Origin of the sequence: Pseudomonas laurylsulfatiphila, assembly GCF_002934665.1 — a bacterium.
GTDB lineage: Bacteria > Pseudomonadota > Gammaproteobacteria > Pseudomonadales > Pseudomonadaceae > Aquipseudomonas > Aquipseudomonas laurylsulfatiphila.
The window spans coordinates 516,575-572,416 of sequence record NZ_NIRS01000001.1 but is presented as its reverse complement, the minus strand read 5'-3'; the positions used below and the strand labels follow the sequence as shown (position 1 = coordinate 572,416).

Below are 55,842 nucleotides of genomic sequence, written 5' to 3'. Positions count from 1 at the left end.
GCCTCTGGCGACGGGCAGACACCTTCGTATCAATAATGGCTGCGGCCTGGAGTAGACACATGACCTATGAAGCCTTTCACGACGGACTGCGCGATACCCGGTTTGCGCTCAACCATGGAGCGGTCGAGATGCCGGCGGTTGGATTCGGGACCTTGTTCCGTGATCTCGCCACCACGACTGAAGCCGTGAAGGGAGCGCTGGCCGCCGGTTTCCGCCATTTCGATTGCGCCGAGCGTTATCGTAACGAAGCCCAGGTCGGTGTGGCGCTGACGCAGGTGCTGGCCGCCGGCAAAGTCCGCCGCGAGGACCTGTTCATCACCACCAAGCTGTGGAATACCAACCACCGTCCCGAGCGCGTCGAGCCCGCGTTCGCCGCCAGTTGCCAACGCCTGCAAGTGGACTACATCGACTGCTACCTGATCCACACGCCGTTTGCCTTTCAACCCGGCGACAACCAGGACCCGAGGGACGCGCTGGGCAACGTCATCTACGACACCGGCGTGACGCTGATCGAAACCTGGCGGGCGCTCGAGCGCCTGGTGGATGAGGGGCGGGCGAGGTCCATCGGGGTGTCGGATATCACGCTGGAGGCGCTGAAGGCGCTGGTCGCCGTCGCCCGGATCAAACCCGCCGTGGTGCAGGTCGAGTCCCACCCTTATTTGCCGGAGTGGGAACTGCTTGAGTTCTGCAAGGCGCACGGGATTATCGTGCTGGCGTTTGCGCCATTGGGACATGGCATGCAGCCCAATGTGCTGGCAGACCCGGTGCTCACCGGCATCGCCCGGCGTGTGCAGAAAACCCCGGCCCAGGTCGCGCTGGCCTGGTCGGTGCAACGCGGGGTGGCGTTCCTGACCACCTCGGCAACGCCGAGCCATATCCGGGAAAACATCGATATCTCGACTTTGCCGCTCAGGGCCATGATCGAGATTCAACAAGACATCACAACCCGTATACGCTTCAACTCGGTGGTTGAAACCGGTGTTCCCGGATTCATTGCGCGCAAGCCGTAGTGCCTGAGATCAGGGCGGTGCGTCACGGGACCGTCCTGTCTGCCTATCCCTGGAGGTGAAACCAATGGATGTTTTTCAGACCCTGCGCTGTTTCGCGGCGGTGGCCCAAAGCGGCAGCTTCACCGCGGCGGCCGCGATGTTGGAAACCACCACGACCAACGTATCAAAAGCCGTTTCCAGCCTGGAGGCCAGGCTGCAGACGCGCTTGATCAACCGCACCACCCGGCGCCTGGCATTGACCGAAGCCGGTGTGCGCTATTTGCAGCGCTGCGAGCGGATCCTGGAGGACCTGCGTGAGGCCGATGCAGAGGCGGGCACGGCCCAGGTCATGCCCGCAGGCCGACTGAAAATCCACGCCATGTCCGCCATCGGCAACCACTACGTGATCGGCGCCATCGCCCGCTACCGGCAAACCTGGCCTTCGGTGTTGTTTGACCTGACCGTGACCAATCGCCTGCCGGATTTGCTCGAGGAGGGCTATGACATGTCGATCGTGCTGGCGCGGGACCTGCCCGATTCCGGCTTTGTCGCCCAGCGGCTGGGCATCACCTACAGCATTCTCTGCGCCTCGCCCGAGTACCTGAGCCAACGCGGGATTCCCGAGTCGCCGGGTGAACTCGCCGGCCATGATTGCCTGCGAATCGTCAACACGGTCATGCCGGCCGAGAACTGGGTATTTGAAGGCCCGCAGGGGACAGAGACATTCAGCACGCCGGTGTCGCCCTTTCACGTCAACACGGCTGACGCCATGACCTTCGCGATCAAGAACGGGATGGGGATTGGCATTCAACCGATTGCATCGGCCGTCGAGGGCCTGCGGGCGGGGACGTTGGTGCGCGTATTGCCGGCGTATCGGCTTGAAGAGTTGAACCTGTTTGCGATCTACCCGTCACGCAAGTTCGTGGATGCAAAAATAAAAACCTGGGTGGAATTTCTCAAGCATTCCATTCCGGGGTTGCTGGCGTCTGATGAAAAAATTGTCGGTGCATCGGTGTAGCTGGCGCTGTACGCATGGAGTGTCGACCCTCCATCGTCCATACAGTGCTCACCCGTTCGAGCAGCCGGTGCCCATCACTTGATATTCGACGGTACGGCGTTGGCCCCGGGAATCTTCATAGGTCATGCGCGCCGGCACCGGTCCGCATTCATTGGCGATTTCCGATACTTCGATGACGCGTTTGATATCAAGCCGGGTGCCGTAGGTGTAGGTTTCAACTGGCGGTTGGCTGGCGGCAGCAGTCGAGTGGCTGTCGTCTGCAAAGGCTTGGGTGCCGGCGCTGGCGAGCGCAAGCAAGAGTGCGATGTTCAACATTTTCATGATCTTTACCTCGTGGTTTAAGCGTTATCCCGGGGATTATTCATTTGGGTGGAGTCGATGTTAGGCGTTTGGCAGGGGCGCAAAAATCGCTCGGCGGGATAAACACTGTTGCCGGATTGATCATGAATCGAGGGGACTTTCGGCGTGGACACAATCCTCTGTAGGAGCTGGCTTGCCAGCGATGGACGTTAACGAAAACGCGTGTGAACTGGATGAACGCGGCGTACTGGAGTCCATCGCCAGCAAGCTGGCTCCTACAGTGTTGGTACGGTCCCTTGTAGGAGCTGGCTTGCCAGCGATGGTCGTTAACGATACCGCGTGTGAACTGGATAAACGCGGCGTACTGGAGTTCATCGCCAGCAAGCCGGCTCCTACAGTTTGTTTCAGCGTGGGCGCGGTCCCTTGTGGGAGCTGGCTTGCCAGCGATGGTCGTTAACGATAACGCGTGCGAACTGAATGAACGCGGGGCACTGGAGTCCATCGCCAGCAGGCTGGCTCCTACAGTTTCAGCGTGGGCAGGGCCCCTTGTAGGAGCTGGCTTGCCAGCGATGGTCGTTAACGAAAACGCGTGTGAACTGGATGAACGCGGCGCACTGGAGTCCATCGTCAGCAAGCTGGCTCCTACAGTTTCAGCGTGGGCATGGTCCATTGTAGGAGCTGGCTTGCCAGCGATGGTCGTTAACGATAACGCGTGTGAACGGGATGAACGCGGCGCACTGGAGTCCATCGCCAGCAGGCTGGCTCCTACAGTTTTAGCGTGGGCGCGGTCCCTTGTGGGAGCTGGCTTGCCAGCGATGGTCGTTAACGATAACGCGTGTGAACTGGATAAACGCGGCGCACTTGAGTCCATCGCCAGCAGGCTGGCTCCTACAGTTTCAGCGTGGGCGCGGTCCCTTGTGGGAGCTGGCTTGCCAGCGATGGACGTTAACGATAGCGCGTGTGAACTGGATGAACGCGGCGTACTGGAGTCCATCGCCAGCAAGCCGGCTCCTACAGTTCCCGGGGATTGCGTGAAGGGTCTGAGCAGGAGGGGGGAGCTGGTCTCAGTCTTCTCCCTCCAGGCAAATCAGGAACTCTGCCGATCAATATCGCGCCGCAGAACGACGGCGGTGGTGATGTCTTCAACGTAATCGTGACTGGCGACGGCATCTCTGACCCGGTTCAGGTCATCGATGGTTCGCGATTCGATCTCGATGACCAGGTCGAGTTGGCCACTGACCGAGGACACGCGACGGACCTGCGAGTTTTGTGCAAGTAGATCGAGCAGGCCCATTGCAGGCGTGCGCTTGAGGCAGACCAGCAGGATTGCGCGAATCACGTTGGCGTCGATTTCACCGATATCAGCGCGGTAGCCTCTGATCACGCCATTGCGTTCAAGGTTGATGACCCGTTCGCTGGTAGCGCTTCTTGAGAGCCCGATTCTCGCTGCCAAAGCCTTCAGGGCAATCCGGGCTTCCTTGGAAAGAATTTCGAGTATTTCGCGATCTTTCGTGTCCAGGTCGCGCATCAGAACTCCCTAATTTTGCTGCCGAAATTGTGCCGGTCGATTCCGGCAATATGCAGGCGCAAGCCGACCGTATACCTACTGCCGTCCCAGGCGTTGCGTGCCAAGCTATCTGAAAAAAATGGCTTGGAAAACAACTACCATGACAAATCTTTCCCATCCTGCCCCCCAGTTCTCGACCGGGGATGCCGAAAAACTCAGTGAGCAGCTTTTCAACGTTATTGGTACGGCCACGCCTCTGGATGGCGAGCGCGACCGCAACTACCGGTTGAATACCGGAACCGATGCGGGATGGATTCTGAAGGTCGTCAATTCGACTGAACCGCGCGTTGAAAGCGAGTTTCAGACGGCCATTCTCAGCCATCTCGCCACTCACAATCCCGAGCTTACCGTGCCTTTTCTGAAGAAAAGCCTTGCCGGTGAATACCTCGCCACTGCGGTAGCGCCCTCGGGCGAAACCCATGCGGTGCGCCTGGTGAGCTGGTTGCACGGAACGCCGCTGGCCGAGGTCAAGCGTACCTTCGAATTGATGCGCAGCCTTGGCCAATCGTTCGGTGAAATTGATCGCGCACTTCAGGGCTTCATACATCCCGGTGCGGTACGTGATATCGACTGGGATTTGCGTCACGCCGCACGTTCGCGATCGCGCCTGCACTTCGTCAAGGATCCTGGCAGAAGGGCCATTCTGGAACGCTTCATTGAAAGCTTCGAACAAAACGTCCAACCGAAGCTTTCGCGTCTGCGTGCGCAAGTCATTCACAATGACGGCAATGACTGGAACATCCTCGTCGACTCCCGCAATCATCAGAACGTCTCGGGCGTCATCGATTTCGGCGATGCGGTCCATACGATCCTGATTGCCGAAGTTGCCATTACCTGCGCCTATTCCATTCTCGACACGGAAGATCCAATCGGCGCGGCCGCCGCCCTCACTGCCGGTTTCCACGAGAAGTACCCTTTGCAGCCGGAGGAGCTTGACGTCCTCTTCAATCTCATTGCGATGCGCCTGGTCACCAGCGTCACCTTATCGGCCTCGCGATGCGACCGTACGCAAGACAATCCTTACCTTGGCATCAGCGAAGCGCCGGCCTGGCGCCTGCTGGAAAGGATGGATCGCATGAACCCCCGACTGGCGACGGCGATCCTGCGCAAAGCCTGTGGTTTTGACGCGATCGAAGGCGCGGGTGCGGTTCGCCGCTGGGTGGCTGAAAACAGCAAGTCCTTCGCCGATATTGTGCGTCCATCGGCTGCGACCATGAACAAGGTGATTGCCCCGTTCGGCGATGCTTCGCATGTGATGACCATCGCTTCAGCCGAGCAGCGTCCAGCGCAGGCAACGAAGTGGTGGAGTGATTTTTCTGCCGAGCACAAGGTGCCGCTCGGCATCGGGCCATGGGGTGAGGAAAGAACCATCTACACCGACACGGCGTTTGAGTCCCGGTTCATTGAAGGACAGCGCCGGATCATTCACGTCGGTGTCGACTTGATCATGCCCGCTGGAACGCCTCTCTATACGCCTGTTGCCGGTGTGGTGCAGAGCGTCGAGGTCGAGCATGAGCCGTTGGGTTATGGCGGCTTGATCATGCTCAAGCACTCGCCTGAAGGTTGCCCGCCATTCCTGACGCTGTGGGGACACATGGCGCATGAAGCCTTGGCGCGGCTCAAGCCCGGTGACCGACTGGAGGCTGGCGCGCTGGTGGGATACATGGGGGCTGATACGGAAAATGGCGGGTGGATTCCCCATGTGCATTTTCAGATGTCAACTGACACCGGGTTGAAAGCTGGTGAGTTCATCGGCGTAGGTGAGCGGGCTTATCTTGAGGTATGGGCGGACCTGTTCCCCGATGCATCGATTCTCGCGGGGATTCCTGCGGAAACCTACAGCCAGGACGGACGCACCAAGGCAGAGCTTGTGGCCAAGCGCAAGGAGCTGTTGCTGCCAAACCTGTCGATCTCCTATTCGGATCCGATCAAGTTCGTTCGCGGTGACGGGGTCTGGTTGATCGATAACTTTGGCAGGGCGTATCTGGACTGCTTCAATAACGTCTGCCATCTCGGCCACTCTCATCCGGACGTGGTGCAGGCGCTTTCCCGCCAGGCCTCACGCCTGAACACCAACACGCGCTACCTGCACGACAATATCGTCGAGTATGCAGAGCGGCTCACCGCCACTTTGCCTGAAGGTCTGACGGTAGCTTCCTTCGGTTGTTCAGGAAGTGAAGCAAACAGCCTCATGCTGCGTATGGCGCGCAATCACACCGGACGAAACGATGCGATCGTGCTGGATTGGGCTTACCACGGCACGACACAGGAACTGATCGACCTGAGCCCCTACAAATACAAGCGTAAAGCCGGTAAAGGGCGTGCAGACCATGTGTTTGAGGCAGCCGTCCCGGATGCCTACCGTGGCATGGATCACTGGGCGTTCGAGGAACTTGGCAAGCGTTACGCCGAGAGCGTGGCGGATCAGATCGAGCTCATGCGCAAGCAGGGCAGAGCGCCGGCGTTCTTCTTGGCGGAGTCCATTCCAAGTGTCGCCGGGCAACTGTTCTTCCCGGAAAACTACTTGAAAGAAGTTTATGCAATGGTGCGTGCGGAGGGTGGTCTTTGCCTGGCTGACGAAGTCCAGGTCGGCTTTGGTCGTGTAGGCAGCCACTGGTGGGCTTTTGAAACCCAGGGTGTGGTTCCCGATGCCGTGTCCATGGGCAAACCCATTGGCAACGGCCATCCCATGTCGGCGGTGGTGACCACGCGAGAAATTGCCGACAGCTTCAACAATGGCATGGAGTACTTCAATACCTTTGCCGGCAGCCCGGTTTCATGTGCTGTAGGGCTCTCGGTACTCGATGTGATCGAGCGCGATAACTTGAAACTCAACGCACTGACCATTGGCAACTATCTGCTCGATGGCTTCCGTAAATTGCAGCAGCGCTACGATGCAATAGGCGATGTGCGCGGGCAGGGTCTTTTTCTCGGGATAGAACTTGTCACGGATCGCAAGACCAAAGTTCCGGCCACGCAGTTGGCCAAACAAGTAGCCGATGGCGCCAGGGAGCGGGGTATTTTGATCGGTACTGAAGGCCCCCATGACAATGTCCTGAAGATGCGCCCATCGATGATCTTCAGTCAGGCAAATGCTGACTTTCTGCTCGAGGTCCTGGACGAAAGTTTCAAGGCCGCACTGCGCTGACCTGGCGGGCCCGACATAGTGTCGGCCAACTCCGGCAATGTGTCAGGCAGGCTGACACCTTGCCGGGTGCTTTCCAGAAGTGCCTATGCAAGACTTTTCATGAAGGCCGGGTGAATAACCCCAAGAAAATAATAAACAATTCTTCCAAGGTGCCATCCAATGCTAACCAAAAAGCTCAAGGGTTTGATTGTCGCTTCTACCGTGGCGGCAGCGGCGCTACTTTCCACTTCAGTTGTTCATGCTGATGATTTGAAGTCGATCCAGGATTCCAAGGAAATCCGTATCGCAATGAGCGGTCAATACTCTCCTTTCAGCTTTGCCAACGAGCAGAACCAGATTGTCGGATTCGACGCTTCCATCAGCGAGGCGCTGGCTGAGCGCATGGGAGTAAAAGTGAAGATCATTACCACGCCGTTCGACGGGATCATTGCAGGTCTTCTGGCGAAAAAATATGACGCCATTATCGCTTCCATGACCATTACCCCGGAACGGCAGAAGGCCGTGGATTTCGTCGGGCCCTATTACCATGCCGGCCGCACGATCGTAGTGAAGGAAGATTCTTCGATCAAAAGCCTCGATGATCTCAAGGATGTGTCTGTCGGCGTGACCCTCGGCGACGCTCACGATAAATGGGCCAGGGCCCGCGGCAACCTGAAGGTCAGAACGTACAAGGGTCTTCCGGAAATGCTGGTCGATCTGGAGGCCGGGCGTATCGATGCGATAGTGATGGACAGTGTTCCGGTGCTGGTCGCCGTCAAGGAAACAGGGCAGAAAGTGCGCATCATTGCTCCCCCGGATAGCGATGGCGGCATCGAAGGCATGGGCATTGCCCTGCGCAAGAACAACCCCGAACTCAAGGCGACCCTGCAGAAGGCGCTTGAAGACATGCTCGCTGACGGCACCTACGAAAAGATCTCAATGAAGTGGATTGGCAACGATATCCGCTGATTGCTGTTCAGCATGGCTCGACTTGTCGTCGGGCCAGTCAATCCGACTTTTCCGAGCGTGCTCATGGATCTGACTCTCATACAACGCACATTCCCGTTTTTCCTGGAGGCGGCCTGGATTACGGTGCAGATCTCTGTACTTGCTCTGGTGCTTGGGTTTCTGGTCGCAATCGTGCTCGTGGCTGGCCGGTTGTCCACTGTTCTCGCCTTTCGATGCCTTGCAAGGCTCTACATCAGCGTTTTTCGCGGCACTCCCTGCCTGGTTCAACTGTTCATCATCTACTTTGGCGGGCCGCAGATAGGACTTGAACTGGAGCCGTTTGCGGCAGGCGTAATCGGCCTGGGCCTGAACATCGCGGCTTACATGGCCGAATCCATTCGTGGCGCTATCAGCAACGTTGACCCTGGCCAGGAGGAGGCGGCACGTTCGATTGGTTTCGGGCGCGGCCAGACCTTATGGTTTATCACGCTGCCACAAGCTGCGAAGTTGATGATAAGACCGCTGGGTGTGAACGCCGTGGCTCTTATCAAAGGTTCTGCACTGGTATCAACGATCTCTGTGGTTGAACTTTCATATACGGCGCAACGCTTTATCAGTTCAACGTACAAGCCTTTTGAGATTTTCATGGTGTCTGCACTGCTTTACATCGTGATGGTCTACTCGGTCAGATTCATTATTGACTATCTCGATAATCGCTTCGCGGCAAGGTGAGAGCATTCATATGCAAAGCCTGGATCTTAGTATAGTTACACCTTATTCCGAGCTGCTTGCGACCGGTCTTTGGTGGACGGTCGTGATGTTTGTAAGTTCCAGCCTATTGAGTTTGATGGCAGGGGTAGCCTTTGCACTCATCGTTCTTTATGCGCCCAGGATTTTGGCGCTGCCCGTGCGTTTTATTACGTGGTTGCTCATGGGGACGCCACTGCTTCTTCAGTTGTACTTGATTTATTATGGTCTTGTGCAAGTGGGAATCGATATTCCCGCGCTGGTGGCTGGCATCATTGGTCTTAGTTTGCACTTTGCCGTCTACAACGCCGACGTTATTCGTGCCGGGTTGGTGTCAGTCGACCCGGGTCAGATTGAAGGTGCCCGCTCCATTGGTCTCAGCCGTGGACAGACCCAGCGTTACGTCATTGTGCCGCAGGCACTTCGCAGGACCATTGCGCCGCTGGGAAATAACCTGATTGTTCTTTTAAAAGACACTTCTCTGGTTTCCATCATCGGTATTGCGGAGTTGGTGTATAGCGCGCAGCTTGCCGTGAGTGAGACCTATAGCCCGTTTGAGTTTTATCTGACTGTTGCGGTTATTTATTATGCAGCCAATCTTGTTCTCGAAGCCGGCCTGCATCTTCTCGAAAACAAGGTAGAGATGTCACGATGACCAGAAAAGAATTCATGGTTGAGGTGAAGGGCGCTCGCAAGGCTTACGGAGCACTTGAAGTACTCAAGGGCATCGATCTTTCGGTATCTCGCGGACAGATCGTCGCCATCATCGGCCCAAGCGGATCTGGCAAAAGCACGCTTCTGCGGTCAATCAACCACCTGGAAGTGCTTGACGATGGCGAGATCTGGTTAGAGGGCGAGCAAGTCAATCGGCCATTGAAAGGTCGTGCGTTCGAACAGCATATAAACGCTGTGCGGCAGCAGATGGGCATGGTGTTCCAACACTTCAATCTGTTTCCGCACTTGACCGTGTGTGAAAACATTGCGCTTGGCCCGATAAAACTCAAGGGGGTTACGAAGAAGGCATCTCGTGAGTTGGCAATGGAATATTTGTCAAAAGTTGGATTGGCCAACAAAGTCGACGAGTATCCTTCTCGCCTGTCTGGCGGTCAGAAGCAGCGCGTTGCCATAGCAAGGGCACTGGCGATGCAGCCAAAAGTCATGCTGTTCGATGAGGCTACATCGGCACTGGACCCGGAGCTCGTCGAAGAGGTCAACCTGGTCATGAAGCAACTCGCTGCGGAGCACATGACCATGTTGATCGTCACTCATGAAATGCGCTTTGCCGGCGAAGTTGCAGACCGGATTGTCTTTATGGACGGCGGGGTTGTAGTCGAGGAAGGGGCACCGCAAGAGATCCTGCAAAACCCTGTCCATGAACGAACCCGGTCATTCTTGAAAAAGCATTTGCACGATAGGTAAGGTGCGCTTTCGCCTCTGAACGCCGAGGTCAGGCGAAATCAAACGCCATGGCGCAGTAGTGAGTATTTCAGGCGACTGTGCCGTCACCGGCGATACGTTGAGTCAGCGCGGAAAAAACATAATGGTCACCTTCCGACAAGAGAATGCGACCTCTCTCCTGTCGGTCCCTGCCATACATTTGAGTTTTTCCGCGCTTGGCAAAACTGTGCCCGAATGAGCGCGCCCGGTAATTTACGATGGTGGTGGGATTACTTCTCGACCAGTATTTTCGGGTTGGCACTGCCCCAGACGGTGTAGAGGTCGGCCAGAAGCGCGCCGTTGATCTCTTCGACTTCAGCCTGGCTGACTTCGTTTGTGCCTTGCTTGCCAAACAGAACTACTTCATCACCTGCCTTGACGTCAGGTGCATCCGAGACATCGACCATCACGGTGTTCATCGAAACCTTGCCCACCACCGGCACGCGATGCCCATTGATCAATACCACGCCTTTATTGGTGAACACGCGGCGATACCCATCGGAGTAACCGACCGTGATGTTCGCGAGTTTCGAATCACGTGTCAGGGTGAAGGTGCGGTCGTAACCCACTGTGTTTCCAGCGGGATAGTCATTGACCGAGGCCACATGCGACTTGAATTGCATTACGCGCCGATATTCAGTGCGCGAAATGACGGTATCGCCAAACAACGCGCCGCCCGTGCGCACCATGTCCAGGCGCGATTCGGGTACTTCCAGGGTGGCGAAGGAGTTGGCCGCGTGCAGGGTTATTTTCTTGCGATCGAGCTGGGCCACGTCCATCAGCCAGGCCGCTTGTTCGTTGAAGGTTGCCAGGCCCTTGCGTACGTCGTCCTTATCCTCCACCGCGAAGTGGGTCATGATTGCGACCACTTCCAGATTCGGTACCTTTGTGATTGCCACGGCGTCTTTCTTGCCCTGTTCGGTGGCTATTTCCACGCCGTTACGGCTCATGCCGCTTGAGTTGAGGCCGATGTGCACCTGCAGTTTGCGACCGTGCTTATGTGCAAGATCGGCCGCCTGGCGGGCGAAATCGAGGTTGCCAACCAGTTCCTCGATGTTGTACTGCAGAGCATTTTCCAGCTCCCCCAGGGAAGCGGTGCGAACACGGATCAACTGGCCTTTAAAGCCGCTTTCGCGAACCACTCGCGCCTCTTCGTTACTGGCGACCGCCACGCAGGGTACACCGAGCGCGATCACCGAAGGCATCACCAACCCGATACCATGGCCATAAGCGTCGGCTTTCAGTACCGCACAGAGTTTCGACTTGCCGGCCAGCTCCGCTTGCAGGGTTCGGATATTGTGCTCTAACGCGGTCTTGTTGATTTCAATCCAGGCATTACTGATTTGCGCAGTCAGCTCGGAGTTGCCGTTAGTAAGCGACAGCGGCGGCGCCGCCTGGGCCTGACTCTGCAAAAAAAACAGGCCGAGGGACAACGCTAGAGCAGTACGAGTAAAGGGCATTTTAAACTCTCCATGTAATCGGTCTTTTTATTATTCCGATGCCGATTATTGGAAGGCGATGTAAGTTGCCGTTGTAAGCCGCGTTCGAAGATGTAAAAACATGTAAGGAATTTGTTCGCGGCCGTTGTGGGTGCCGGTGTCTGCAATGTGCAAGTCGGGGATCGCGTCGCCCTCTTAACGACACAGGATCAGTTGGGCAGACGCTTGGGCTGAAGCGAGCGCGACCTGTGGTTTGCCTTTCGCTTGTAGCTACATGAGTCAGATCAGGCGACCCAGCGCATCACCTTCTCAAGGTGGCCAGTGTGCGCGTCCAGTTGTTCATTGAGAGCTATAAAGCCCTGCTTCTCATAAAAATGGATAGCAGGCACATTCGCCGAATACACAGTCAGCTGTAGAGTTGACTGGGATGCCATGGCGTCCGCGAGAAGCTGCGTACCTATACCGTCCCTCTGACGTTCAGGCGATACGAATAGCGCCGCAAGTGTGTCTGCATATACAGAGCAGAATCCTACTACCGTCCCGTCTGCCTCAAACACTCGGGACATGGCGCCGGGTAGGTAGACCTCACGCATAGCATCAAGCTGGCTACGCCAGAATTCGGGGGCTATGAAGTGATGTGCCTGGATTGACGCTCGTAGCCAAATGTCCAATACAGGCTCCAGGTCAACGTTTCGAAAGTCGCGGATCATGAGGCCTCAACGATTGAGTCAGGAAGAAAACATTGTGCCATATGCGTGCTCCGCGCAAAGGTCCTCCGTTTGCAGATCTACCGGGCACTGATTCTGATCAAACAGCAATACATGGGGCTGGAACTGTGACTGCCAACGCCGCGTGCTCTACACCGGTACCTTCAGCAAGGTGCTGTTTCCAGGCCTTCGCTTGGCTGATCTGGTGGTGCCAGACGAGCAGAACGACGCATTCGCCCGTCAGGCGGGTCGTCTGCCTAACTACTGCCCGCAACTCCTTCAGGCGACCGTCACAGCTTTCCTCTACGAGGGGCACTTCGCGCGGCATTTAAAAAAATGCGAAACCTCTACGCGCGCCGCCGTCAGTGGCTGGTTGATGCGCTGCACCAACAATTCGGCGTACGTCTACTGATCAACCCTGAGGCGGGGGGCATGCACCTGGTCGCGGGCCTTCACGAACATCGCCAGTGCCGATCAGGCATCGACGGTGGCGCTTCAATTGGCCCAAATCATCTAGGGCTGTGAGATTTTCGGTCGCTTCCTCGGCGACTTTGTGCCGTGCTACACCCTGGACCGTGCCGAGGAGTGGCAGGAATGGGCGACCCGACGCCGGGTCTCGCAGACCAAACCTGCGCTGGTGGACAAGCTGGCGGACGTCTTCATCGGCGGTCAGTGACAGCGCCGGCGCTCACCGGTACTCATCATGCCGACGCCACCAGGGCCCCGTTTCATTACGTCCCCTGGGCGCGCGGTCGAGCCATTGGTACATGCTCCACAACCCGTCCAGGCCCCGCGCGTAGGTGGAGTAGGTGTGATAGATCTCGCCATCCTCCAGCACAAAGGTACTCAGCCCTGGCCGGTCGCGAGTATAGGTCGGCGCGTCGGTGCCACAGGTCGCGGCGAACTGTTTCACCGGTTCCGGTATTTCACTGGCGTCCATGGCATGGCCGCCGCGCTGGTAGTTGTATTCGACCAGGCCTTCGCGCTGCTGCGCTTCGGTGAAGTAGACATTGAAGTCGGCGGTGAAATCGCTGTCGGCGGCCGAGGCCCAAGGGAAGGTCCAGCCCATCCGACGCTTGTAGGCCTGCAGTTTCGCCAACGGTGCGCGGGATATCGCCATCAAGGTTACGTCGTGATTGGCCAGGTGGATGACCACGGGGTTGAAGCCATCGGCAATGGCTGAGCAGGAAGGGCAGCCGGCCGTGTAGTCGGGACCGAACATGAAGTGATAGACCAGCAGTTGCGAGCGCCCTTGAAAGAGTTCGGCCAGGGTTGCGCTACCGTTGTCGGTAGCGAAACGGTACGTCTTGTCGAGGCGAACCCACGGCAAGGCCTGGCGTTGCCTGGCCACTTCATCGCTGCGTCGGGTCAGGGCCTTTTCCGCTTCGAGCAGTTGCAGGCGCGCCGCCAGCCATTGGTCCCGGGTCGCGGTATTGTGCGTGTTCATCGCTGTACGCTCCTGGTGAAAGGTCGTGAATTAGACTAAACCCGGGTATCGAAGGGTGGGAGTGACAAGCGTGGCGGGATTTCGATGGACTCGATGATCACGGCAGCTGCCCAGGCGCTGGCAGCGGGCAATCCACTGGGCGCACTGGACCGCGTGGCCTTGCGCGACGATGCGCCGGCGCTGGCCCTGCGCGGTATCGCCATGGCGCAACTGGGCGATCTGGTGCGCGCCCGGGCGCTGGTCAAGCGTGCGCAAAAGGCCTTTTCGCCCAGGGAGGTGCTGGCCCGTGCCCGATGCGTGGTAGCCGAGGCCGAAATCGCCCTGGCGTCGCGGGATCTCGGCTGGCCGGTCAAGGCGCTCGAAACGGCACGGGTCACCCTTGAGCACCACGGTGACCGGGTCAATGCCGCTCACGCGCGGTATCTGCAAATCCGCCGTCTGCTGCTGATCGGCCAGCTCGATGAGGCGCAGCAGTTGCTGGCCAGTCTCGACCCCGGCCCCTTGCCGCCAGCCTTGCGCGCAACCCATGAACTGGTGCTGGCGGGAATCGCCATTCGCCGCCTGCAATCGAACGCGGCTCGGGAGGCGTTGACGCGAGCCGGGCAGGCTGCCGCTCAGACGGGGATTGCCGCGCTGATCGCTGAAGTCGAACAGGTAGCACGCCTGCTCGACGCACCCGCGGCACGCCTGATTGCCCAGGGTGAGGAACGCGCGCTGCTGCTCGATGAAGTCGAAGCCTTGCTCGGTTCAACGGCGCTGGTGGTGGACGCCTGCCGGTACGTTGTGCGGGGCTGCGGCATGTCGGTGTCGCTCGCGACGCGGCCGATCCTGTTCATGCTCGCTCGCTCCCTGGCCGAAGCCTGGCCCGCCGATGTTGCGCGGGAAACGCTGATCGCCCGGGCGTTCCGTCTGAAGCTCTCGGATGAGTCCCATCGTGCCCGGCTTCGCGTGGAAATCGGCCGGCTGCGTAAGGCGCTCAAGCCGTTGGCCGGCGTCATCGCGACGCCCCGTGGTTTTGCTTTGCAAACGTCCGTGTGCACGGAGGTGGTGACACTGGCGCAACCGGTCGAGGAAAAATTTGCCGCGGTATTTGCCTGCCTCGCCGATGGCGAGTCGTGGTCGAGTTCCGCCCTGGCCCTGGCGCTGGGTACCAGCCAGCGCACAGTGCAGCGTGCGCTCGATACGCTGGCGGAGCAGGGCAAGGTGCAGTGGTTTGGCCGAGGCCGCGCGCGGCGCTGGATGACGCCGCCGGTGCCGGGATTCGCGACGACCTTGTTACTCCCGGCGCCGCTGCCCGGTGGCTAGGATGAACGCCACCAACCCCCATCGAGGAATGCCAGATGAAACACGCAACTGCTGAAGTCATTCGTGAATATGGCCCGTTTGCCGAGGTCGATCATGTGTGCGGCGTCACCTGGGACGGCGAAAAGGTCTGGTTCGCCAGCAACAGCAAAATCAACGCCCTGGACCCGGAAAGCGGCAAGTTGCTGGACTCGATCGATGTCGCTGCCCATGCCGGCACCGCGTTCGATGGCGAGCATCTGTTCCAGATCGCCGACGACCGCATCCACAAGATCGACCCCCGCACCGGGCGCATCCTCTCGACGATTCCTGCCCCCGGCGCCGGCACCGATTCGGGGCTGACCTGGGCCGAAGGGACGTTGTGGGTGGGCCAGTACCGCGAACGCAAGATCCATCAGATCGACCCCGAGACCGGCAAGATCCTGCGCACCCTCGAATCCAACCGTTTCGTTACCGGTGTGACCTGGGTGCAAGGTTCGCTGTGGCACGGCACCTGGGAGGGCGACGAGAGTGAACTGCGGCGCATCGACTCGCAAACTGGTGAAGTACTGGAGAGCCTCAGGATGCCGGAAGGCGTCGGCGTGTCGGGACTGGAGTCCGATGGCGGCGAGCGGTTGTTCTGCGGTGGTGGCGATAGCGGCAAGGTGAGGGTGGTGCGTCGGCCTTTGTGAGGCGCTCCAGCCAAGTCACCAGGTACAACTTTTGTGGGAGCGAGCCTGCTCGCGAATGCAGGGTGTCAGGCAACATCAATGTTGACTGATTTGACGCAATCGCGAGCAGGTCGGATCGCCGCACCGTCGCTCCCACAGTGGATCTTCAGTGACCACGCTCCAGCCACTCAGTCCGTTTGTGGATGCTGATCGTTGATCTCGTACCAATCCGCCTTCGAGCCGACGCAAACATGTTTTTGCTTGCGTGTCCGTAGCGGCGTATCCAGCGAGCCGAGGGCAATCGAAACCCACTCGGAAAACGCGCCTGTCGAGTCAGTCCAGAACAGCGAAGATCCGCAGCGGCAACAGAACTGCCGCGTGACACCTTTGGACGATTCATAGGCCTGAAGCGAATCTGTGCCGGTCATGATGGACAGCGCCGAGGCGGGCGCGCTCGCGTAGGTCGCAAACGCAGCCCCATGGCTCTTTCGGCATTGGCTGCAATGGCAATGGGTGACGGCTTTCAGCTCGCTCGACACGCCATATTTGACGGCGCCGCAGAGGCAGCTGCCCTGGTGAAACTCATCCATGTAATGCCATCTCCTTATCGATAGTATTTTTGTTTCCTGCCGGGTTTTCTGCTGGTCGAAATCGGTCTAAAAGCCCGGTTGGCAATCGTGCGTGTTTTGCTATCCTCAACCTTGTAGGTGAAGACGCAGACTGATGCGCAAAAGGATAGCAAGGAGACGTGGGGCGCGTTCCGAAGGGTACACGGTTAGAAAGATCCCCGCGCTGGGATCCAGCCCTTATGCCGTGTGAAGCAGAAGAGTTCCATTACGGTTTCACGACTCTTTTGTGGGAGGCCTGATAAACCTTGTAAGCCGGAGACCAGCACCGGCCACCTACTTGTACTCACCCACGAAGCCCGCCCAGTGCGGGCTTTTTAATGCCTCGGTTTTTGGCGTCTGTGTAGGAGCCAGCTTGCTGGCGATGGTCGTTAACGATTACGCGTGTGAACCGGATAAACACGGTCCCCTGTAGGAGCTGGCCTGCCAGCGATGGTCGTTAACGATAACGCGTGTCAACTGGATGAGCGCGGCGCGCTTGAGTCCATCGCCAGCAGGCTGGCTCCTACAGTTTCAGTGTGGGCATGGCCCCTTGTGGGAGCTGGCCTGCCAGCGATGGTCGTTAACGATAACGCGTGTCAACTGGATGAGCGCGGCGCACTGGAGTCCATCGCCAGCAAGCTGGCTCCTACAGTTTCCCGTGGAGTACGTTTTTTAATGCCCGCAAGGCGGGTCTGGCCGGCGGCTCAAGGCGCGCCGAACAGCATTGTCCAGTAAACACCGTTGTCGCTGCGGGCGTTGGCGGCGTACGCGGCACCGACCTGGGTGAACATCGGGTTCATCAGGTTGGCGCAGTGCCCGGGACTGGCGAGCCAACCGGCCATGGCCTTGCTCGGTGAACCTTGCCCGGCGGCGATGTTTTCACCGATCTGCCGGCCACGGTAGCCCGCAGCCCTGGCGCGGTCGGAGGGCATGTCACCGTCGGGGTCCTGATGGGCGAAATAGTTGCTGTAGGCCATGTCCTTGCTGTGATGTTGTGCGGCGGAACCCAAGGCCGCGCTCCAGGACAGCGGCCGCGCGGCGGCGAAGCGTTGGCGACCACACAGGCGCGGCCTGGCCCGGGCAGCGTTGACCTGCGCCAGCAACGCCTGGGCGGCGCTGCGGGGATCGGCGGTTTGCCGGTCGAGCACCGGCCGCGCCAGCACCACTTGCCACTCGCTTCCGGCGCGGCTGACGCCGATGTCGGCGTACTGGTTGTCGAGCAGTGCGGCGCAGTGCTCGTCCTGGAACATATCGAAGGCTTCTTCGGCGTCCCGTGCACCCACCACGCGGATAGAGCGCACCATGGTCGCCTGATAGCCGGAAGCCTTTAACCGGTCCCGCAACCCACCGCCATAGCCAACAGGCAAGGCCAGGTTCGATTTAAGCGTCAGGGGGGCCAAGCGTTGTGCGGGGCGCCGGTCGCAGCGTTGCGGATGGGCGCGGTAGTCGTTGATGGCGTCGACCAGTTGCCGTTGCCCATCGGCGTGGGCGGGGCTGGCAAAAACGGGGAGCAGGGGAAGCAGGCACAACGAAGAAAAGCGCAAGGCAACGACGGTTTGGCGCATGAACGGACAACTCGAATGAGATGACGACGATTGGAGAGGAAAAATGCTCGGGTATGACTGGCGGCTTGGAACAAGGTTCACGGCGGACGTGAACCTGTTTATTGTCGGAACCAAATGTCCGACGAAGGGTATTGAAAACCGGCCGGCAACGCGGACCTCTGTAGGAGCAAGCTCGTTCCTACAGAAGATCGGGCCGGATCAATCCACGCAGGCGTACACCACCAGCTCCACCAGCATCTCTTCCCGGGCCAGGCCCGCCACGACCATGGCGGCGCGGTTAGGGTAGGGCGCCTGGAAGTATTCGGCGTAGACCGCATTCACGGTTGCGAGGTAGCTGCGATCGGTCACGTAGATCAGTACCTGGGTGACCGCGTCCAGCGAGCTGCCGGCGGCTTGCAGGGTGTGGTGCAGGTTGTCCAGGGTCTGCCGGGTTTGCGCTTCGATGCCGCCGCTCACCACCTGGCCCTGACGGTCGATGGGGATTTGCGCGGTGTACAGCGTGCCGTTGCCGACAACCGCCCATTCCAGTGGTGCGTGCGAGGCAAAGAGGTCGGTCTTGATCGCCTGTTTCATTGATGCTTCCTGATGCGGATTTGAGGGGTTTACCGGGCGTCGCTGCCTTCGCCGGCTCCACGGCGACGGGATTCTTCGGTGCTTTCCACCAGCACCCGTTCACCCAGTTTCTTCAACTGGGTCCAGACTTCATCATCGACCTGCAGCCCGCCCGCGGGTGTTGGCTGACGGTGTTCAAACGTCGGGGCCGCGTCTTCGGCACTCAGGCGTGGCAGCAGCGCGAAGTTCCGGGACATCAGCACGTTGATGCTTTGCTCGTCGCCCTGCGCCGGTTGCGGCAGGTCATATACCCGCAAGGCCGGGCTGGGGTGGCCGGCGCTGAAGGTGGCCACCAGTTCCTGCCGGGCATCGCGCCAGTACACACAAAAGTTCAGGCCCTCTCCGGCACAGCGTGCCAGGTAGCCCAGCAACAGAACGCGGTTGTGGCAATGGCGGACGCGGATCAGCGCACTGCCGCCGCGCAAGGCCTTGGCCACTCCCAGTTCGATGGCCTGGGCGGCGCAGCGCAATACGCTCTGGCCATGGGCATCGAGGATCAGTTGCGTGGCGTCTTCGTAGCAGGTTTCGATGGGGCGATCGACTTCATCGTGAAGGAAGTCCAACGCCTTTTTCAGCGCACCGATACCGTCGAGGCCTTGCTGCTGCAGCCTGGCAATCATCTCGGCGGCGTCGTCGCAATCACCGGGTGCAAAACCGATGCCTTCGAAGGCCTTGCGGCAGATCACCTGGATTTCATTGAGCGATACACGCATTTCAGAGTGCTCCGGCAGCGTTGGTCAGTTCAGGCATGACGGCAAAATTCCAGTCGTCGGGGAACGGCTGGCCGATCTCGCTGACCAGCGGTGCCCCCTGAAACAAGGTGATGCGCACCCAGCGGCTGGACTTGGGGTCGAACTTGCCGGCGCCGAAGAACGCCAGCTTGCAGCGCAGCAAGTGGATCGGCAGCATGCTGCGGTCCATCAGGTTGGCGCGGATCTCCCCGAAGGCGCAGCGGGCCATGCCTTGCAGGCGGCAGACGGTGCCTTTGAACTGCGGCAGCGCCAGCAGAAAGTGCGCGGTCAATTGCCGTGGGTGTTGCTCGCGGTAGGCAAGCAGGGCCCGATGACAACGTTGAATGTTGTGCGCGATCCCCAACTGCATTTCTTTCTCGGCACCTGGCTCCATGGCCCGTTCGCCCAGGCGTGGTTCTTCCTTTTCCGCCGAGCGATACCAGAAAAAGTGGTTGGCCTCGGTGCCGCTCAAGTCGTAATCAAGCGCCCAGCGGTACTGGGTCTCGATGAGATCGCACAGCTCATCCAAGGGCATCTCGGCGTTCAGGCGAAACCCCTCGTTGACCGACATCTGCTCGGCCAGCGGATCGACCTGTTCGGGGTACAACTCCAGCAGCAGGCTGACCAGCAGTTCCTGGCAACCGGCACCGACGCTCACTGCGGCCCAGGCTTGCAGGCACGACCACAAACCCGCGTTGACGGACTGGCCCGTGAACCACTCGGCCAGTTGTTCGAGATCGACCAGTGTCTGCTGGTCGATGGCGCTTTGCCGTTGGTCCTCGGTGCTGGTTTGCTGCAAGTGCCGGCGGGCCCGTAGCAGCAACGCCTGAAAGCGCTGGGCATGAGGCAGGTCAGCCGCTTGCGCCACAACCTGTGCCAGTGCGGTTTCCCTGGCCCACAGCCATTGGTTGACCAGTTGCGGGTGATTGATCAGGAACGGCGCCATGCCCAGCCCCGTGGAATTGCCGACCCCAAGGTAACGCTGCAGGGCAGGGTCCAGACCCACCGCCCGCTGCGGGTTGCGTGCCCGGGCCATGTGTTCGATCTGTTCGATGCTGAAATGCCGCAACAGGTACACGGTAAACATCTGGGCGCTGAAGGGTTGCGTGAAGTCCGCCGTGCCTTGCAGGCAACTGAAGTCGGCGATGCCGAACTTGCCGTTGCCGTACACCGCGGTGGTGCGATACAGGTAGCCGACCTCGGCCAGTTGCCGAGGGTCTGGCTGACAACCTTCGGCCAGCGCCTCGAGGAAACGCTCGAAGTTGCGCAGGCTACGGTTGGCCCGCGAGAGCACCAGCACTCGCGAATCAAAACGCCCGGCTTCCTGCAACGGCACATTGCGTCGCAGGTCAGTCAATTGCTGCTCATCGACATCGCCAGCAAGCAGGACAAAACTGACATCCCACTGATCGGCGATGACCCGGTCGCTGCGTTTTTCCGGCGGCAGGTACATGGAGAAAATCACGCAGTGATAGTGGGCACTGGCGGTGTCGATGCGGTAGATCGCCGTACCGAAGCCCTCGATATCCAGGTCGAAGCAGGTGCGCTGGATGCGCCACTGCTCGTTCATCATCCGCCGCATGCTGCTGCGCACGAAACTCAAGCGGCTTTGAAAGTGGCTACCCAGCCGCTCCAGGTCCATGACCCGGGCGGCGGGCCGCAAGGCCAAAGCGGTGTGTGTGTCGGTGTGCGACATCATTGCGATTCCTGAACTGTTCATCATCAGACTGCCTGTTCGCGAGCCATCTGCCGGGCGATGCGCAGTGCATCCCAGAGCGACGGCAGGATCAGCAGCGAAACCGGTACGGCAGTAATTACGATAAAGGATTGCAGCGCCGTGACCCCGCCCGAACCAATGGTGATCAACACCACCGCGGCCAGCCCCATGCCGATGGCCCAGAATGCACGCAGCCATGGTTTCGGCTTGTCATTGCGGGACATCGCCATCGCCACGGTGAACGCCATCGCATCGCCGTTGGTGGCTACGGAAATGAAGCTCAGGAACAGGAACAGCGCCGAGATCAGTCCACCCAGGGGCAGGTTCTGGGTCACGCCCAGCAGCAAGTCTTCGGGCTGCGCGCCGTGGGCGGTGACGATGCCCGGCGTCTGCAACTCCATGCCGATGCCGGCGCCACCGACGATGGTGAACCAGAACATGGTTACCAGCGGGGCGATGATCGACAGGGTCATGATCACTTCACGGATGGTCCGGCCACGGGAAATCTTCGCCACATACAGGGCAACCATCGGCGCGTAGCCAATGAACCAGCCCCAGTAGAACACCGTCCACCAGTCGAGCCATTTCGGATCGGCGCGGAACAGGGTCATTGGAATGAACTGCTCCAGGTGCAAGGCGAACGCGGTGGGAAAGCCGCCGAGAATGAAAGCGGTGGGCCCCAGCAGCACCATGAATACCGCCAGGCCGATCATCAGCCAGACGTTGATCCCGCTGACGAACCGGATCCCTTCCAGCCCGACCAGGCAGGAGATGGTGTACATCACGGTGACCAGCACAATGGTGATGGACTGCACCACCAGGTCATTGGGAATGCCCCAGACCGAGTGCAACGCACTGCTGATTTGCAGACCGAGGAAACCGATCGGGCCGATGGTGCCGGCGACGACGGCGATGATCGAGGTGGCGTCCGCCAGGGTGCCGATCGGACCCTTGAGCGCGCGTTCACCGAACAACGGATAGAGCAGGGTACGCGGCGCCAGCGGCAGGCCTTTGTCGTAATGCAAATGCATCAGCACGATGGCCAGCAGGCTGCCCAGCACCGCCCAGGCGAGAAAGCCCCAGTGCACGAACGATTGCGCGAGCGCAACGTGTGCGGCGGCTTCGGTGTGCGGTTGCACCCCGGCGAACAGCGGTGGCGGACTGGCGAAGTGCATCATCGGTTCCGCTGCCGCCCAGAAGGCACCGCCCCCGGCGAGCAGGGCGCACATGATCACAGCGATCCAGTTGAAGGTGCTGGTATCGGGGCGCTGGTCGACGCCGCCCAGGCGTACCCGCCCGCATTTGCTGAAGCAGATGAACAGGCTCATGGCGAAGGTTGCCAGCATCAGGATCTGCCAGTACAACCCGAAGAACTTCGTCGACCAGGCGAACAGCGTGTTCACCAACAGCGAGACGCCATCGATGTCGATCAGTGCCGCAATCAGGAAGGCGCCGAGGAAGCCGCCACTGATCAAGAACAGCGGCCAGTCGATGTCTTTTTTCGGCGGTGCAAGGTCCAGTGGCTGGACGTCGGCTTGCAGGGAGTCAGATATTTTCATGATGCCTCCAAAATACGCGCCTGGGGCTGTGCATCGCCGGTCGGGGAGATGAACGGGAGGCTATTGTTGTTATTTTTCATGCTGTCCTCACGGTGTCGATCAAGAGTCAGTTTTGCGCCGTCGTAGCGTTTTCCAGCAGGCGCAACCAGTTGAGTCCCATGATGTTGCGTACCTCGTCCTCGGCGAATCCCCGGTCGCGCAGGCCCTGGGCGATGACCGGGAAATCCCGGCTGTCGCGGAACCATTGCAACGGTGCCGGCCAGTTGGCGTTGTCCTTTGATCCTTCGCCGTAATCCTTGTCTTTGCTCCAGCGCCCATTGCGCATCCATTCGAGCACTTGCAGGGGTTGTTGCTGGCACAGGTCGGTGCCGATGCCGATGTGTTCGACGCCCATCAATTCCGCGGTGCTGGCGACCATGTCGCAGAACGATTCCAGGGTGCAGCCCGACGCTCCCTTGAGGTGGAAGGGGTACGTGCTGAAACCCAGCAGGCCGCCGGACTCGGCGATACCGCGCAATACTGCGTTGGACTTGTTGCGTTTGGCCGCGTGGAAACTCGACGGGTTGGCGTGGGAGACGATCACCGGCCGGCTCGACAGCTCGATGGCTTCCAGGGTGCTGCGCTCGGCGCTGTGGGACATGTCGATCAGCATGCCGACGCGGTTCATCTCGCGGATCACCTGGCGACCGAAACGGCTGATGCCATTGTCTTCGGCCTCGTAGCAACCGCTGGCCAGCAGGCTCTGGTTGTTGTAGGTGAGCTGCATGATCAGTACGCCGAGCTGGCGGAAAACCTCCACCAGGCTGATGTCGTCTTCAATCGGCGAGCAGTTCTGGAAACCGAAGAAAATCCCGATGCGGCCTTCCTGATGCGCCAGGCGAATGTCCGAAGCCTCGCGTACCGGACGAATCAGCTCGGGCCAGGTTTCGAAGCGGCGGTTCCACTCGCCGATTCGCGACAGGGTTTCCCGGGCGTTCTCGTGGTAGGCGATGGTGGCGTGCACCGCGCTCAGGCCACCTTCCTGCATCTGGCGAAAGATCGCTTCGTTCCAGTGGGAATATTGCAGGCCGTCGATCATCAATAAGTCGTGCATGCTGATCTCCCGTTCAAGGTCGCACGTAGGTGGTCTTGACCACGGTGTAGAACTCGCGGGCGTATTGCCCTTGCTCGCGTGGCCCGAAGCTGGAGGCTTTGCGGCCGCCGAACGGCACGTGGTAGTCGGTGCCGGCGGTGGGCAGGTTGACCATGACGCAACCGGTGCGGGCCCGGCGCTTGAAGTCGCTGGCATAACGCAGTGACTGGGTGATGATCCCGGCGGTGAGGCCGTATTCGGTGTCGTTCAACACGGCGAGGGCTTCTTCGAAATCACTGACCCGGATCACACAGGCAATCGGCCCGAAGACTTCCTCGCGGTTGATGCGCATGTTGTTGTGACTGTTGGTGAACAGGGCGGGGCGCATGTAGTGCCCGGCCGGTTGCAGGTTCAGCAATTGGCCGCCCTCGACCAGGGTCGCGCCTTCGTCTTCGGCCAGTTGCAGATAATGGAGGTTCTGCTCCAGTTGCCGGGCTTCGGCCACCGGGCCGATCTGCGTGCCTTGTTGCAGGGCATGACCGACCTTCAGTTGACGCATGCGCGCCACCAGCGCTTCGACGAAACGGTCATGGATGCCGTCGCAGACGATCAATCGCGAAGAGGCCGTGCACTTTTGCCCGGTACCGAAGAAGGCGCCGTTCAACGCGCATTCCACAGCGATTTCAAGGTCGGCGTCATCGAGCACCACCAAGGCGTTCTTGCTGCCCATTTCCAGTTGGCAACGCACCAGATTGCCGGCGGTGGCGACCGCGACGCGGCGACCGGTCTGCAGGGAACCGGTGAAGCTCAATGCGTCGATGTCGGCGGACTGGATCAGGCTTTCGCCGACCACGGCGCCACTGCCCATGACCAGGTTGAAGGTGCCGGCGGGCAACGCCTGGCGGCTGATGATTTCAGTCAGGGCCCAGGCGCTGGCCGGCACCAGGTTGGCCGGTTTGAACACGACGGCGTTGCCGAAGGCCAGGGCCGGGGCAATCTTCCACGCGGCGGTGGCCATGGGGAAATTCCATGGCGTGATGATGCCGACCACACCCACCGGTTCACGCTGGACTTCGATCTCGATGCCGGGGCGTACCGAAGCGGCCGTCTCGCCCATCTGGCGCAGCACTTCAGCGGCGTAGTAGTGGAAGAACTGCGCGGAGCGATTGACCTCGCCGATGCCCTCGGCCAGCGGCTTGCCTTCTTCCCGGGAGAGCAGTTCGCCGAGTTCTTCCTTGCGCGCCATCAACTCGTTGCCGATGGCCATCAACACCTGCTGGCACTGTTCCAGGCCGCTGGCGGCCCATTGCGGCTGGGCGTCGCGCGCGGCGGCGATGGCATCCAGTGTCTGTTCGGCGCTGGCCTGATGGTATTGGCCAATGAGGTCTTGAACATCCGAAGGGCTGTGGTTGGCGATGACGCCTTGGCCTTCGCACCAGTTACCGCCGATGTAGTTTTTGCAGGGTTGCAGTGCCATGGGAACCTCCGATTGCGTTGGCCCCATCTTGAGAGTATTACTCTGCAAATAAAAATTAATAATAAATATGAAACGATAAGGAAAATTAACCGTGCTGCCCGAGCTGAAAATTACCCAACTGCGCTATTTCGTCCTGGTTGCCCAGCTGAAAAGCTTTCACGGCGCGGCAAGGCAGGCCTATCGCACGCAACCGGCGCTGTCCCTGGCCGTACGCGAGCTGGAGCAGAAGCTCGGCCAGCGATTATTCGAAAAGGGCGGTAAAACCGAACTGACGCCATTCGGCGAGCACTGCTTGCCGCTGTTCCAGGATTTGCTGGCGCATCACGACCGCATCGCCCGCGAAGTCAGCTTGCTGGCGCGGCATGAAATCGGTCAGGTGAGCATCGCGACGGTGCCGTCGGTGGCCAGTCGGTTGTTGCCGCATCTGCTCGCACGGTTTGTCAGCGAGCACCCGAAAATGCAGATCAGCATGCAGGATGGCAATGCCGACAGCGTGCAGCAGTTGTTGGTCCAGGGGCAGGTGGATTTTGCGATCAGCAGCGTGTGGACAGCGGACGAAAACATTGAGTTCGTGCCGATCCTGAGTGATCGGGTGGGGGTGGTCTGCCGCCACGATCATCCGTTGGTGGCGCAAGGCGAGGCCTTGCATTGGTCGAGCCTGCAAGCCTACCCCCTGGTACGCAATGGCACCTCGCGCTTGCTCGCAGGCACGGAGGCGGCGGGGTTGCTGGACAGCAGTCTGCTGTTCGTCTCCAACATGATTTCGCTGATCGCGATGCTGGAAGAGGGCATCGGCATCACGACGCTGCCGTCCCTGGCGTTCCCGCAGGGCAACGAGAAACTGGTGTTCCTGCCACTTTCCGAACCACGGGTGGAGCGCCAGATCGGCATCCTGTGCCGCAAGGGGCACAGCCTGTCGCCGGCGGCAGCCGAGTTGATGGGGTTTCTCAAAGCGAACATGCAGATGGTCGAGCTGTAAGGTCAGTCTCCGAGTGGCGGCTCCGGGCTTTCTGTCGGTCGCAGCCTGAAGCGACAGACATGCCCGCCACGCACCATGCACTCGCTGTGCTCGACTTCACCGCCGCCCAACGCGCCGATCAAGGCCAGGTCCAGTTCGCAGACCACCGGATGCTCGGCGGCCAGGCGATGGAACACGCAGTTATGCGCGACGATTTCCGGCGTGTCGCCTGAGCGAAAAAACACCTCGGCTTCGTAGCCCGCCTGGTTCATGTGCTGCACGATCCTGGCTTCGTCCACGACTTGTTGTTCACGGTCCAGCGCCAGTTTGCGGCCCATGCTGCGCATCAGCGAGGCCAGGGCTTCGGGACCGATGATGGCGGCGACTTCATCGATCAGGACGCTGGCCAGTAGCTGATAGTGGCGAGGGAATTGCTCCCGTGCGTGGTCGGTGAGCCGATACAGCTGCTCCGGACGACGCCCCGTCGGGCGGGTGTCGCCGCGCAGCACCAGGCCGTCACGCTCCAGCGCCGCCAGGTGTTGGCGGATCGCCGTGCGCGTGACGGCCAGATGTTCAGCCAACTCGTCAATGCTCATGCCGCTGGCATGGTGCAGCAGCGCATTGAGCAGGTCTTGCTGTGTTCGGCCCAGTCCTTCCAGCATGGGATACCCTCGCGCGATATCAGAACTTGTCCGGGAATTGCTTGACCAGCGCGCCGGTCAACGCATCGGCCAGGGCCAGGATGTGCGTGCGCATCATCGCCCAGGTACGGGCTTCACCGGCGTAATCATGTGCCGCGAATTCATCGATCTGGGTGATGTGGTGACCGCCATGGGCTGACAACATCGTCACCAGTGTCACCTCAGGCAGATTGGGGTTGGCGCCGGCCAGGAACGCCGCAATCGCCTTGGCATTGCTGGTCAACTCGGTGACGGCGGCCTGCTTGCCCTTGGCGTCCTTGGCCACCGTGGCATCGCTGTAGTGTTTCACCGCGCCCCAGTGACCGGCAAGCAGCTTGAGCAATTGATCCGCCGCCGGTTGGCCGTAGAGCGGGGCGATGCTGTTGGCGATTTTGGTGGCGTTGTCGACCACCTGGTCGGCCGCGACTTTGGCTTGTTTCTGGTCGGCGGATTGATTGGCCAGTGCGTAGTTTCTGATCCAGAAAATGTGCTCGACCCAAAGGTCACGCAGAGCCAGGCGCGTGGTCAGCGCGGGGCTGTCGGCAGCGGCGGGTGAGGCGGCAGGCGTCTGGCTCCAGACCGGTTGGGCACAGAAAGCCAGCAGGAGTAAAGCCAGGGTTTTGATATTCATGACGGCACCCTCTGAGAGTGGGATCGTTCGACAATATCAATATAGGCATAAAAATATGTTTTTATTGGCTGAAGGCAGAATCTCGGACCAATGGTCGCGACTGAAGGGCTTTTCTGTGGCGAGGGAGCTTGTCGGATCGCCGCACCGTCCCGTTGGACTGCGCAGCAGGCCCTTTTTTTTGTATGAAGAGCTGGGGGTCGCTTCGCAACCCAACGGGAGCAAGCTCCCTCGCCACAGGTTATAGGCATGATCTACTTTGTTGGTTACAACCCATCCCCCAGTGCCTCGAAGTATTCAGGACTTTCGCTGATCGAGTTATGCCCCGTCCCCGGTATCACCTTCAGTGACGCCACGCCTTTGGCGAAGTGCGTGTACAAACGCTCGGTACTTGAACGCGGAATCACTTCATCAAACTCAGCGGCAATCAAGACCGTCGGCACCGTGATGCGGCCGGCGTACTGCCAGGACGGGTATTTGTCCTTCAGCAACCAGCGCACCGGAAACCAGCGAAACTGACGGGCGGCCAGCCCCTCGAGGCTGTTGTAGGGCGTGATCAATACCAGGCGCGCCGCCGGGCGCTGGCTGGCAAGGCGCACGGCGACACCCGACCCCAGGCTGCGTCCGACCACCGCCACGTGAGGATGGGTGGCATACACCTGGTCGAACAAGGTCAAGGCGTCGCGGGCAATGGCTTCTTCGGAAGGGGAGCCGGAACTGCCGCCAAAGCCACGGTAATGCAGCAGATACAGCGCGTAGTCAGGGAACGCCTGGGTGAACCCGGGCAAGTTGCGCGAGACGTCTTCGGCGTTGCCGCCAAAGTAGATCAGCGCATTCGGGCCTTCGTGAGGCCGGATGGACACCAGCACCCGTGCGTCGGCGACCGGCAGGGTGAGCAGCGTCCCGGCTGTCCCGATGGCGCGCGGTTGCGGGTAATAGATCAGCGCCCGCTGAAACACGAACAGCGCCACACACAGCGCCAAGTACAACGCAGCGACGATGACCACGAGTAACACCAGGGTGCGCGACATTCGACTAACGTTAGTGGGCGGCATTGACGGCTCGGGGTTTGAAAGTGGTTGGCGCCGCAGGGCTTTGTGAGTGTAGTCAATCGACCCTGGCACGGGTTATCCGCCGTGTCGGTGCAACAGGCCGAACCCGAACGACTGGTGAGAAGCGTTTTATGAGCCATCCTGAGGGTTACACCCGTAGAGAAATACTCACGCTGGCTGCCGGTGCTTCGGCGGTCTTCACGTTCGGTCCGGCGGGTGCGCAACCCGCGCCGCCGACGGGAACAGGAGGCAAGACCATGCAGACTCGCGCCATTCCTTCCAGCAACGAGTCCTTGCCGATCGTAGGCTTGGGCACTTATCGCGGATTCGACGTCGAGCCTTCGCAACCGGCCTACAAGGATTTGCCCGCGGTACTGGATGCGTTGTTCGACAAGGGTGGCAAGCTGATCGACAGCTCGCCGATGTACGGTCGCGCCGAACAGACCACCGGCGAATTGCTGTCGATCCATGAGCCACGCTCGCCGGCGTTCCTGGCCACCAAGGTGTGGACTCGCGGGCGCGAGGAAGGCCTCGCGCAGATGGAACAATCCTTCGCCCTGTTGCAGACCGACCGGATCGACCTGATGCAGATCCACAACCTGCTGGACTGGCAGACGCACTTGCCGACCCTGCGCCACTGGAAAGAACAAGGGCGCATCCGCTACATCGGCATCACCCATTACACGGCGTCGGCCTACGACGAAGTGGAAGCGGTACTCAAGGCCGAGCCGCTGGATTTCCTGCAGATCAACTACGCCCTGGATGATCGCGGCGCCGAGAAACGCTTGCTGCCATTGTGCCGCGAACGGGGCGTGGCGGTGATCTGCAATCGGCCGTTCGGCGGTGGTAGCCTGCTGGCCAGACTGAAAGACAAACCGCTGCCAGGCTGGGCGGCACAAGTCGGGGTCAAGAGCTGGGCGCAACTGGCACTGAAGTTCCTGCTGTCGCATTCTGCGGTGACCTGCGTGATTCCGGGCACCGGCAACCCGCGCTACATGGCGCAGAATGCCTGGGCCGGTTTCGGCCCGACGCTGACCGATGCCCAGCGTCAGCAGCTGATTGCGCTGGTGGACTAACGCAGCCCGGCGAGTCCCGCAACCTCTCCTATACTGTCCGCGTCCATGCCGTTGAAAGCGCATTCGTTGCCCTGACGGCGTCCCTGTCCATCACTGCAAGGAGATCGAACATGGCTATCCGCATTGGCGACGAAGCACCGGATTTCACCGCCGAAACCACCGAAGGCACGCTCAATTTTCACCAATGGATCGGCGACGGGTGGGCCATCCTGTTTTCCCATCCCAAGGATTTCACCCCGGTGTGCACCACTGAACTGGGCTACCTGGCCAAACTCAAGCCCGAATTCGACAAGCGCAACACCAAGGTCATCGGCCTCAGCGTCGACCCGGTCAGCGACCACAACCGTTGGGTCGGCGACATCGCCGAGACTCAGGGCTGCGCGGTCAACTATCCGCTGATCGGCGACGAAAACCTGGTGGTGGCCAAGCTTTACGACATGATCCACCCCAATGCCAGCGGCGGTGCGCGCACGGCGGTGGACAACGCCACGGTGCGCTCGGTGTTCATCGTCGGCCCGGACAAGAAGGTCAAGGCCATGCTGATCTACCCGATGAGCGCCGGGCGCAATTTCGATGAAGTGCTGCGCCTGCTCGACTCTCTGCAATTGAATGCCAAGCATACCGTGGCCACGCCGGTGAACTGGCGGCCGGGCGAGGATGTGATCATCCCGACTTCGGTGTCTGATGAAGATGCGAAGAAGAAATACCCGGATGGCTTCAAGACACTGAAGCCGTATTTGCGGACGGTGGCTCAGCCGAAGTAAGCTCGGCGGCCCTGAAGCCGCCTTCGCGAGCAGGCTCGCTCCCACATGGGATCTCTGTCGGACACAGACTTTGTGTCCACTGGAGACCCCTGTGGGAGCGAGCCTGCTCGCGAAGAGGCCGGCCCTGCCGACCAAGAGCTCCCGGTCAAACCAGATACTTTTTAAACCACCCCAACGTCCGCTCCCATGCCAGCTTCGCCGCCGCCTCGTCATAACGCGGCGTCGAGTCGTTGTGGAAACCATGATTGCAGCCCGGATAAATGTAGGCCTCATAGGTCTTGCCCCCGGCCTTCAGCGCTTTCTCGTAGGCCGGCCAGCCCTCGTTGATCCGCGTATCCAGTTCGCCGTAGTGCAGCATCACCGGTGCCTTGATCCGGGGCACTTCCTCGGCCGTTGGCTGACGGCCATAAAACGACACGGCGGCGCCCAGTTCCGGATAGGCCACGGCGGCGGCGTTGGTCACGCCACCGCCGTAGCAGAACCCGGTGATGCCGACTTTTCCAGTGGCGGCAGGGTGTTTCATCATCCACTCGACGGCGGCGAAAAAGTCGTTCATCAGCTTTTCCGGGTCGACCGTGGCCTGAAGCTCGCGGCCCTTGTCGTCATTGCCGGGATAACCGCCGACCGAGGTCAGGCCGTCCGGGGCCAGGGCGATGAAACCGGCCTTGGCCACACGCCGGGCCACGTCTTCGATGTACGGGTTGAGCCCGCGGTTTTCATGCACGACCACCACCGCCGGCACCTTGCCGGTGGCCTTGGCCGGGCGCACCAGATAAGCCCGTACCTGGCCGTGGCCCTTGGGCGACGGGTAGGTGACGTATTCGGCAATGATGTCCGGGTCGGTGAACTCGACTTGCTCGGCCAGTGCGTAGTTGGGGCTTAGCGCGGCGAGCAGGGCACCGGCGGTCAAACCTCCGAAGGTGAACAACGCTGCGCGGTCGAGAAACTCCCGGCGATTGATCTTGCCGTGGGCGTAGTAGTCGTACAGCTCAAGCAGTTCCGGGGCGAAGTCTTTGGCTGTGAGGCGGGTCATCGGCGGAGTTCCTTTCGTCTGGTTGAACACGGACCCCTGTAGGAGCGAGCCTGCTCGCGATAGCGCCCTATCAGGCGAAACCTGCGTTGAATGACACTACGCGATCGCGAGCAGGCTCGCTCCTACAGGGTGGAAGTGGTGAAGCCAAAACCTCATTTCACGCACTGCGCCCCGGCTTTCGCCACTTGCGCATCCTGCTCGGCCTTGACGCCCGACACCCCGACAGCCCCAATCACCTGGCCATCGAAAATAATCGGTACGCCGCCTTCCAGCGAAGTCAGCAGCGGTGCTGACAGAAAAGCGTAGCGCCCACCGTTGACCATGTCCTCATAGCTTTTCGATTCGCGCCGCCCGAGGGCTGAGGTGCGGGCCTTTTCGGTGGCGATGTACGCACTGCCCGGTGCGCAACCGTCGAGGCGTTCGAGGGCCAGCGGGTGGCCGCCGTCATCGACCACCACTATGGTCACGGCCCATTGATTGGCCTGTGCCTCGGCACGGGCGGCTTTGATGATCTGTTGGACTTCGGTCTGGCTCAGCACGGCTTTGCGGTTCATGGGCATCTCCGGGATTCGGTTAAGGCAGGGCGGCTTCGACCAGTTCGATCCAGTGCCGCACCGGGGTCCGGCCCGCGCCGTCGAGATGCGACTGGCAGCCGATGTTGGCCGTGACGATGACCTCGGGATGGCCGCTTTCCAGGGCATTGAGCTTGTTGTCGCGCAGTTGTCGCGACAGCTCGGGCTGGGTCAGCGAATAGGTGCCCGCCGAACCGCAGCACAGGTGCCCGTCGGGGACGGACGTCAGGTTGAAACCAAGTCCGCTCAGCAGCGCTTCCACGGCGCCGCCGAGTTTCTGCCCGTGCTGCAAGGTGCAGGGGCAATGGAAGGCCAGGCGCTGCGAGGCGTGGATCCCGAGTTTTTCCAGTGGTTCGTCGCGCAGCACCTCCACCAGGTCCCGGGCCAGTTCGCTGACCTTTTTCGCCTTGTCGGCATAGGCCGGGTCGCTGGCGAGCAGATGGCCGTAGTCCTTGATGAAGGCGCCGCAACCGCTGGCGGTCTGCACAATCGCCTCGGCGCCTTTTTCGATGCCCGGCCACCACGCGTCGATGTTGCGCCGGGCGCGATCGAGACCGGCGGCCTGGGCGTCCAGGTGGTAGTCCACGGCGCCGCAGCAACCGGCTTCGCGGGTCGCGATGACACTGATCCCCAACCGGTCCAGCACCCGCGCCGCCGCGGCATTGGTGTTGGGCGACAGGGCCGGCTGCACGCAGCCTTCGAGCATCAGCACCTGACGTTCGCGCAGGGTCATGGGTCGCGGTTTGGCCGGCGGTGCATGGCGCGGCAATTTGCTTTGCAGGGTGCCGGGCAGCAGTGCGCGGAACACCTGGCCGCCTTTGACCAGGCTTTTAAACAAATCCGGATGCGGCACGGTCTGCCGCAACCCCTCGCGCAACAGGCGCTGCCCGAGCGGGCGCGGCACCGCCGCATCGACCACCGCGCGACCGATGTCCAGCAGGTTGTGGTAATCGACGCCCGACGGGCAGGTGGTTTCGCAGTTGCGGCACGACAGGCAGCGATCCAGGTGTTGCTGGGTCTTTTGCGTGACGTCGTTGCCTTCCAGCACTTGCTTGATCAGGTAGATGCGGCCCCGCGGTCCGTCCAGTTCATCGCCGAGCAATTGATAGGTCGGGCAGGTGGCATTGCAGAAGCCGCAGTGCACGCAGGTGCGCAGGATGCTTTCGGCTTCTGCGGCACGGGGCAGATGGCGGGCGCGTTCACTCAGGGTCGTCTGCATGGTTCAAAGCTCCGCGTACAGGCGTCCGGGGTTGAAGATGCCCCGTGGATCGAGTTGTTGTTTGAGGTTGCGGTGATAGCGCATCAGGGCCGGGGGCAGCGGCTGGAACGGGGTGTCGGTGAGGCCGTGGCTGAAGCAGGTGACATGGCCGCCGACCTCGTCGACGACCTGGCGGATGAACGCCGCTTCGGCATCGGATTTCAACCAGCGCTGGGCGCCGCCCCAGTCGATCAACTGGCGCCCCGGCAGCGACAGGCGCGGCGTGTTGTGCGGCAGTGACAGGCGCCAAAGCGGCTGGTCCTCGTCGAAGAAACTCAAGCGCTGTTCGTTGAGATCCTCCCAGTACGAAGCGTCCAGCCGTTCGCCACCGAGGCGCTCATGGGCCGCCGCCACCGAGCCTTCACCGCCCTCGAGCCGCAGGTGCAGGTGTGTGCCGTCGTGACAGGCCGCGCTGATCGGCAACGGTTGCTGGCCCCATTCCGCCAGGCGCAGCAGGGCGCGTTCAGGGTCCATTTCCAGGCTGATACTCAGGACTTTTCGGGGTTTTGGCAGCACTTTGAGCGAGACTTCGGTGATCAGCCCGAGGCAGCCGTAACTGCCGGTCATCAGGCGTGACAGGTCGTAGCCGGCGACGTTTTTCATCACCTCGCCACCGAAGCGCAACAGCTTGCCTTGACCGGTGATGACCCGCGTGCCGAGGACGAAATCGCGCACCGAGCCGGACCACGGGCGCCGTGGGCCGGACAGTCCGCAGGCGATCATGCCGCCGACCGTGGCGCCGTCACCAAAGGACGGCGGCTCGCAGGGCAGCATTTGTTGCGCGGCATCCAGCGCCTGCGCCAGCTCTGACAGCGGCGTGCCGCAACGGGCGGTGACCACCAGTTCGGTCGGGTCGTAACTGACGATGCCCCGGTGCGCGCGGGTATCGAGAATTTCCCCGGCTGTGGTGCGGCCAAGAAAACCTTTGCTGTTGGAACCCTGGATGCGCAACGGCGTAGCGTTTTCCAGCGCCTGATTGACCTGTTCAAGGAGCATTTGGCTGTCATCGAAATCGGCAGGGCCGTGCATCAGAAACGCTCCAGATCGGGGAAGGCCAATTGACCGCCATGTATGTGCATGGCGCCGAATTCGGCGCAGCGGTGCAGGGTCGGAATGTTCTTGCCGGGGTTGAGCAGGCCGCTCGGGTCGAAGGCGGCTTTGATCGCATGGAACAGGGTCAGCTCATCGTTGTTGAATTGCGCGCACATCTGGTTGATCTTCTCGCGACCCACGCCGTGCTCACCGGTGATGCTGCCGCCGACCTTCACGCACAGCTCCAGAATCTTGCCGCCCAGGTTTTCCGCACGCTCCAGTTCACCGGGTTGATTGGCATCGAACAGAATCAACGGATGCATGTTGCCGTCGCCGGCGTGGAATACGTTGGCCACCCTCAGGCCGTATTCGTTCGAGAGCTCGGCGATGGCGTGCAGCACGCCGGGCAGTTCGCGACGGGGGATGGTGCCGTCCATGCAGTAATAATCCGGCGAGAGACGGCCCACCGCCGGAAAGGCGTTCTTGCGCCCGGCCCAGAAACGTACGCGCTCGGCTTCGTCCTTCGCCTGGCGCACCTCGGTCGCACCGGCCTGTTGCAGGACCTGGCGCACCCGGTCGCAGTCATCCGAGACATCGGCTTCAACACCATCGAGCTCGCACAGCAGAATGGCCTGGGCCTCCACCGGATAACCGGCGTGGATGAAGTCTTCGGCGGCGCGGATGGCCAGGTTGTCCATCATTTCCAGGCCACCGGGGATGATGCCGGCGGCAATGATGTCGCCGACGGCGCGCCCGGCTTTTTCCACGGAGTCGAACGCCGCCAGCAATACCTTGGCGGTCTGCGGTTTGGGCAGCAGCTTGACCGTGACCTCGGTGATCACCCCGAGCAGGCCTTCGGAGCCGGTGAACAGTGCCAGCAGATCGAAACCGGGGGCGTCGAGGGCGTTGGAGCCCAGGCTCAAGTGCTCGCCGTCGACCGTGAGGATGTCGACCTTGAGCACGTTGTGCACGGTCAGGCCGTACTTCAGGCAATGCACGCCACCGGCATTTTCCGCGACGTTGCCGCCGATGGAGCAGGCAATTTGCGAGGACGGATCCGGCGCGTAATACAGCCCGAACGGTGCCGCCGCCTGGGAAATCGCCAGATTGCGCACACCCGGCTGAACCCGCGCGGTACGGGCGGCGGGGTCGATGCCCAGGATGTTGTTGAAGCGCGCCATCACCAGCAGCACGCCTTTCTCAAGGGGCAGCGCACCACCGGACAAACCGGTGCCGGCGCCACGGGCGACGACCGGGACGTGCAGCTCATGACAAACGCGCAGCACCCCTTGCACTTCATCGATATGCCGGGGCAGCACCACCAGCATCGGCGTGGTTCGATAAGCCGACAGTCCGTCGCATTCGTAGGGCTTGAGTTCCTCCTGCTGATGCAGGATTTCCAGGCCCGGCAAGCGGCTCTGCAGGGCCTGCAACAGTGCCTGTTTGTCGACGTCGGGCAAGGCGCCGTCAACGCGTTCATCGTAGAGAATGTTCATGGGATCACGATTCTCGCTGGAGACCTGCGACCTTCATCATTGGCCTGATACGGCCGGCTGTCCATGGGATGTTTGTCCGCACGACGGACCCTTCATTCAATAAAAACCACCGTCCCCTGTGGGAGCGAGCTTGCTCGCGATAGCGGTGGCACAGTCGACATCTCTGTCGGACGTGACACCGCTATCGCGAGCAAGCTCGCTCCCACAGTTCGATTTAATGCCCTCCCACCACCATATGGCTGAACGGCGCGACGTAGGCCTGCAACGTCACCAGCCCGCCGACCAGTATCGCCAGCACAATCGAGTGGAAGAACACGTAGCGCAGGATTTCCCCTTCATGGCCGTACCAGCGGGTGGCGGTGGAGGCGACCACGATCGACTGGGCGTCGACCATCTTGCCCATGACCCCGCCGGAACTGTTGGCGGCGGCCATCAACACCGGGCTGATGCCCAGTTGCTCGGACGTCACCCGTTGCAGGCCGCCGAACAGCACGTTGGACGCGGTGTCCGAGCCGGTCAGCGCCACGCCGAGCCAGCCGAGCAGGGTGCCGAACATCGGGTAGAAAATGCCCGTTGCGGCGAAGGCCAGGCCCATGGTCGCATCCAGGCCGGAGTAGCGTGTGAGGAAGCCCAGGGCGAGCATCGCGGCAATGGTGATCAGCGAGTAACGCACCACCCACAGGGTGCGCAGGTAGTGGCGAATCAATTGCGGGATCGAGTAACCCATCAACAAGCCGCCGACAATCGCCGCCAGCAGAATGCCGCTGCCGGTGGCGGTGAACCAGGTGAACTTGTACACCGCCTCTTCGGTTTTCGGCGCCGGCACCACGGGTGGGACTTTTTCGACTTGCAGGTGCAGGGTGGTGAAGGTCACGACCGGCGCGAACACCGGGTTCGCCTCGCGCATCGGCTTGCCCTGCGGATCGAGCTTGGCGGCACTGGTTTGCGGGTCGATGGCCGGGCGGGTGTCGAAGGTGTTCTTGAAGCCTTGCGTACCCCAGATGAACACGAAGATCGTGAGGATGATCCACGGCATCCACGCCCGCATCACCGCCGGTTTCGCCTCGTTGGCGAAGGTGGCGGTCGGTACGGGCTTTTCGTCGTGCTCGGCGTCGATCTTCGAGTTGTCGACCCGGCCGGACAGGGCGGCGGAGGTGTGCACCGTGGCCGGTTTCCAGACCCTGAGGAAACCGGTCAGGCAGGCCATGGAAATCAACGCGGCGATCACATCCACCAGCATGGGCCCGTGATAGTTCGACACGAGGAACTGCGGCACGGCAAAACTGACCCCGGCCACCAGGATCGCCGGCCAGATCTCCAGCATCTTGCGCCAGCCGGCGAAGGCCCAGATCAGCCAGAACGGCACCAGCACCGAGAAGAAGGGCAACTGCCGGCCGACCATCATCGACAGCTCCATCTCATCCAGCCCGGTGACCTTGGCCAGGGTGATGATCGGCGTGCCGAGGGCGCCGAATGCCACCGGCGCGGTGTTGGCGATCAGCGCCAGTCCCGAGGCGGCAAGCGGTGAAAAGCCGAGCCCGATGAGAATCGCCCCGGTCACTGCCACCGGCGTACCGAAACCGGCCGCGCCTTCGAAAAACGCACCGAAGCAGAAGGCGATCAGGAGCAATTGCAGGCGCCGGTCATCGGTGATGCGTGCCAGGGAGTCTTGTAGCACCTTGAACGAACCGTTCTCGGTGGTCAGGCGGTGCAGGAAGATGATGTTCAACACGATCCAGCCAATCGGCAGCAATCCGTTGGCTGCACCGAACAGCGCCGCGGAACCGGCCATGTTCGCCGGCATGCCGAAGGCGAAGATCGCGATCAGCAAGGCCGAGGCCAGGGCGAGCAGCGCCGCCAGGTGCGCCTTGACATGGAAAAACGCGAGGGACGCCAGCATCACCACCACCGGCACAGCCGCCATGAGTGTTGAAAGCACCGGGTTACCGAACGGATCGTAGACTTGCTGCCAGACCATGTTCCACCTCTGCTTTTTATTGTTGGACGTGCAGATCCCCTGGGGGGAGGTGGCCTTGAGTATAGGTGGCATTGCGCCGCTGTCAGGCCAGGCCCTCCGGTCCAGCGGGGCGGCGCAGTTCCGGGGCCTGAGCTAGCATGGCCAGTAGGGTTTGAATCCAGTCAGGGGAGGAATGCAGTCATGACCGAGCGCCATATAGAGCACAAGGAGACGCTATCGAACGGATGCAAAATCAAAGTCACCGCCGAGATATTGAAAGACGGTTCGTTGGGCATGTTTATCGGTGTCTACAAGCCGGACGGCTCGGTCATCGACGAAAACCACGACCCACGGCCGCACATGCTGGACATGGAGGCGGCGATGGATTGGGGAATCGATATTGCGAGGGGGACTGGCAATAGCCAGCGAACGTTGTGAGCGGTTCGCGTCCGTGTCCGGGTGACCGGTGGTCGCCGTCAGAATCCGAAGGCGCGGGCCGAGGCTTTTGCCAGCTCGACATCCAGCAGATGCTCGGCCAACACGTCATTCAAAAAGCGGAATTGGTCATTGAGCCCGACCACTTCGTTACTGAAGTGATGATCGGCTGAAGGGATCAGCAACGCTTCGAACTTCTCGTCGAACAGCAGAGTCAACTCTTTACGTGACTCGAATTTCTGCGCGTAGAAATTCTTGCCGAACAGCGGAAAACGCACGGCGAGGGAGACGGTGTGCATCATGATGTTTGCTCCTCGCTCAGGACGTACCAGGCAAACACACTCAATGTGAACGCCGTCAGGGCCAGGCAGGTCAGCAGATGGATCAGCATGAGGTTTCCCTCCGATTCGGGATTTCGTGTTGGCTTGGGATCGATCCTACGCTGACGGCGTTCAAGCGGAAGGCAATCGCGGCGATGGTGAATATCGACGCCAGTGATGGTGGTTTTTGTGCTGTTGATATGGGCCCCTTCGCGAGCAGGCTCGCTCCCACAGGTTCGTGGCCAACCGCTTTTCTGTGGGAGCGAGCCTGCTCGCGAAGGCGGCCTCAAGGGCGCCGCGACCTATACTTGAATCATGGTTTTCGAGTGCTGGACATCCCGCCCGGTGCACACTTCAGGAAGCCGCCATCTTGAACCTGCGTTCGCTGATCATTGCCGTGCTGGTGGTGTTGGCAGGGTGCGCCACGCCGCCGCGTGCGCCAGTGGAAGTGGCGCCGGTCATCGTTCCCGCCAGCACCTGGCAGCAGGTGGACCGGGAGATCGTCGCCGCGTCGCAGTCGGCCACCGAACAGACCCGAATCTACGCCCGTGGCGCCATGGAATACTGGCGTACGCGGGTCTATGAACTGACCGAAGAGAATTTCATTCCGTGGTTCAGCAGCTACTGGACCCAGGAATGGCTGTCGATGAAGGTCAGCTGGTACACCATCAGCGCCAAGGGTGAGCAGGATGCCTCGGCCAAGCGCCTGGCGGCGTACCTGCTCGAAGCCTATCAGGAGAAGGTCCTGGCCCCGGTGGCGGCGGAAATCGATCCCGATGCGATTCTTGGCCTGGCAGCGGCCTTCTACGTCGACATCCTCAAGGAAGAGCTGCAGAAAATCTCTACCCGCCACGGAGTGCCGATGGCCCAGCTCAACGGGCGCATCCAGAAAATCCCGGCCATTGCCCTCGGGCCACCGCCGGCGCGGGACGCCTCGTTGTACCAGGTCGTGCACACCGAATCGTTGACCACATTGCCGGCCTACGCCGCGTTGCTCGACAAAATCCACAAGGCCGGCGGTGACAAGGGCGTGGGTTCGACCGACACCGCGATGGCACCGGTGGCCAAGCGCGCCAGCCAGCGCATGGAAGCCGAGATGGCCCCGCGCGGGGCCGCCAGTGCCGTGGCCGCCGCTGCCGGGAAACTCGCCGGCGGATTGATCACCGTCGGTGTGGCGGCCATTCGCGCGATCATTCAGGCCAATGACAGGCCGGACAGCGAGGCGCTGATCCGCAGCAGTCTGGGCAACACCTTCGACAAGGCCTGGATCAAGCTGGTGCAGAACCCGACCACCGGCGTCATGGCCGGCACGCTTTACATGGCGGGGCAGATCGAAGGGAATCTGGGCGGCGGTGCAAAACCGCCGGTCGGTTTGAGTGCCGGCACTGTCGATTGGACGCCGGCGCAATCGACTAACCAGCAGAACACCCCATGACCCAAGGAGAAACACTCATGTCTTATGTCGATGGTTTTATCGCTGCCGTACCCACCGCCCACCGTGGGCAATACCTCAAACACGCCCAGATCGCCGCTTCGGTCTTCAAGGAAAACGGTGCCTTGAGCGTGGTCGAATGCTGGGGCGAGGACGTACCGGAAGGCAAGGTCACCTCGTTCCCGATGTCGGTGAAACTCAAGGAGGGCGAAACCGTTGCCTTCGGCTGGATCATCTGGCCGGACAAGGCCACCCGCAATGCCGGGATGGACAAGATGATGAAGGACCCGCGCATGAAGCCGGACGTCAATCCGATGCCCTTCGATGGCCAACGCATGGTGTACGGCGGGTTTGAAGTACTCCTCACGGCTTGATGCCGGACGCGTGATCACTCCGGCGTCGGGGTGATCCTGCAACTCTTGCGCTGGCGGATCTCGTCATCCGTCGGCCGCTCGTGGATGAACTCGAAGCGCGGCTCACCTTCGCTGTAATGCACCAGCCAGCCCCACTCCAGCTGGAGTTCATCCTGTCCTGGCGCGGGCGGTCTGGCCCACCATGGTTCTTTGCTGATGATCTGTCGCATGGTCCCCACCCCCTCCGGTTTTGGGATGCCAAAACTATAACGCGCCTGGTGGACGTTGCCAGAAATCCGCTGGCCGGCAGGCGGGTGTTGAGTACACTCAGACAGTCTTCCCACAAGGAGTGCGGCATGAACGACGAAACCCGCGAACCGATCAAGCGTCTGTTCTTTGCGCTGGACTGCGCCCCGGCCCAGCGCCGGGAGATCGCCCAGTGGCGCAGCGCGCTGCAGCTGCGCAACGGACGACCGGTGCCGGCGGACAACTTTCACCTGACGCTGAAGTTTTTGGGCGCGGTGGGTGTGGCGCAGATCGCCGAGCTCTGCACCGCTGCGGCGTCCATCCGCACGCCGGGCGAGCGCTTGACGGTGGTGCTTGACCGGCTGGACGTATGGCGCAGGGCAGGGGCGTTGGTGCTCGCGCCACAGCAGGCGCCCCCGGCATTGCTGCGCCTGGTCTATGCCCTGGAACAGGCGATGTTGCCGTTCGGGCTGGAGGAGGCCCCAAGGGAATATCGCCCGCACCTGACCCTGGCGCGGGACTATCGGGCGCCGGTGCCGGAGTCCCCGACCGCGCCGCAATTCTTCCTGCGTGCCGAGCGCTTCACCCTGTTCGAATCCCACAAGGGCCGTTATCGGGCGCTGGCCGAATGGCCGTTGCTTGATCCCCCATAAAAAAAGGCGCCCGAGGGCGCCAAATTCACCTGAACCGAGGGAGCCAGGTGAGGCCGTTCTACTTGCAGGAGAGGCAGCGGTGGTAAGGCGCTGCGTGAACGGAAATTGGTAGAGCTGAAATGTGTGCTGGATGTTCTGGCCTCATCGCGAGCAAGCTCGCTCCCACAGGTACGGCATGTACCTTGAAGTTCGCGCTATCCCTGTGGGAGCGAGCTTGCTCGCGATGGCTATGTCAGGCTCAGCAGATCAATTGAGTGAATTACTGGCCGAGCTTCACCTTGGTCCAGCCTCGGGTCATGATCCGCTGGATGGCGATCGGCTGGTCCGGTACGGCATAGAGCGTGGCCATCACCGCTTCCGACGGGTAGGAACCCGGATCGTTGCGGATCGCTTCATCGACCAGTGGCGTGGCCGCCGCGTTGGCGTTGCTGTAGCCGATGTTGTTGGTGATGTCGGCGATCACGTCGGGGCGCATCAGGAAGTTCATGAACCGGTAAGCGTTCTCGACGTTGGCGGCGTCGCGCGGGATCGCGAGCATGTCGTAGAAACTGGCAGCGCCTTCTTTCGGGATGCTGTAGTCGATCTTCACCTTGTCCCCGGCTTCCTGGGCGCGAGCCTTTGCCTGCAGCACGTCGCCGGAGTAACCGACGGCCACGCAGATGTTGCCGTTGGCCAGGTCCGAGATGTATTTCGACGAATGGAAGTACGCCACGTTCGGGCGAATCTTCATGAACAGCGCCTCGGCTTCGGCGATGTGCTGTTTGTCCTGATCGTTCACCGGGTAGCCCAAGTAGTGCAGGGCGGTCGGGATCATTTCGGTCGGCGAGTCGAGGAAGCTGATGCCGCAGGCCTTGAGCTTCTCGGCGTTTTCCGGTTTGAACAGCAGGTCCCAGGAGTTGGTCGGGGCGTTGGCGCCGAGCACTTCCTTGACCTTGGCCGGGTTGAAACCGATGCCGATCGAGCCCCACATGTACGGGATGGCGTGAGCGTTTTCGGGATCGCTCGCAGAGGCGTTTTTCAGTAGCACCGGATTGAGGTTGTTCCAGTTCGGCAGCTTCGACTTGTCCAGCGTCTGGTAGACGCCGGCCTTGATCTGCTTGGCCAGGAAACTGTTGGACGGCACGACGATGTCGTAGCCGGATTTGCCCGCCAGCAGGCGAGCTTCGAGGGTTTCGTTGCTGTCGAACACATCGTAGGTCACCTGGATGCCGGTCTCGTCTTCGAACTTCTTGACGGTGTCCGGGCCAATGTAATCCGACCAGTTGTAGACGCGCAGAACCTTGTCATTGGCCTGGGCGCCAGTGGCGATCGCGCCCAATAAGGACAGTGTCAGCAGAGTCCTGCCAAACATTTTCATCGGTACAACTCCATTTCTTTTTTATTCAAAAACACACGACAAACATTTGTGGTTAGAACGCTTGCGCGTTCCTTTGTAGGAGCGAGCTTGCTCCGGGCGGCGATCCGACGAAAAACTCAAGGACGCCGCGTTAATTCAGGTAGCCCGCGTCATCGTTAACGTCCATCGCGAGCAAGCTCGCTCCTACAGGGGGCGGCGTCAGGCTGTGGCTGCTGCCATCTGCTTTTTCGGTTGTTGCCAGGATTCGCTGGCGGTCTGGTCCATGGCTTCCTGGATCGCGCGTTTGCGGGTGGCTTCGGCACGGCGGCTGAAGTACCAGACCATGAAGGTCACGATCGACACGGCCAACAGGATCAGGCTGGCCACGGCGTTGATCTCGGGCTTAACCCCCAGACGTACCGCCGAGAACACTTCCATCGGCAGGGTCGTGGAACCCGGGCCGGAGACGAAGCTCGCCAACACCAGGTCATCCAGCGACAGGGCGAACGACATCATGCCGCCGGCCGCCAGTGACGGCGCGATCATCGGGATGGTGATCAGGAAAAACACCTTGAACGGTTTCGCACCCAGGTCCATGGCCGCTTCTTCGATGGACAGGTCCAGCTCGCGAAGGCGGGCGGAGACTACCACCGCCACGTAGGCGGCACAAAACGTGGTGTGGGCGATCCAGATGGTGACGATGCCGCGTTCCTGCGGCCAGCCGATCAACTGCGCCATGGCCACGAACAGCAGCAACAGCGACAGACCGGTGATCACTTCAGGCATCACCAGCGGCGCGGTGACCAGGCCACCGAACAGGGTGCGACCCTTGAAGCGGGTAACGCGGGTCAGCACGAACGCTGCCAGGGTACCCAGCGCCACCGCCGCGATGGCGGTGTAGCAGGCGATCTCCAGCGAGCGCACCACCGAGCCCATCAGTTGCGAGTTGTCGAGCAAACCGGCGTACCACTTGAACGACCAGCCACCCCAGACCGTCACCAGCTTCGAGGCGTTGAACGAGTAGATCACCAGGATCAGCATCGGCAGGTAGATAAACGACAGGCCGAAAATCAGCATGAACTTTGAAAATCCGAAGCGTTTCATCCCCGTGCCTCCATCTCTTTGGCCTGACTGCGGTTGAACAGCAGAATCGGCACAATCAGGATCAACAGCATCACCACCGCCAGGGCAGACGCCACCGGCCAGTCGCGGTTGTTGAAGAACTCTTGCCACAACACACGGCCGATCATCAGGGTTTCCGGACCGCCGAGCAGTTCCGGAATCACGAACTCACCGACCACCGGAATGAACACCAGCATGCAGCCGGCGATGATGCCGTTCTTGGCCAGCGGCACGGTGATTTTCCAGAAGCTGTTGAAGGTGCTCGAACCCAGGTCCGACGCGGCTTCCAGCAGGCTCTGGTCGTGCTTGACCAGGTTGGCGTACAGCGGCAGCACCATGAACGGCAGGTACGCATACACCACGCCGATGTAAACAGCCGTATTGGTGTTGAGGATCTCGATCGGGTGCGACGTCAGCCCGGTCCACATCAGGAACGCGTTGAGCAGGCCGTTGTTGCTGAGGATGCCCATCCACGCATACACGCGGATCAGGATCGCGGTCCAGGTCGGCATCATGATCAGCAGCATCAGCACGTTCTGCGCTTCCTTGCTGGCCTTGGTGATGGCGTAGGCCATCGGGAAACCGATCACCAGGCACATCAGGGTGCTGAACAGTGCGACCTTCAACGAACCGAGATAAGCCGAGAGGTACAGCTCGTCCTGGCCCAGCAAGGTGTAGTTGCCGATGTTGAGCAACAGCTGGAATTTCTGCTCGGCGAAGGTGTAGATCTCCGAATAGGGCGGAATGGCCAGGGCCGCTTCCGAGAAGCTGATCTTCATCACCAGGAAGAACGGCAACATGAAGAACAGGAACAGCCAGATGAACGGAATCCCGATGACGAACTTGCGCCCGCTGGGGACCAGTCTCAGAAATTGCTGATTGAAGGTTTTCATGCGCGCAGTACCACGCCGCTGTCGTCTTCCCACCACACGTAGACCTGATCGTCCCAGGTCGGACGTGCACCACGGCGTTCGGCGTTGGCCATGAACGACTGGACGATCTTGCCGCCAGGCAGCTCGACGTAGAACACCGAGTGGCCGCCGAGGTAGGCGATGTCATGCACCTTGCCGCTGGACCAGTTGTAGCGGTTGTCCGGCTTGACGGTGCTGACCAGCAGTTTTTCCGGGCGGATCGCGTAGGTGATCGACTTGTCCTGCACCGAGGTGCTAACGCCGTGACCGACGTAGATCTTCTGTTCCAGGTCCGGGCTGTGGATGATCGCGTGACCTTCCAGGTCTTCAACCACGGTGCCGTCGAAGGCGTTCACGTTGCCGATGAATTCGCAGACCATGCGGCTGACCGGGGCTTCATAGATGTCGACCGGGCTGCCGATCTGGGCGATCCAGCCCAGGTGCATGATCGCGATGCGCTGGGCCATGGTCATGGCCTCTTCCTGGTCGTGGGTCACCATCACGCAGGTCACGCCCACGCGCTCGATGATTTCCACCAGCTCCAGCTGCATTTGCGAACGCAGCTTTTTATCCAGGGCGCCCATCGGTTCGTCGAGCAGCAGCAGCTTCGGACGCTTGGCCAGGGAACGGGCCAGGGCCACGCGCTGACGCTGGCCGCCGGACAGTTGGTGCGGTTTGCGCTTGGCGTACTGGGTCATGTGCACCAGGCGCAGCATCTCCTGCACCCGGGCTTCGATCTCGGCCGCTGGCAAACGGTCCTGCTTGAGGCCGAAGGCGATGTTCTGCGCCACCGTCATGTGCGGGAACAGCGCGTAGGACTGGAACATCATGTTGATCGGTCGTTCGTACGGCGGCATGTCGGTGATATCGACACCGTCGAGCAGAATCCGGCCTTCGGTCGGGCGCTCGAAACCGGCGAGCATGCGCAGCAGGGTCGATTTGCCGGAGCCGGAACCGCCGAGCAGGGCGAAGATTTCACCCTGGTGGATTTCCAGGGACACATCGTCCACCGCGGTGGTTTCGTCGAATTTCTTGGTGACGCGATCGACTTTCACCAAGACCTTTTTCGGTGCCTGGTGACCTTCAATAGCCTTCCTGTAAATGCTGGAGGCGTTTGCCATGTGAAACTCCCAACAGGTTTCAGTCGCCCGGCCAACACGGCCCGGCTTAATAGTGGATTGCAAACCCGTGAAGCCGGTCCGCGCTGATCCCTTGTAGGAGCGAGCCTGCTCGCGATGGTCGCCAACGATGACGCTGGCAGTCTGAATGCCCGCGGTGTCCGGACATCCATCGCGAGCAGGCTCGCTCCTACAGGGGATTGCGTTTCCCGCTCCGGGTTTATTCGGCGCCGCCGTCCTGGCTGCCTGGTAGTACTTGTTGTTATTGCAGTGTGTTGTTGTCACGAACGGGACACGCAAAAGCGCCTGCCCGCTCGTGAGGGCAGTTAATCGTTGATCCTGGGTGCCGGGTCGTCAGCGCGAGTGACGCAGCGCCGCCCGTTGCCGGCAGGCTTCGCCGAACGCCTGGAAAATACTCAAGTAAGGCGCGTTGTTCAGAACCTGCCATTCCGGGTGCCATTGCACGCCGAGGGCGAAGGCCTGGCTGTGCTCGACCGAGATCGCTTCGATCAGGCCATCGGGTGCGACGGCTTCGGCACGCAGGCCGGGCGCGAGGCGGTCGATGCCCTGGCTGTGAATCGAATTGACCTGGAACGCCGCAGGCAGGTCCAGCGCTTCGAACACACCACCGGGCTGCACATTCACCGCATGGGCGGGAGCGTATTGCACGGCCAGGTCCGGGTGGTTGGCCTCGCGGTGGTCGAGGAAGCCGGGAAGTTCATGGACTTTCTGATGCAGGCTGCCACCGAACGCCACGTTCATTTCCTGGAAGCCGCGGCAGATGCCGAGCACCGGAACGCCGGCAGCGATGGCTGCGCGGATCAGTGGCAGGGTGGTGCGGTCCCGTTGCGGATCGTGTTCCGTGCCGGGGGCGCTGTCGGGGCCTTGATAGTGGAAGGGTTCCACGTTCGACGGCGAGCCGGTCAGCAACAGACCGTCGAGCTGCGGCAGCAGGTCATCGATTTCGGTCAGGTCGCCTAAGGAAGGAATAACGACAGGCAGCCCCAGCGCCGCAACGCTGACAGCACGCAAGTACTTGTCGCCGCTGATGTGGTAGGGGTGCAGGCCAATCTGTTTGACGCATGCAGTAACGCCGATCAATGGCTTGAATGCCATTTTTATCACCTCGAAGTTTCACACTTGAACGAGCTTTTCCGGAGCTTAGCCTTGTTGATTTTAATTAACAACTCTCATGTAAAAAATTCTAAACGCCACACGTCCGATCTTCAGGGTTTACGCGTGTTTGAGGGCATATCTGGCACTCTCGTCCTTCTGAGAGGCCCGAAAATAAACGTTGAAAGGCCAGGTGTTCGCTATTGACTTCACTTTGCCTTTCGGATTGACTGGGCTCGTGAAAGGGCGGTGAACATAATAATTAACAGTAAAAAATAGGTGCATCATGTCGGTCCCTCTGCGTACCGTTCAACTCAACGAAGCAAACGCATTCCTTAAGAAATATCCTGAGGTTTTGTACGTCGACCTTCTGATTGCGGATATGAACGGTGTGGTGCGCGGCAAGCGCATCGAGCGCACCAGTCTTCATAAGGTTTACGAGAAAGGCATCAACCTGCCGGCGTCTCTGTTTGCTCTGGACATCAATGGCTCCACGGTGGAAAGCACCGGCCTGGGTCTGGACATCGGCGACTCCGACCGGATCTGCTACCCCATCCCGGGCACCCTGAGCATCGAACCCTGGCAGAAGCGCCCGACTGCGCAACTGCTGATGACCATGCACGAACTCGAAGGCGAGCCCTTCTTCGCCGACCCGCGTGAAGTGCTGGCCAATGTCGTGCGCAAGTTCGACGACTTGGGCCTGACCATCTGCGCCGCGTTCGAACTGGAGTTCTACCTGATCGACCAGGACAACGTGAACGGTCGTCCGCAATCGCCGCGGTCGCCGGTATCCGGCAAGCGTCCGATGTCGACCCAGGTGTACCTGATCGACGACCTCGACGAATACGTCGATTGCCTGCAAGACATCCTCGAAGGTGCCAAAGAGCAGGGCATCCCGGCTGACGCCATCGTCAAGGAAAGCGCCCCGGCGCAATTCGAAGTCAACCTGCATCACGTGGCTGACCCGATCAAGGCCTGCGACTACGCGGTCCTGCTCAAGCGTCTGGTGAAGAACATCGCCTACGACCACGAGATGGACACCACCTTCATGGCCAAGCCGTATCCAGGCCAGGCGGGCAACGGTCTGCACGTGCACATTTCGATTCTCGACAAAGAAGGCAACAACATCTTTGCCAGCGAGGATCCCGAGCAGAACGCCGCGCTGCGACACGCGATCGGCGGTGTGCTCGAGACCCTGCCGGCGCAGATGGCGTTCCTCTGCCCGAACGTCAACTCGTACCGTCGTTTCGGCGCGCAGTTCTATGTGCCGAACTCGCCGAGCTGGGGCATCGACAACCGCACCGTGGCTGTGCGCGTACCGACCGGCTCAAAGGACGCCGTGCGCATCGAACACCGCGTGGCCGGTGCCGACGCCAACCCGTACCTGCTGATGGCCTCGGTATTGGCCGGCGTGCACCACGGCCTGACCAACCAGATCGAGCCGGGCGCCCCGGTGGAAGGCAACAGCTACGAGCAGAACGAGCAGAGCCTGCCGAACAACCTGCGCGATGCCTTGCGCGAGCTGGACGACAGCGAGGTCATGGCGCGCTACATCGACCCGATGTACATCGACGTGTTCGTGGCGTGCAAGGAAAGCGAGCTGGCCGAGTTCGAGAACTCCATCTCCGACCTTGAGTACAACTGGTACCTGCATACCGTCTGACGGTGTTGGCGGCGTACACAAAAACCTGTGTACGCCGCCAAACCCTGTGGGAGCGGGCTTGCCCGCGATAGCGGGGGATCAGTCGCCATCAATGTTGATTGTGACGGCCTCATCGCGAGCAAGCCCGCTCCCACAAATGAGTTTCGTGCCTGGCCCCCTGTAGGAGCCGGCTTGCCGGCGATGCGGTCCATCAGGCGACATCGATGCTGAATGTCCCTGCGCTATCGCTGGCAAGCCAGCTCCTACAGTGGGTCCCGCACTACCTATTCCCCTGCGTCGAGTCACAACCATGACAAACACTCGCAGCGATTGGGAGCAACGCTTCCAGTCCCTAACAATCGAAGGTCGTGCCTTCATTGACGGCCAATACTGCGCGGCCGCCAGTGGCGCCACGTTCGAATGCATCAGCCCCGTGGACGGCCGTTTCCTGGCAAACGTCGCCAGCACCGACGAAGCCGACGCCAATGCGGCGGTCGCCGTGGCGCGCCGCACCTTCGAATCCGGTGTGTGGGCCAACCTGGCCCCGGCCGAGCGCAAGCGCATCCTGATCCGTTTCGCCGACCTGATCCTGGCCAACCAGGAAGAACTGGCCCTGCTTGAAACCCTCGACATGGGCAAGCCGATCAGCGACTCCATGAGCATCGACATTCCAGCGACCGCCAACGCGATCCGCTGGACCGCCGAAGCCATCGACAAGATCTACGACGAAGTCGCCGCCACGCCCCACGATCAGTTGGGCCTGGTGACGCGCGAAGCGGCCGGCGTGGTCGCGGCCATCGTGCCGTGGAACTTCCCGCTGATCATGGCCAGCTGGAAATTCGCCCCGGCCCTGGCGATGGGCAACTCGTTCATCCTCAAGCCTTCGGAAAAGTCGCCGCTGACCGCGATCCGCATCGCGCAGCTGGCACTCGATGCCGGCATCCCGAAAGGCGTGTTCAACGTCCTGCCGGGCTACGGCCACACGGTGGGCAAGGCGCTGGCATTGCACATGGATGTCGACGTGCTGGCCTTCACCGGCTCCACGGCGATTGCCAAGCAACTGATGATCTACGCCGGGCAAAGCAACATGAAACGCGTCTGGGCCGAAGCCGGGGGCAAGAGCGCGAACGTGGTGTTCGCCGACGCACCGGATCTGCGCGCGGCAGCGCAGGCAGCGGCCAGCGGCATCGCCTTCAACCAGGGCGAAGTCTGCACCGCCGGTTCGCGCCTGCTGGTGGAGCGTTCGATTCGCGAGCAGTTCATTCCATTGTTGGTGGAAGCCTTGCAAGCCTGGAAGCCGGGCCACGCGCTCGATCCTGCGACCACCGTTGGTGCGGTCGTCGACCAGCGTCAACTGGACAACGTGCTGCGCTACATCGGCATCGGCAAGGAGCAGGGCGCCGAACTGATCGCCGGCGGCAGCCGCACCCTCGAAGACACCGGTGGCCAGTACGTGGAACCGACGATTTTCGACGGCGTGACCAACGCCATGACCATCGCCCGGGAAGAAATCTTCGGCCCGGTGCTGTCGGTCATCACCTTCGACACGGCTGAAGAAGCCCTGGCGATTGCCAACGACAGCATCTTCGGCCTGGCCGCCGGCGTCTGGACCCGCAACCTGAGCAAGGCTCACACCTTCGCCCGTGGCTTGCGTGCCGGCAGCGTCTGGGTCAACCAGTACGACGGCGGCGACATGACCGCGCCGTTCGGCGGGTACAAGCAGTCGGGTAACGGTCGGGACAAATCGCTGCACGCGTTCGACAAGTACACCGAACTCAAAGCGACCTGGATCAAGCTCTAACACCTTTTAAACGGCGGCCGCCGGCACGTTGCCGGCGACCCTCGGAGAAACCTATGAAACACAGCTCTTCTAATCAACAGCATGTAAACAGCTACTACGCCGCCACCCGCAACTTCACCGGCGATTTCCCGGTGCTGGAAGGGGCGGTGGACTGTGACGTCTGCGTGATCGGCGCCGGCTACACCGGCCTGTCCTCGGCGCTGTTCCTCGCCGAAGCGGGCTACAGCGTGACCGTGCTCGAAGCGGCCAAAGTCGGCTTCGGCGCCAGCGGTCGCAACGGCGGCCAACTGGTCAACTCCTACAGCCGCGACGTCGATGTCATCGAAGAGCGCTACGGCGACAAGACCGCCGAAGTGCTCGGCAGCATGATTTTCGAAGGCGCCGACATCATTCGCCAGCGCATACAGCACTACGACATCCAGTGCGATTACCGTCCCGGCGGCATCTTCGCGGCGATGAACAAGAAGCAACTCAAAGGCCTGGCCGAACAGAAGAAGAGCTGGGAGCGCTATGGCAACAAGAACCTGACACTGCTCGGCGAAGCCGACATCAAGCGCGAAGTGGGTTCCGACGCCTACGTCGGTGGCCTGCTGGACATGCAGGGCGGTCACATTCACCCGCTGAACCTGGCCCTCGGCGAAGCCTCGGCGATCATCGGCCTGGGCGGCAAGATCTACGAGCAATCGGCGGCGGTGGAAATCACCTACGGCGAGCCGATCACCGTGCGCACTGCCAAAGGCGTGGTGAAGGCCAAGTACTTGCTGATCGCCGGTAACGCCTACCTGCCGCAGGGTCTGGACAACCGCGTGACCAGCAAGAGCATGCCGTGCGGTTCGCAGATCGTCGTCACCGAGCCGTTGTCGGAAAAGCAGGCCCGCAGCCTGATCAAGAACAACTACTGCGTCGAAGACTGCAACTACCTGCTCGACTACTACCGCCTGACCGCGGACAACCGCCTGCTGTACGGCGGTGGCGTGGTCTACGGTGCGCGCGAACCGGACGACATCGAGCAACTGATCCGCCCGAAAATCCTCAAGACCTTCCCGCAATTGAAGGACGTGAAGATCGACTACCGCTGGACCGGCAACTTCCTGCTGACCATGTCGCGCATGCCGCAATTCGGCCGTATCGAGAAAAACGCCTACTACATGCAGGGCTACAGCGGCCACGGCGTCACCTGCTCGCACCTGGCTGGCAAACTGATCTCGGAAATGATCCGTGGCGACGCCGAGCGTTTCGACGCGTTTGCCTCCTTGCCACACATGCCGATGATCGGCGGGCGTACCTTCTCGGCACCGTTGACCGCCCTGGGCGCCGTGTACTACTCGCTGCGCGACCGTTTCGGCATCTAAGCTTTACCTCGCCGGCGGCGTCCCCAAAAGGATGCCGCCGGATTTTTATCTGAAACACCGCTGTCCCCTGTAGGAGCCAGCTTGCTGGCGATGAGGCCATATCAGCCAAAACTGATGTCGCCTGACACACCGCTTTCGCGAGCAGGCTGAACTGGTCAACTAATTTTGGACACCAGTTACGGTTTCATGCCGCCAGTTTCTCCATAGCTACCGGCGACCGGTAGTCGTTGTAGCTATGGAGCCTGACGTTGTTGTAACGCATCACATAACGCTGCACATCCACCCGCGCCTCATGTTCCGAGCGGTAGCCGTCTTCTGGTACCCACTCTGACTTGAGGCTTCCAAAGAAACGCTCCATCGGAGCGTTGTCCCAGCACTCACCTTTGCGACTCATGCTTTGCAGGAGGCCATGTTTGCGCATTTCTTTCCTGAATTTATGACTGGTGTATTGGCAGCCTTGGTCAGAGTGAAACAGCACCTCTTTTGGCCGGCCTCGCAGGTCGACCGCCATCCGCAACGCTTCGCAGGTCAGCGTGGCATCGGAAATCATCGAAAACGACCAGCCCACGATCCTGCGGGCAAACAGATCCAGCACCGCCGCGAAATACATCCAGCGCGTGCCGACTTTGATGTAGGTCACATCGCCGCACCACACTTGGTTAACCGCCGTGACATCAAACTTGCGCTTGAGCACATGCGGCGCCACCAGCGCCTCAACGCCGGAAGATTTGTACTTGTGCCGCCGCCGCTGATGACTGGCAACACCGGCTTCGCGCATCAAGCTACGAGCCATATGTCGCCCGACACGATGCCCCTTGGCTTGCAGTTCCTTGGACAGGGTGCGAGACCCTGCGGACGCTCTGGACTCCTGATGATGCTTGACCAGCACGGCCTTAAGTTTCTCCCGTTCAGGATTCACCTTGCCCTGGCGCTGACGCCAGGCGTAAAAGCTGCTGCGGGTGACTCCAAACGCCCGGCAGCAATTGTTAACGCCGTACTGCTCGTCCAGCTCATTGATCAGCGCGAATGATCTTTGGAGTCCAAAAGCAGGAGAGCACTGGCCTTTTTTAGGATTTCAATGTCCAGGTCTTTTTGCCTGAGCAACGCTTTGAGCTGCTGAATCTCCCGCTGATCGGCGGTGATTGCCTTGGCCCCCACCGGGGTCGAACCCAAGCGTTCTTTGCGAACCTGGTCGACCCAACGGCGCAAGGCCGTAGGGCCAATATCCAAACTGGCACAAACATCGGGAATTGACTGACCCTCGTCCAGCACCATGCTGGCGGCCTTGAGTTTGAACTCACTGGAATAAGATTTACGCATATCCAAACACCTCAGATTTGAGCGCCATCATAGCGCCCGATTGAAGTGTCCAAAATCATTAGGCCAGTTCAGGCTCGCTCCTACAGGTTGTTTTATTCTGCCGTTTATCGAACCTGCTGAGCATTACCAACAAACGTGATTTAATAGCCGCCTTTCACGTTTCCGGGACCGGAAAACGGCGTGATCCGCGCCTGTACTCCACCCCTCCATTATCCCTGTAGGAGCGAGCCTGCTCGCGAAAACGCCAGTTCAATCAACATCAATGTTGAGGCTAAAATCGCAATCGCGAACACACTCGCTCCTACGGGTTGGCACATAAGGCTGTCATGGACACGGGCTCACGACTCAAATTAGTACGCGAAAGCTACAAACTGTCCCAGCGCGAGCTGGCCCGGCGTAGCGGCGTCACCAATGCAACCATCTCCCTGATCGAACAGAATCGGGTCAGTCCTTCCGTCAGCTCCCTGAAGAAACTGCTGGAGGGCATCCCCATGTCCCTGGCCGACTTCTTCACCTTCGATCAGCCACCCCGCGAACACCAGTACGTCTTCCGCGCCAACGAACAGCCCGACCTCGGTCGCCACGGCCTGCGCCTGCTGTTGATCGGCGCCTCCGTGCCGAGCCGGCAGATGCGCCTGCTGCGCGAGCAGTACGCGCCGGGCGCAAGCTCGGGCGAAGAGCCGATCGTGCATTCCGAAGGTGAGGAGTGTGGGCTGGTGACACGGGGTACGGTTGAGTTGACCGTGGATGGCCAGGTGAGTGTGCTGAACGCCGGGGATGGTTATTACTTCCCGACGACCTTGCCGCATCGGTTTCGCAATATCGGGGCGGATGAGGCGGAGATTATCAGCGCGAATACGCCGGCGAATTTCTGATTACGATGAGGCCTGATTCGGCTGCTGGCTGAAACAGCATAGACGTGGTTGATAAATAATCCGATGCCCAATCAGGCATCGGATTTTTTATGTGCCCAAAGATCACGCAATTGGGCTTGATTGACCGTTTTGACGCCGCTCTTTCATGGCGTCACGGACCTGCACTGGTTGCGCAGGTCGTCGTTATGGATATTTTCGCAACCATTGCCACTTTGCTTGGCCCGGCAATAGTTACGCTGGTCATCGTCCTTGATATTTTCGCAACCACTGCCGCCGCCTGTCTCCGCCCGGCAAGCATTTCTCATGTCGTCGTTTTTGATATTTTCGCACCCGTTGCCCCTTTGCTTGGCCCGGCAATAGTTACGTCGGTCATCGTCCTTGATATTTTCGCAACCACTGCCGCCTGTCTCTGCCCGGCAAGCATTTCTCATGTCGTCGTTTTTGATATTTTCGCACCCGTTGCCACTTTGCTGGGCCCTGCAATAGTTGCGCTGGTCATCGTCTTTGATGTTTTCGCACCCGGCATACGCGTAGCCGCTCAGCATCAACAACATCGCAATGATTAGTCTCATTACACACTTCCTTGAGGGGCCAGGGAACAGCCTGGCGCTGGTCGATCCAGAATGATTTGCTACTGCGCGCCATCATATCGACATCAGCTTGTAGGAAAGTTCCAGGACGGAAAAATTCGGCTCAGGAGGGCGCAAGGTAAGGGCCGCACGGCCACCACGATTTCAATCGTGGTGGCCGTGCGGCGTAAATCGGGAGGGAGCACTGATTTACGGTTGTAGGGTGGAATGCCCGGCACCGGCGCATCCATCACCACCAGGCGGTCGGTGTGCTCCGGGTAGCGGCGGCTCTGCCGCCGTAAACCGGGCACTGCAATGTGTCTGAGGAAATGAGTTGCAAGGGATGAGGGCCGCTTCGCAGCCCGGCGGGAGCAAGCTCCCTCGCCACAAAGGGGCAAGTCCTACAAATTAATCAGGCGTCAAGATTGAACGTTCGTCGGCTGGCGGGTTGCTACCATCGCAATTGCCTGCCGATATCAACACGGCTGCTAAGCTTGGTCGTTGCAGTGTCCGAGCCCCGTTCCTGCTCGCGCTGCAAGGGTAATCACGGAGTGCGACATCCATTCCTGTCGGCAACCTGCACGGAGGCAGGCGATGGTGATCATGAGCATGGCCGATTCGACGGCGGCGGGGGTTCCCGAGCCGCTCGATCGGGAAGAAATCGAGCGGGTGCTGGCGCTGTTGCTGGTCAGCCCGTTGTTTGCCAAGTCCAGGCGCATGGGCAGTCTGTTGCGCTTTCTGGTCGAGCACGACCTTCAGGCTGGCAAAACGCCGCTGACCGAGCACGCCATCGGCATCGCGGTGTTTCGTCGTGACCCGGCAGTGTATTGCACGGGCGATGATCCGGTGGTGCGAGTGCAGGTGGGGCGTTTGCGGCGCAAGCTCGCAGCGCATTACGCCGGCAACGGCCAGCAGGATCCGGTGCGCTTCAGCATTCCACCCGGGTGTTATCGATTGACCTATCAGCGGCTGCGGCCCAAGGGCGTCGGCACGCGCCATCCTGTGGTCCAGATCCAGCCGTTTACCTGCCTCACCCGCGATGGCAATGACTTTGCCCGGGGCTTGTGCGAGGAGTTGAGTTGCCGCCTGTTCGAGTCGTTCGAGCAGGCGCAGACCGGGACCAATCATGTGTTGATGCGGGTGGCACGCAACAGCGAGCCGGTACCGGACCTCAAGCGTGGCGGGCGTTACAGCTATTGCCTGGAGGGCAGCGTGCGGGTCGAGCCTTCGCGGGTGCGCGCGTCATTGCGCCTGGTGGATGTGGCGCAGGGGCGGATTCGCTGGTCGGCGCAGTTCGATCGTGATCGACCCTATGGCATCGCCACCCAGGAGGACCTCGCGCAGTCGATCTGTCGCTCGCTGACGGGCTACTTCGCCACGGCGGGTAAAGAAGGGTGAAAGGGCAACCGCAAGGTTGCCCCGGTATGACGGTTATACGGTTTTCCACTGACCGCCTTCGTAAAGGCGACCTGCGGTGTTATCGAACGTCAGATCGATTTCGATCGCCTTGGAGCGTGAGGTACTGAACATGGTGCTGGTCTGTACGTTCTGTTCGAACCACACGAGGATGGTTTCCACCGGTGTCAGCACGGTTTCACCGGTGACCACCTGATCCACCGCAACGTAAATGGGGGTGCTGACCTGATTGCCATCAATGCCGGTAGATAGCTGGTTGATACCCGGATGGATGGGGCCGTAGTCGTTTACAAAGGTCATGGA

General features: G+C 60.7%; 56 protein-coding genes and 1 pseudogene (2 of these 57 only partly in view). 25 read left to right on the top strand and 32 right to left on the bottom strand.

Annotation, left to right across the window (positions count from 1 at the left end):
- The 3 genes from CD175_RS02665 to CD175_RS02655 all read left to right on the top strand — a co-directional run.
- A protein-coding gene (locus tag CD175_RS02665) for an efflux transporter outer membrane subunit (protein WP_104447556.1) crosses the window boundary here: on the top strand, positions 1-36 show its 3' portion. The gene continues 1,443 nt to the left of window position 1, outside the view; 36 of the gene's 1,479 nt are visible here — the last part of the coding sequence; its start codon lies off the left edge, out of view; its stop codon occupies positions 34-36.
- Between the two features lie 23 nt (positions 37-59).
- Entirely contained in the window at positions 60-1,010 is a 951-nt protein-coding gene (locus tag CD175_RS02660) for an aldo/keto reductase (protein ID WP_104447555.1), read from the top strand.
- Positions 1,011-1,074: 64 nt separating this feature from the next.
- Entirely contained in the window at positions 1,075-2,007 is a 933-nt protein-coding gene (locus CD175_RS02655; protein ID WP_104447554.1) for a LysR family transcriptional regulator, read from the top strand.
- A 48-nt stretch (positions 2,008-2,055) separates the two neighbouring features.
- On the opposite strand, the gene CD175_RS02650 is transcribed toward CD175_RS02655, so the two are convergent.
- Both CD175_RS02650 and CD175_RS02635 read right to left on the bottom strand, forming a co-directional pair.
- The gene (locus tag CD175_RS02650) at positions 2,056-2,328 is read right to left on the bottom strand and encodes a DUF2790 domain-containing protein (protein WP_104447553.1); all 273 of its coding nucleotides are present in this window, start codon (positions 2,326-2,328) and stop codon (positions 2,056-2,058) included.
- Between the two features lie 1,066 nt (positions 2,329-3,394).
- On the bottom strand, positions 3,395-3,835 hold the full coding sequence (locus tag CD175_RS02635) for an Lrp/AsnC family transcriptional regulator (RefSeq protein WP_007975212.1): 441 nt from the start codon (positions 3,833-3,835) through the stop codon (positions 3,395-3,397).
- A 139-nt stretch (positions 3,836-3,974) separates the two neighbouring features.
- Between CD175_RS02635 and CD175_RS02630 the strand changes: the two genes are divergently transcribed.
- The 5 genes from CD175_RS02630 to CD175_RS02610 all read left to right on the top strand — a co-directional run bounded on the left by CD175_RS02630 (position 3,975) and on the right by CD175_RS02610 (position 10,115).
- Positions 3,975-7,022, top strand: a complete 3,048-nt coding sequence (locus tag CD175_RS02630; protein WP_104447550.1) for an aminotransferase class III-fold pyridoxal phosphate-dependent enzyme — start codon at positions 3,975-3,977, stop codon at positions 7,020-7,022.
- A gap of 159 nt (positions 7,023-7,181) precedes the next feature.
- Entirely contained in the window at positions 7,182-7,970 is a 789-nt protein-coding gene (locus tag CD175_RS02625; RefSeq protein WP_104447549.1) for an ABC transporter substrate-binding protein, read from the top strand.
- Between the two features lie 63 nt (positions 7,971-8,033).
- Positions 8,034-8,681: an amino acid ABC transporter permease gene (locus CD175_RS02620; protein ID WP_104448064.1), complete on the top strand. Its 648-nt coding sequence runs from the start codon at positions 8,034-8,036 to the stop codon at positions 8,679-8,681.
- 10 nt (positions 8,682-8,691) lie between these two features.
- On the top strand, positions 8,692-9,351 hold the full coding sequence (locus CD175_RS02615; RefSeq protein WP_104447548.1) for an amino acid ABC transporter permease: 660 nt from the start codon (positions 8,692-8,694) through the stop codon (positions 9,349-9,351).
- Entirely contained in the window at positions 9,348-10,115 is a 768-nt protein-coding gene (locus CD175_RS02610) for an amino acid ABC transporter ATP-binding protein (protein WP_007975219.1), read from the top strand. The genes CD175_RS02615 and CD175_RS02610 overlap by 4 nt, the downstream gene beginning before the upstream one ends.
- Before the next feature lie 248 nt (positions 10,116-10,363).
- Here the strand turns inward: CD175_RS02610 and alr are convergent, their stop codons facing one another.
- Both alr and CD175_RS02600 read right to left on the bottom strand, forming a co-directional pair.
- On the bottom strand, positions 10,364-11,593 hold the full coding sequence (gene alr, locus CD175_RS02605; protein ID WP_104447547.1) for an alanine racemase: 1,230 nt from the start codon (positions 11,591-11,593) through the stop codon (positions 10,364-10,366).
- A gap of 263 nt (positions 11,594-11,856) precedes the next feature.
- Complete coding sequence (locus CD175_RS02600) at positions 11,857-12,282, bottom strand: N-acetyltransferase (RefSeq protein ID WP_104447546.1); 426 nt, start codon at positions 12,280-12,282, stop codon at positions 11,857-11,859.
- Between the two features lie 127 nt (positions 12,283-12,409).
- Between CD175_RS02600 and CD175_RS31940 the strand changes: the two are divergent.
- A pseudogene (locus CD175_RS31940) lies at positions 12,410-12,738 on the top strand (aminotransferase class I/II-fold pyridoxal phosphate-dependent enzyme); the annotation flags it as partial.
- A gap of 94 nt (positions 12,739-12,832) precedes the next feature.
- The gene (locus tag CD175_RS31845; protein ID WP_276309717.1) at positions 12,833-12,955 is read left to right on the top strand and encodes a hypothetical protein; all 123 of its coding nucleotides are present in this window, start codon (positions 12,833-12,835) and stop codon (positions 12,953-12,955) included.
- A gap of 12 nt (positions 12,956-12,967) precedes the next feature.
- Here the strand turns inward: CD175_RS31845 and CD175_RS02590 are convergent, their stop codons facing one another.
- Positions 12,968-13,726 carry a DUF899 domain-containing protein gene (locus tag CD175_RS02590; protein ID WP_104447545.1) on the bottom strand — a complete coding sequence of 253 codons (759 nt, stop codon included), beginning with the start codon at positions 13,724-13,726 and terminating at the stop codon, positions 12,968-12,970.
- An 84-nt stretch (positions 13,727-13,810) separates the two neighbouring features.
- On the opposite strand from CD175_RS02590, the gene CD175_RS02585 reads away from it, so the two are divergent.
- Entirely contained in the window at positions 13,811-15,031 is a 1,221-nt protein-coding gene (locus CD175_RS02585) for a helix-turn-helix domain-containing protein (RefSeq protein ID WP_104447544.1), read from the top strand.
- A gap of 35 nt (positions 15,032-15,066) precedes the next feature.
- Positions 15,067-15,699 (top strand): Vgb family protein, encoded by a 633-nt coding sequence (locus CD175_RS02580; protein ID WP_104447543.1) that lies wholly within the window; start codon positions 15,067-15,069, stop codon positions 15,697-15,699.
- A gap of 167 nt (positions 15,700-15,866) precedes the next feature.
- Here the strand turns inward: CD175_RS02580 and CD175_RS02575 are convergent, their stop codons facing one another.
- The 8 genes from CD175_RS02575 to CD175_RS02535 form a co-directional block, all read right to left on the bottom strand.
- Entirely contained in the window at positions 15,867-16,268 is a 402-nt protein-coding gene (locus tag CD175_RS02575) for a GFA family protein (RefSeq protein WP_104447542.1), read from the bottom strand.
- A gap of 722 nt (positions 16,269-16,990) precedes the next feature.
- Entirely contained in the window at positions 16,991-17,851 is an 861-nt protein-coding gene (locus tag CD175_RS02565; protein ID WP_104447540.1) for a CAP domain-containing protein, read from the bottom strand.
- Between the two features lie 198 nt (positions 17,852-18,049).
- Positions 18,050-18,424, bottom strand: a complete 375-nt coding sequence (locus CD175_RS02560; RefSeq protein ID WP_104447539.1) for a RidA family protein — start codon at positions 18,422-18,424, stop codon at positions 18,050-18,052.
- Positions 18,425-18,453: 29 nt separating this feature from the next.
- A complete protein-coding gene (locus CD175_RS02555) occupies positions 18,454-19,176 on the bottom strand; it encodes a DUF3726 domain-containing protein (RefSeq protein WP_104447538.1) in 723 nt (240 codons plus the stop codon).
- A gap of 1 nt (position 19,177) precedes the next feature.
- Positions 19,178-20,893 carry a hypothetical protein gene (locus tag CD175_RS02550; RefSeq protein ID WP_104447537.1) on the bottom strand — a complete coding sequence of 572 codons (1,716 nt, stop codon included), beginning with the start codon at positions 20,891-20,893 and terminating at the stop codon, positions 19,178-19,180.
- A 23-nt stretch (positions 20,894-20,916) separates the two neighbouring features.
- Positions 20,917-22,470, bottom strand: a complete 1,554-nt coding sequence (locus CD175_RS02545; protein ID WP_104447536.1) for a BCCT family transporter — start codon at positions 22,468-22,470, stop codon at positions 20,917-20,919.
- A gap of 106 nt (positions 22,471-22,576) precedes the next feature.
- A complete protein-coding gene (locus CD175_RS02540; protein WP_104447535.1) occupies positions 22,577-23,563 on the bottom strand; it encodes a dipeptidase in 987 nt (328 codons plus the stop codon).
- 13 nt (positions 23,564-23,576) lie between these two features.
- Positions 23,577-25,019, bottom strand: coding sequence for an aldehyde dehydrogenase family protein (locus CD175_RS02535; protein ID WP_104447534.1), 1,443 nt, complete (start codon positions 25,017-25,019; stop codon positions 23,577-23,579).
- 91 nt (positions 25,020-25,110) lie between these two features.
- Between CD175_RS02535 and CD175_RS02530 the strand changes: the two genes are divergently transcribed.
- Positions 25,111-25,998 carry a LysR family transcriptional regulator gene (locus tag CD175_RS02530; protein WP_104447533.1) on the top strand — a complete coding sequence of 296 codons (888 nt, stop codon included), beginning with the start codon at positions 25,111-25,113 and terminating at the stop codon, positions 25,996-25,998.
- Positions 25,999-26,000: 2 nt separating this feature from the next.
- On the opposite strand, the gene CD175_RS02525 is transcribed toward CD175_RS02530, so the two are convergent.
- The 3 genes from CD175_RS02525 to CD175_RS02510 all read right to left on the bottom strand — a co-directional run bounded on the left by CD175_RS02525 (position 26,001) and on the right by CD175_RS02510 (position 28,340).
- A complete protein-coding gene (locus CD175_RS02525) occupies positions 26,001-26,639 on the bottom strand; it encodes a helix-turn-helix transcriptional regulator (RefSeq protein ID WP_104447532.1) in 639 nt (212 codons plus the stop codon).
- A 19-nt stretch (positions 26,640-26,658) separates the two neighbouring features.
- Positions 26,659-27,288 (bottom strand): hypothetical protein, encoded by a 630-nt coding sequence (locus CD175_RS02520; RefSeq protein ID WP_104447531.1) that lies wholly within the window; start codon positions 27,286-27,288, stop codon positions 26,659-26,661.
- A 263-nt stretch (positions 27,289-27,551) separates the two neighbouring features.
- Positions 27,552-28,340: an alpha/beta hydrolase gene (locus CD175_RS02510; protein WP_104447530.1), complete on the bottom strand. Its 789-nt coding sequence runs from the start codon at positions 28,338-28,340 to the stop codon at positions 27,552-27,554.
- Positions 28,341-28,468: 128 nt separating this feature from the next.
- On the opposite strand from CD175_RS02510, the gene CD175_RS02505 reads away from it, so the two are divergent.
- Positions 28,469-29,413: an aldo/keto reductase gene (locus CD175_RS02505; protein WP_167399493.1), complete on the top strand. Its 945-nt coding sequence runs from the start codon at positions 28,469-28,471 to the stop codon at positions 29,411-29,413.
- Between the two features lie 110 nt (positions 29,414-29,523).
- Positions 29,524-30,177 carry a peroxiredoxin gene (locus CD175_RS02500; RefSeq protein ID WP_015095597.1) on the top strand — a complete coding sequence of 218 codons (654 nt, stop codon included), beginning with the start codon at positions 29,524-29,526 and terminating at the stop codon, positions 30,175-30,177.
- 145 nt (positions 30,178-30,322) lie between these two features.
- Here CD175_RS02500 and yghX read toward each other — a convergent pair whose 3' ends face one another.
- The 6 genes from yghX to CD175_RS02470 form a co-directional block, all read right to left on the bottom strand.
- The gene (gene yghX, locus CD175_RS02495) at positions 30,323-31,210 is read right to left on the bottom strand and encodes a YghX family hydrolase (protein WP_104447528.1); all 888 of its coding nucleotides are present in this window, start codon (positions 31,208-31,210) and stop codon (positions 30,323-30,325) included.
- Between the two features lie 152 nt (positions 31,211-31,362).
- Positions 31,363-31,764, bottom strand: coding sequence for a heme-binding protein (locus tag CD175_RS02490; protein WP_104447527.1), 402 nt, complete (start codon positions 31,762-31,764; stop codon positions 31,363-31,365).
- Positions 31,765-31,783: 19 nt separating this feature from the next.
- Positions 31,784-33,001, bottom strand: a complete 1,218-nt coding sequence (gene glcF / locus CD175_RS02485) for a glycolate oxidase subunit GlcF (RefSeq protein WP_104447526.1) — start codon at positions 32,999-33,001, stop codon at positions 31,784-31,786.
- A 3-nt stretch (positions 33,002-33,004) separates the two neighbouring features.
- Positions 33,005-34,069, bottom strand: coding sequence for a glycolate oxidase subunit GlcE (gene glcE, locus CD175_RS02480; protein ID WP_104447525.1), 1,065 nt, complete (start codon positions 34,067-34,069; stop codon positions 33,005-33,007).
- Positions 34,069-35,568 carry a glycolate oxidase subunit GlcD gene (gene glcD, locus CD175_RS02475; protein WP_104447524.1) on the bottom strand — a complete coding sequence of 500 codons (1,500 nt, stop codon included), beginning with the start codon at positions 35,566-35,568 and terminating at the stop codon, positions 34,069-34,071. The genes glcE and glcD overlap by 1 nt, the downstream gene beginning before the upstream one ends.
- Positions 35,569-35,782: 214 nt before the next feature.
- On the bottom strand, positions 35,783-37,546 hold the full coding sequence (locus CD175_RS02470; RefSeq protein WP_104447523.1) for an L-lactate permease: 1,764 nt from the start codon (positions 37,544-37,546) through the stop codon (positions 35,783-35,785).
- Between the two features lie 180 nt (positions 37,547-37,726).
- Here CD175_RS02470 and CD175_RS02465 point away from each other — a divergent pair, with 180 nt between their 5' ends.
- The gene (locus tag CD175_RS02465; RefSeq protein ID WP_007975246.1) at positions 37,727-37,963 is read left to right on the top strand and encodes a hypothetical protein; all 237 of its coding nucleotides are present in this window, start codon (positions 37,727-37,729) and stop codon (positions 37,961-37,963) included.
- 38 nt (positions 37,964-38,001) lie between these two features.
- Here CD175_RS02465 and CD175_RS02460 read toward each other — a convergent pair whose 3' ends face one another.
- Positions 38,002-38,262, bottom strand: coding sequence for a hypothetical protein (locus tag CD175_RS02460; RefSeq protein WP_104447522.1), 261 nt, complete (start codon positions 38,260-38,262; stop codon positions 38,002-38,004).
- A 388-nt stretch (positions 38,263-38,650) separates the two neighbouring features.
- On the opposite strand from CD175_RS02460, the gene CD175_RS02455 reads away from it, so the two are divergent.
- Both CD175_RS02455 and CD175_RS02450 read left to right on the top strand, forming a co-directional pair.
- Positions 38,651-39,715 carry a hypothetical protein gene (locus tag CD175_RS02455; RefSeq protein WP_104447521.1) on the top strand — a complete coding sequence of 355 codons (1,065 nt, stop codon included), beginning with the start codon at positions 38,651-38,653 and terminating at the stop codon, positions 39,713-39,715.
- Positions 39,716-39,732: 17 nt separating this feature from the next.
- Positions 39,733-40,086 carry a DUF1428 domain-containing protein gene (locus CD175_RS02450; protein ID WP_104447520.1) on the top strand — a complete coding sequence of 118 codons (354 nt, stop codon included), beginning with the start codon at positions 39,733-39,735 and terminating at the stop codon, positions 40,084-40,086.
- A 14-nt stretch (positions 40,087-40,100) separates the two neighbouring features.
- On the opposite strand, the gene CD175_RS02445 is transcribed toward CD175_RS02450, so the two are convergent.
- Positions 40,101-40,295 carry a hypothetical protein gene (locus CD175_RS02445; RefSeq protein WP_007975251.1) on the bottom strand — a complete coding sequence of 65 codons (195 nt, stop codon included), beginning with the start codon at positions 40,293-40,295 and terminating at the stop codon, positions 40,101-40,103.
- Positions 40,296-40,421: 126 nt separating this feature from the next.
- Between CD175_RS02445 and thpR the strand changes: the two genes are divergently transcribed.
- Positions 40,422-40,964, top strand: a complete 543-nt coding sequence (thpR, locus tag CD175_RS02440) for an RNA 2',3'-cyclic phosphodiesterase (protein ID WP_104447519.1) — start codon at positions 40,422-40,424, stop codon at positions 40,962-40,964.
- Between the two features lie 259 nt (positions 40,965-41,223).
- Here the strand turns inward: thpR and CD175_RS02435 are convergent, their stop codons facing one another.
- From CD175_RS02435 to CD175_RS02410, 5 genes are all read right to left on the bottom strand, one after another.
- On the bottom strand, positions 41,224-42,321 hold the full coding sequence (locus CD175_RS02435; protein WP_104447518.1) for a polyamine ABC transporter substrate-binding protein: 1,098 nt from the start codon (positions 42,319-42,321) through the stop codon (positions 41,224-41,226).
- A gap of 198 nt (positions 42,322-42,519) precedes the next feature.
- Entirely contained in the window at positions 42,520-43,404 is an 885-nt protein-coding gene (locus CD175_RS02430) for an ABC transporter permease subunit (RefSeq protein ID WP_104447517.1), read from the bottom strand.
- Positions 43,401-44,315, bottom strand: coding sequence for an ABC transporter permease subunit (locus tag CD175_RS02425; RefSeq protein ID WP_104447516.1), 915 nt, complete (start codon positions 44,313-44,315; stop codon positions 43,401-43,403). Before CD175_RS02425 ends, CD175_RS02430 begins: the two co-directional genes overlap by 4 nt.
- Positions 44,312-45,454 carry a polyamine ABC transporter ATP-binding protein gene (gene potA / locus CD175_RS02420; protein ID WP_007982155.1) on the bottom strand — a complete coding sequence of 381 codons (1,143 nt, stop codon included), beginning with the start codon at positions 45,452-45,454 and terminating at the stop codon, positions 44,312-44,314. Before potA ends, CD175_RS02425 begins: the two co-directional genes overlap by 4 nt.
- A gap of 351 nt (positions 45,455-45,805) precedes the next feature.
- A complete protein-coding gene (locus CD175_RS02410; RefSeq protein ID WP_104447514.1) occupies positions 45,806-46,567 on the bottom strand; it encodes a gamma-glutamyl-gamma-aminobutyrate hydrolase family protein in 762 nt (253 codons plus the stop codon).
- 283 nt (positions 46,568-46,850) lie between these two features.
- Between CD175_RS02410 and CD175_RS02405 the strand changes: the two genes are divergently transcribed.
- From CD175_RS02405 to CD175_RS02390, 3 genes are all read left to right on the top strand, one after another.
- Positions 46,851-48,227: a glutamine synthetase family protein gene (locus CD175_RS02405; protein ID WP_104447513.1), complete on the top strand. Its 1,377-nt coding sequence runs from the start codon at positions 46,851-46,853 to the stop codon at positions 48,225-48,227.
- Between the two features lie 289 nt (positions 48,228-48,516).
- Entirely contained in the window at positions 48,517-50,007 is a 1,491-nt protein-coding gene (locus CD175_RS02395) for an aldehyde dehydrogenase (protein ID WP_104447512.1), read from the top strand.
- 53 nt (positions 50,008-50,060) lie between these two features.
- Positions 50,061-51,359, top strand: coding sequence for an NAD(P)/FAD-dependent oxidoreductase (locus CD175_RS02390; RefSeq protein WP_102701227.1), 1,299 nt, complete (start codon positions 50,061-50,063; stop codon positions 51,357-51,359).
- A gap of 184 nt (positions 51,360-51,543) precedes the next feature.
- On the opposite strand, the gene CD175_RS02385 is transcribed toward CD175_RS02390, so the two are convergent.
- Positions 51,544-52,368 carry an IS3 family transposase gene (locus CD175_RS02385; protein WP_240628908.1) on the bottom strand — a complete coding sequence of 275 codons (825 nt, stop codon included), beginning with the start codon at positions 52,366-52,368 and terminating at the stop codon, positions 51,544-51,546.
- 8 nt (positions 52,369-52,376) lie between these two features.
- Positions 52,377-52,679: a transposase gene (locus tag CD175_RS31525; protein WP_240628910.1), complete on the bottom strand. Its 303-nt coding sequence runs from the start codon at positions 52,677-52,679 to the stop codon at positions 52,377-52,379.
- A 326-nt stretch (positions 52,680-53,005) separates the two neighbouring features.
- Here CD175_RS31525 and CD175_RS02380 point away from each other — a divergent pair, with 326 nt between their 5' ends.
- The 3 genes from CD175_RS02380 (at position 53,006) to CD175_RS02365 (ending at position 55,521) form a co-directional block, all read left to right on the top strand.
- The gene (locus tag CD175_RS02380) at positions 53,006-53,554 is read left to right on the top strand and encodes a cupin domain-containing protein (protein WP_007975263.1); all 549 of its coding nucleotides are present in this window, start codon (positions 53,006-53,008) and stop codon (positions 53,552-53,554) included.
- 110 nt (positions 53,555-53,664) lie between these two features.
- Positions 53,665-54,120, top strand: a complete 456-nt coding sequence (locus CD175_RS32020) for a hypothetical protein (RefSeq protein WP_158255654.1) — start codon at positions 53,665-53,667, stop codon at positions 54,118-54,120.
- Between the two features lie 597 nt (positions 54,121-54,717).
- Positions 54,718-55,521 (top strand): hypothetical protein, encoded by an 804-nt coding sequence (locus tag CD175_RS02365; protein ID WP_104447509.1) that lies wholly within the window; start codon positions 54,718-54,720, stop codon positions 55,519-55,521.
- Positions 55,522-55,554: 33 nt separating this feature from the next.
- Here the strand turns inward: CD175_RS02365 and CD175_RS02360 are convergent, their stop codons facing one another.
- On the bottom strand, positions 55,555-55,842 hold the end of the coding sequence (locus CD175_RS02360; protein WP_104447508.1) for a hypothetical protein. Its footprint extends 450 nt past the window's final position; the window shows 288 of its 738 coding nt (coding positions 451-738); the start codon falls outside the window, past its right edge — the gene reads right to left on this strand; its stop codon occupies positions 55,555-55,557.

What these genes read in the sequence shown, in the direction of transcription:
- CD175_RS02660 (WP_104447555.1), top strand. Translation starts at nt 60, where the DNA reads ATGACCTATGAAGCCTTTCACGACGGACTGCGCGATACCCGGTTTGCG.
- CD175_RS02655 (WP_104447554.1), top strand. Translation starts at nt 1,075, where the DNA reads ATGGATGTTTTTCAGACCCTGCGCTGTTTCGCGGCGGTGGCCCAAAGC.
- CD175_RS02650 (WP_104447553.1), bottom strand. Translation starts at nt 2,328, where the DNA reads ATGAAAATGTTGAACATCGCACTCTTGCTTGCGCTCGCCAGCGCCGGC.
- CD175_RS02635 (WP_007975212.1), bottom strand. Translation starts at nt 3,835, where the DNA reads ATGCGCGACCTGGACACGAAAGATCGCGAAATACTCGAAATTCTTTCC.
- CD175_RS02630 (WP_104447550.1), top strand. Translation starts at nt 3,975, where the DNA reads ATGACAAATCTTTCCCATCCTGCCCCCCAGTTCTCGACCGGGGATGCC.
- CD175_RS02625 (WP_104447549.1), top strand. Translation starts at nt 7,182, where the DNA reads ATGCTAACCAAAAAGCTCAAGGGTTTGATTGTCGCTTCTACCGTGGCG.
- CD175_RS02620 (WP_104448064.1), top strand. Translation starts at nt 8,034, where the DNA reads ATGGATCTGACTCTCATACAACGCACATTCCCGTTTTTCCTGGAGGCG.
- CD175_RS02615 (WP_104447548.1), top strand. Translation starts at nt 8,692, where the DNA reads ATGCAAAGCCTGGATCTTAGTATAGTTACACCTTATTCCGAGCTGCTT.
- CD175_RS02610 (WP_007975219.1), top strand. Translation starts at nt 9,348, where the DNA reads ATGACCAGAAAAGAATTCATGGTTGAGGTGAAGGGCGCTCGCAAGGCT.
- alr (WP_104447547.1), bottom strand. Translation starts at nt 11,593, where the DNA reads ATGCCCTTTACTCGTACTGCTCTAGCGTTGTCCCTCGGCCTGTTTTTT.
- CD175_RS02600 (WP_104447546.1), bottom strand. Translation starts at nt 12,282, where the DNA reads ATGATCCGCGACTTTCGAAACGTTGACCTGGAGCCTGTATTGGACATT.
- CD175_RS02590 (WP_104447545.1), bottom strand. Translation starts at nt 13,726, where the DNA reads ATGAACACGCACAATACCGCGACCCGGGACCAATGGCTGGCGGCGCGC.
- CD175_RS02585 (WP_104447544.1), top strand. Translation starts at nt 13,811, where the DNA reads ATGGACTCGATGATCACGGCAGCTGCCCAGGCGCTGGCAGCGGGCAAT.
- CD175_RS02580 (WP_104447543.1), top strand. Translation starts at nt 15,067, where the DNA reads ATGAAACACGCAACTGCTGAAGTCATTCGTGAATATGGCCCGTTTGCC.
- CD175_RS02575 (WP_104447542.1), bottom strand. Translation starts at nt 16,268, where the DNA reads ATGGATGAGTTTCACCAGGGCAGCTGCCTCTGCGGCGCCGTCAAATAT.
- CD175_RS02565 (WP_104447540.1), bottom strand. Translation starts at nt 17,851, where the DNA reads ATGCGCCAAACCGTCGTTGCCTTGCGCTTTTCTTCGTTGTGCCTGCTT.
- CD175_RS02560 (WP_104447539.1), bottom strand. Translation starts at nt 18,424, where the DNA reads ATGAAACAGGCGATCAAGACCGACCTCTTTGCCTCGCACGCACCACTG.
- CD175_RS02555 (WP_104447538.1), bottom strand. Translation starts at nt 19,176, where the DNA reads ATGCGTGTATCGCTCAATGAAATCCAGGTGATCTGCCGCAAGGCCTTC.
- CD175_RS02550 (WP_104447537.1), bottom strand. Translation starts at nt 20,893, where the DNA reads ATGATGTCGCACACCGACACACACACCGCTTTGGCCTTGCGGCCCGCC.
- CD175_RS02545 (WP_104447536.1), bottom strand. Translation starts at nt 22,470, where the DNA reads ATGAAAATATCTGACTCCCTGCAAGCCGACGTCCAGCCACTGGACCTT.
- CD175_RS02540 (WP_104447535.1), bottom strand. Translation starts at nt 23,563, where the DNA reads ATGCACGACTTATTGATGATCGACGGCCTGCAATATTCCCACTGGAAC.
- CD175_RS02535 (WP_104447534.1), bottom strand. Translation starts at nt 25,019, where the DNA reads ATGGCACTGCAACCCTGCAAAAACTACATCGGCGGTAACTGGTGCGAA.
- CD175_RS02525 (WP_104447532.1), bottom strand. Translation starts at nt 26,639, where the DNA reads ATGCTGGAAGGACTGGGCCGAACACAGCAAGACCTGCTCAATGCGCTG.
- CD175_RS02520 (WP_104447531.1), bottom strand. Translation starts at nt 27,288, where the DNA reads ATGAATATCAAAACCCTGGCTTTACTCCTGCTGGCTTTCTGTGCCCAA.
- CD175_RS02510 (WP_104447530.1), bottom strand. Translation starts at nt 28,340, where the DNA reads ATGCCGCCCACTAACGTTAGTCGAATGTCGCGCACCCTGGTGTTACTC.
- CD175_RS02505 (WP_167399493.1), top strand. Translation starts at nt 28,469, where the DNA reads ATGAGCCATCCTGAGGGTTACACCCGTAGAGAAATACTCACGCTGGCT.
- CD175_RS02500 (WP_015095597.1), top strand. Translation starts at nt 29,524, where the DNA reads ATGGCTATCCGCATTGGCGACGAAGCACCGGATTTCACCGCCGAAACC.
- yghX (WP_104447528.1), bottom strand. Translation starts at nt 31,210, where the DNA reads ATGACCCGCCTCACAGCCAAAGACTTCGCCCCGGAACTGCTTGAGCTG.
- CD175_RS02490 (WP_104447527.1), bottom strand. Translation starts at nt 31,764, where the DNA reads ATGAACCGCAAAGCCGTGCTGAGCCAGACCGAAGTCCAACAGATCATC.
- glcF (WP_104447526.1), bottom strand. Translation starts at nt 33,001, where the DNA reads ATGCAGACGACCCTGAGTGAACGCGCCCGCCATCTGCCCCGTGCCGCA.
- glcE (WP_104447525.1), bottom strand. Translation starts at nt 34,069, where the DNA reads ATGCACGGCCCTGCCGATTTCGATGACAGCCAAATGCTCCTTGAACAG.
- glcD (WP_104447524.1), bottom strand. Translation starts at nt 35,568, where the DNA reads ATGAACATTCTCTACGATGAACGCGTTGACGGCGCCTTGCCCGACGTC.
- CD175_RS02470 (WP_104447523.1), bottom strand. Translation starts at nt 37,546, where the DNA reads ATGGTCTGGCAGCAAGTCTACGATCCGTTCGGTAACCCGGTGCTTTCA.
- CD175_RS02465 (WP_007975246.1), top strand. Translation starts at nt 37,727, where the DNA reads ATGACCGAGCGCCATATAGAGCACAAGGAGACGCTATCGAACGGATGC.
- CD175_RS02460 (WP_104447522.1), bottom strand. Translation starts at nt 38,262, where the DNA reads ATGATGCACACCGTCTCCCTCGCCGTGCGTTTTCCGCTGTTCGGCAAG.
- CD175_RS02450 (WP_104447520.1), top strand. Translation starts at nt 39,733, where the DNA reads ATGTCTTATGTCGATGGTTTTATCGCTGCCGTACCCACCGCCCACCGT.
- CD175_RS02445 (WP_007975251.1), bottom strand. Translation starts at nt 40,295, where the DNA reads ATGCGACAGATCATCAGCAAAGAACCATGGTGGGCCAGACCGCCCGCG.
- thpR (WP_104447519.1), top strand. Translation starts at nt 40,422, where the DNA reads ATGAACGACGAAACCCGCGAACCGATCAAGCGTCTGTTCTTTGCGCTG.
- CD175_RS02435 (WP_104447518.1), bottom strand. Translation starts at nt 42,321, where the DNA reads ATGAAAATGTTTGGCAGGACTCTGCTGACACTGTCCTTATTGGGCGCG.
- CD175_RS02430 (WP_104447517.1), bottom strand. Translation starts at nt 43,404, where the DNA reads ATGAAACGCTTCGGATTTTCAAAGTTCATGCTGATTTTCGGCCTGTCG.
- CD175_RS02425 (WP_104447516.1), bottom strand. Translation starts at nt 44,315, where the DNA reads ATGAAAACCTTCAATCAGCAATTTCTGAGACTGGTCCCCAGCGGGCGC.
- potA (WP_007982155.1), bottom strand. Translation starts at nt 45,454, where the DNA reads ATGGCAAACGCCTCCAGCATTTACAGGAAGGCTATTGAAGGTCACCAG.
- CD175_RS02410 (WP_104447514.1), bottom strand. Translation starts at nt 46,567, where the DNA reads ATGGCATTCAAGCCATTGATCGGCGTTACTGCATGCGTCAAACAGATT.
- CD175_RS02405 (WP_104447513.1), top strand. Translation starts at nt 46,851, where the DNA reads ATGTCGGTCCCTCTGCGTACCGTTCAACTCAACGAAGCAAACGCATTC.
- CD175_RS02395 (WP_104447512.1), top strand. Translation starts at nt 48,517, where the DNA reads ATGACAAACACTCGCAGCGATTGGGAGCAACGCTTCCAGTCCCTAACA.
- CD175_RS02390 (WP_102701227.1), top strand. Translation starts at nt 50,061, where the DNA reads ATGAAACACAGCTCTTCTAATCAACAGCATGTAAACAGCTACTACGCC.
- CD175_RS31525 (WP_240628910.1), bottom strand. Translation starts at nt 52,679, where the DNA reads ATGCGTAAATCTTATTCCAGTGAGTTCAAACTCAAGGCCGCCAGCATG.
- CD175_RS02380 (WP_007975263.1), top strand. Translation starts at nt 53,006, where the DNA reads ATGGACACGGGCTCACGACTCAAATTAGTACGCGAAAGCTACAAACTG.
- CD175_RS02365 (WP_104447509.1), top strand. Translation starts at nt 54,718, where the DNA reads ATGGTGATCATGAGCATGGCCGATTCGACGGCGGCGGGGGTTCCCGAG.